The 57,671-nt window shown below is 42.9% G+C and carries 55 protein-coding genes and 2 pseudogenes (2 of these 57 cut by a window edge); 40 read left to right on the forward strand and 17 right to left on the reverse strand.

Translation table 11 applies throughout. The annotated features are described in order from the left end of the window. Nucleotides 1-685, forward strand: the 3' portion of a protein-coding gene (locus tag WA407_RS08775; RefSeq protein ID WP_235309757.1) for a Gfo/Idh/MocA family protein. It extends 341 nt beyond the left edge of the window; only the last 685 of its 1,026 coding nucleotides appear in the window; its start codon lies off the left edge, out of view; the stop codon is at nucleotides 683-685. A 183-nt stretch (nucleotides 686-868) separates the two neighbouring features. Here the strand turns inward: WA407_RS08775 and WA407_RS08780 are convergent, their stop codons facing one another. Next, nucleotides 869-1,786 carry an AraC family transcriptional regulator gene (locus WA407_RS08780; protein ID WP_336077149.1) on the reverse strand — a complete coding sequence of 306 codons (918 nt, stop codon included), beginning with the start codon at nucleotides 1,784-1,786 and terminating at the stop codon, nucleotides 869-871. 330 nt (nucleotides 1,787-2,116) lie between these two features. Here WA407_RS08780 and WA407_RS08785 point away from each other — a divergent pair. Beyond that, nucleotides 2,117-2,305, forward strand: a pseudogene (locus WA407_RS08785) (aldo/keto reductase); the annotation flags it as partial. 25 nt (nucleotides 2,306-2,330) lie between these two features. Here WA407_RS08785 and WA407_RS08790 read toward each other — a convergent pair. Continuing rightward, the gene (locus tag WA407_RS08790) at nucleotides 2,331-4,565 is read right to left on the reverse strand and encodes an alpha-galactosidase (protein ID WP_336077150.1); all 2,235 of its coding nucleotides are present in this window, start codon (nucleotides 4,563-4,565) and stop codon (nucleotides 2,331-2,333) included. Between the two features lie 243 nt (nucleotides 4,566-4,808). Here WA407_RS08790 and WA407_RS08795 point away from each other — a divergent pair, with 243 nt between their 5' ends. From WA407_RS08795 to WA407_RS08845, 11 genes are all read left to right on the forward strand, one after another. After that, nucleotides 4,809-5,648: an AraC family transcriptional regulator gene (locus WA407_RS08795; protein WP_235309761.1), complete on the forward strand. Its 840-nt coding sequence runs from the start codon at nucleotides 4,809-4,811 to the stop codon at nucleotides 5,646-5,648. A gap of 138 nt (nucleotides 5,649-5,786) precedes the next feature. Continuing rightward, the gene (locus WA407_RS08800) at nucleotides 5,787-6,644 is read left to right on the forward strand and encodes a GRP family sugar transporter (RefSeq protein WP_254328558.1); all 858 of its coding nucleotides are present in this window, start codon (nucleotides 5,787-5,789) and stop codon (nucleotides 6,642-6,644) included. 118 nt (nucleotides 6,645-6,762) lie between these two features. Next, entirely contained in the window at nucleotides 6,763-7,818 is a 1,056-nt protein-coding gene (locus WA407_RS08805) for a LacI family DNA-binding transcriptional regulator (protein ID WP_336077151.1), read from the forward strand. 52 nt (nucleotides 7,819-7,870) lie between these two features. Beyond that, nucleotides 7,871-9,043 (forward strand): Gfo/Idh/MocA family protein, encoded by a 1,173-nt coding sequence (locus WA407_RS08810; protein ID WP_254349578.1) that lies wholly within the window; start codon nucleotides 7,871-7,873, stop codon nucleotides 9,041-9,043. 36 nt (nucleotides 9,044-9,079) lie between these two features. Beyond that, entirely contained in the window at nucleotides 9,080-9,808 is a 729-nt protein-coding gene (locus WA407_RS08815) for a ThuA domain-containing protein (protein ID WP_336077216.1), read from the forward strand. 206 nt (nucleotides 9,809-10,014) lie between these two features. Next, on the forward strand, nucleotides 10,015-11,121 hold the full coding sequence (locus WA407_RS08820) for a Gfo/Idh/MocA family protein (RefSeq protein WP_336077152.1): 1,107 nt from the start codon (nucleotides 10,015-10,017) through the stop codon (nucleotides 11,119-11,121). Nucleotides 11,122-11,420: 299 nt separating this feature from the next. Next, nucleotides 11,421-12,458: an aldo/keto reductase gene (locus tag WA407_RS08825; RefSeq protein ID WP_336077153.1), complete on the forward strand. Its 1,038-nt coding sequence runs from the start codon at nucleotides 11,421-11,423 to the stop codon at nucleotides 12,456-12,458. A gap of 101 nt (nucleotides 12,459-12,559) precedes the next feature. Further along, complete coding sequence (locus tag WA407_RS08830; RefSeq protein WP_165176836.1) at nucleotides 12,560-13,132, forward strand: TetR/AcrR family transcriptional regulator; 573 nt, start codon at nucleotides 12,560-12,562, stop codon at nucleotides 13,130-13,132. 308 nt (nucleotides 13,133-13,440) lie between these two features. Continuing rightward, complete coding sequence (locus WA407_RS08835) at nucleotides 13,441-14,193, forward strand: SDR family NAD(P)-dependent oxidoreductase (RefSeq protein ID WP_336077154.1); 753 nt, start codon at nucleotides 13,441-13,443, stop codon at nucleotides 14,191-14,193. A 187-nt stretch (nucleotides 14,194-14,380) separates the two neighbouring features. Further along, entirely contained in the window at nucleotides 14,381-14,578 is a 198-nt protein-coding gene (locus WA407_RS08840) for a hypothetical protein (protein ID WP_336077155.1), read from the forward strand. A gap of 179 nt (nucleotides 14,579-14,757) precedes the next feature. After that, nucleotides 14,758-15,756 (forward strand): NADP-dependent oxidoreductase, encoded by a 999-nt coding sequence (locus WA407_RS08845; RefSeq protein WP_336077156.1) that lies wholly within the window; start codon nucleotides 14,758-14,760, stop codon nucleotides 15,754-15,756. Between the two features lie 193 nt (nucleotides 15,757-15,949). Here WA407_RS08845 and WA407_RS08850 read toward each other — a convergent pair. Together WA407_RS08850 and uxuA are read right to left on the reverse strand one after the other, a co-directional pair. Then, nucleotides 15,950-17,556, reverse strand: a pseudogene (locus WA407_RS08850) (mannitol dehydrogenase family protein). Further along, nucleotides 17,557-18,633 carry a mannonate dehydratase gene (uxuA, locus tag WA407_RS08855; RefSeq protein WP_235309770.1) on the reverse strand — a complete coding sequence of 359 codons (1,077 nt, stop codon included), beginning with the start codon at nucleotides 18,631-18,633 and terminating at the stop codon, nucleotides 17,557-17,559. It lies immediately after the preceding pseudogene. 162 nt (nucleotides 18,634-18,795) lie between these two features. On the opposite strand from uxuA, the gene WA407_RS08860 reads away from it, so the two are divergent. From WA407_RS08860 to ppsA, 3 genes are all read left to right on the forward strand, one after another. Then, nucleotides 18,796-19,449 (forward strand): GntR family transcriptional regulator, encoded by a 654-nt coding sequence (locus WA407_RS08860; RefSeq protein ID WP_165176826.1) that lies wholly within the window; start codon nucleotides 18,796-18,798, stop codon nucleotides 19,447-19,449. 610 nt (nucleotides 19,450-20,059) lie between these two features. Then, nucleotides 20,060-20,431 (forward strand): hypothetical protein, encoded by a 372-nt coding sequence (locus WA407_RS08865; protein ID WP_235309771.1) that lies wholly within the window; start codon nucleotides 20,060-20,062, stop codon nucleotides 20,429-20,431. A 465-nt stretch (nucleotides 20,432-20,896) separates the two neighbouring features. Continuing rightward, nucleotides 20,897-23,509: a phosphoenolpyruvate synthase gene (ppsA, locus tag WA407_RS08870; RefSeq protein WP_336077157.1), complete on the forward strand. Its 2,613-nt coding sequence runs from the start codon at nucleotides 20,897-20,899 to the stop codon at nucleotides 23,507-23,509. A 320-nt stretch (nucleotides 23,510-23,829) separates the two neighbouring features. Here ppsA and WA407_RS08875 read toward each other — a convergent pair whose 3' ends face one another. Beyond that, nucleotides 23,830-25,995, reverse strand: a complete 2,166-nt coding sequence (locus WA407_RS08875) for an amidase (protein WP_336077158.1) — start codon at nucleotides 25,993-25,995, stop codon at nucleotides 23,830-23,832. Nucleotides 25,996-26,287: 292 nt separating this feature from the next. Between WA407_RS08875 and WA407_RS08880 the strand changes: the two genes are divergently transcribed. Both WA407_RS08880 and WA407_RS08885 read left to right on the forward strand, forming a co-directional pair. Beyond that, nucleotides 26,288-26,425: a hypothetical protein gene (locus WA407_RS08880; RefSeq protein ID WP_155765218.1), complete on the forward strand. Its 138-nt coding sequence runs from the start codon at nucleotides 26,288-26,290 to the stop codon at nucleotides 26,423-26,425. 62 nt (nucleotides 26,426-26,487) lie between these two features. Then, nucleotides 26,488-26,802, forward strand: coding sequence for a monooxygenase family protein (locus WA407_RS08885; RefSeq protein WP_336077217.1), 315 nt, complete (start codon nucleotides 26,488-26,490; stop codon nucleotides 26,800-26,802). 247 nt (nucleotides 26,803-27,049) lie between these two features. On the opposite strand, the gene WA407_RS08890 is transcribed toward WA407_RS08885, so the two are convergent. The 3 genes from WA407_RS08890 to WA407_RS08900 all read right to left on the reverse strand — a co-directional run bounded on the left by WA407_RS08890 (nucleotide 27,050) and on the right by WA407_RS08900 (nucleotide 28,498). Continuing rightward, complete coding sequence (locus WA407_RS08890) at nucleotides 27,050-27,220, reverse strand: hypothetical protein (protein ID WP_196765419.1); 171 nt, start codon at nucleotides 27,218-27,220, stop codon at nucleotides 27,050-27,052. Between the two features lie 99 nt (nucleotides 27,221-27,319). Continuing rightward, nucleotides 27,320-28,318, reverse strand: coding sequence for a methyltransferase domain-containing protein (locus tag WA407_RS08895; protein ID WP_336077159.1), 999 nt, complete (start codon nucleotides 28,316-28,318; stop codon nucleotides 27,320-27,322). A gap of 42 nt (nucleotides 28,319-28,360) precedes the next feature. Beyond that, nucleotides 28,361-28,498 (reverse strand): hypothetical protein, encoded by a 138-nt coding sequence (locus WA407_RS08900; protein ID WP_336077160.1) that lies wholly within the window; start codon nucleotides 28,496-28,498, stop codon nucleotides 28,361-28,363. Between the two features lie 309 nt (nucleotides 28,499-28,807). On the opposite strand from WA407_RS08900, the gene WA407_RS08905 reads away from it, so the two are divergent. The 9 genes from WA407_RS08905 to WA407_RS08945 all read left to right on the forward strand — a co-directional run bounded on the left by WA407_RS08905 (nucleotide 28,808) and on the right by WA407_RS08945 (nucleotide 34,915). Beyond that, nucleotides 28,808-28,975, forward strand: a complete 168-nt coding sequence (locus WA407_RS08905; RefSeq protein WP_238807816.1) for a hypothetical protein — start codon at nucleotides 28,808-28,810, stop codon at nucleotides 28,973-28,975. A gap of 10 nt (nucleotides 28,976-28,985) precedes the next feature. After that, nucleotides 28,986-29,450, forward strand: coding sequence for an IS110 family transposase (locus WA407_RS08910; protein WP_165176814.1), 465 nt, complete (start codon nucleotides 28,986-28,988; stop codon nucleotides 29,448-29,450). A 135-nt stretch (nucleotides 29,451-29,585) separates the two neighbouring features. Beyond that, nucleotides 29,586-29,969, forward strand: a complete 384-nt coding sequence (locus WA407_RS08915) for a hypothetical protein (RefSeq protein WP_336077161.1) — start codon at nucleotides 29,586-29,588, stop codon at nucleotides 29,967-29,969. Nucleotides 29,970-30,132: 163 nt separating this feature from the next. Next, nucleotides 30,133-30,315, forward strand: a complete 183-nt coding sequence (locus tag WA407_RS08920) for a hypothetical protein (RefSeq protein ID WP_336077162.1) — start codon at nucleotides 30,133-30,135, stop codon at nucleotides 30,313-30,315. Nucleotides 30,316-30,365: 50 nt separating this feature from the next. After that, nucleotides 30,366-31,007, forward strand: a complete 642-nt coding sequence (locus WA407_RS08925; protein WP_336077218.1) for an IS3 family transposase — start codon at nucleotides 30,366-30,368, stop codon at nucleotides 31,005-31,007. A gap of 952 nt (nucleotides 31,008-31,959) precedes the next feature. Then, a complete protein-coding gene (locus WA407_RS08930) occupies nucleotides 31,960-33,084 on the forward strand; it encodes a glycoside hydrolase family 32 protein (protein WP_336077219.1) in 1,125 nt (374 codons plus the stop codon). Continuing rightward, the gene (locus WA407_RS08935; protein ID WP_336077163.1) at nucleotides 33,036-33,380 is read left to right on the forward strand and encodes a GH32 C-terminal domain-containing protein; all 345 of its coding nucleotides are present in this window, start codon (nucleotides 33,036-33,038) and stop codon (nucleotides 33,378-33,380) included. The genes WA407_RS08930 and WA407_RS08935 overlap by 49 nt, the downstream gene beginning before the upstream one ends. A 222-nt stretch (nucleotides 33,381-33,602) precedes the next feature. Continuing rightward, nucleotides 33,603-34,646 carry a hypothetical protein gene (locus tag WA407_RS08940; RefSeq protein WP_336077164.1) on the forward strand — a complete coding sequence of 348 codons (1,044 nt, stop codon included), beginning with the start codon at nucleotides 33,603-33,605 and terminating at the stop codon, nucleotides 34,644-34,646. 2 nt (nucleotides 34,647-34,648) lie between these two features. After that, the gene (locus WA407_RS08945) at nucleotides 34,649-34,915 is read left to right on the forward strand and encodes an acyl carrier protein (RefSeq protein WP_238807812.1); all 267 of its coding nucleotides are present in this window, start codon (nucleotides 34,649-34,651) and stop codon (nucleotides 34,913-34,915) included. On the opposite strand, the gene WA407_RS08950 is transcribed toward WA407_RS08945, so the two are convergent. Continuing rightward, entirely contained in the window at nucleotides 34,890-35,735 is an 846-nt protein-coding gene (locus WA407_RS08950) for a PIG-L deacetylase family protein (RefSeq protein ID WP_235309782.1), read from the reverse strand. The genes WA407_RS08945 and WA407_RS08950 overlap by 26 nt on opposite strands. A 113-nt stretch (nucleotides 35,736-35,848) precedes the next feature. Here WA407_RS08950 and WA407_RS08955 point away from each other — a divergent pair, with 113 nt between their 5' ends. The 10 genes from WA407_RS08955 to WA407_RS09000 are packed head-to-tail and all read left to right on the forward strand — an operon-like array spanning nucleotide 35,849 to nucleotide 44,839. Further along, nucleotides 35,849-36,097 carry an acyl carrier protein gene (locus tag WA407_RS08955; protein WP_061828348.1) on the forward strand — a complete coding sequence of 83 codons (249 nt, stop codon included), beginning with the start codon at nucleotides 35,849-35,851 and terminating at the stop codon, nucleotides 36,095-36,097. A 1-nt stretch (nucleotide 36,098) separates the two neighbouring features. After that, nucleotides 36,099-37,415 carry a hypothetical protein gene (locus WA407_RS08960; RefSeq protein ID WP_336077165.1) on the forward strand — a complete coding sequence of 439 codons (1,317 nt, stop codon included), beginning with the start codon at nucleotides 36,099-36,101 and terminating at the stop codon, nucleotides 37,413-37,415. Further along, entirely contained in the window at nucleotides 37,408-38,517 is a 1,110-nt protein-coding gene (locus tag WA407_RS08965) for a hypothetical protein (protein ID WP_336077166.1), read from the forward strand. Before WA407_RS08960 ends, WA407_RS08965 begins: the two co-directional genes overlap by 8 nt. Next, nucleotides 38,489-39,658: a radical SAM protein gene (locus WA407_RS08970; protein ID WP_235309785.1), complete on the forward strand. Its 1,170-nt coding sequence runs from the start codon at nucleotides 38,489-38,491 to the stop codon at nucleotides 39,656-39,658. The genes WA407_RS08965 and WA407_RS08970 overlap by 29 nt, the downstream gene beginning before the upstream one ends. A 50-nt stretch (nucleotides 39,659-39,708) precedes the next feature. Next, nucleotides 39,709-40,698, forward strand: a complete 990-nt coding sequence (locus WA407_RS08975; RefSeq protein ID WP_235309786.1) for an ABC transporter ATP-binding protein — start codon at nucleotides 39,709-39,711, stop codon at nucleotides 40,696-40,698. Next, a complete protein-coding gene (locus WA407_RS08980; RefSeq protein ID WP_165176800.1) occupies nucleotides 40,695-41,504 on the forward strand; it encodes an ABC transporter permease in 810 nt (269 codons plus the stop codon). The genes WA407_RS08975 and WA407_RS08980 overlap by 4 nt, the downstream gene beginning before the upstream one ends. A 3-nt stretch (nucleotides 41,505-41,507) precedes the next feature. Then, nucleotides 41,508-42,320 (forward strand): ABC transporter permease, encoded by an 813-nt coding sequence (locus WA407_RS08985; RefSeq protein WP_235309787.1) that lies wholly within the window; start codon nucleotides 41,508-41,510, stop codon nucleotides 42,318-42,320. Nucleotides 42,321-42,355: 35 nt separating this feature from the next. Beyond that, nucleotides 42,356-43,306, forward strand: coding sequence for a methyltransferase domain-containing protein (locus tag WA407_RS08990; protein ID WP_336077167.1), 951 nt, complete (start codon nucleotides 42,356-42,358; stop codon nucleotides 43,304-43,306). 7 nt (nucleotides 43,307-43,313) lie between these two features. Beyond that, nucleotides 43,314-44,270, forward strand: a complete 957-nt coding sequence (locus tag WA407_RS08995; protein WP_336077168.1) for a 3-oxoacyl-[acyl-carrier-protein] synthase III C-terminal domain-containing protein — start codon at nucleotides 43,314-43,316, stop codon at nucleotides 44,268-44,270. Continuing rightward, nucleotides 44,222-44,839, forward strand: coding sequence for a hypothetical protein (locus tag WA407_RS09000; RefSeq protein ID WP_235309790.1), 618 nt, complete (start codon nucleotides 44,222-44,224; stop codon nucleotides 44,837-44,839). Before WA407_RS08995 ends, WA407_RS09000 begins: the two co-directional genes overlap by 49 nt. A 989-nt stretch (nucleotides 44,840-45,828) precedes the next feature. On the opposite strand, the gene WA407_RS09005 is transcribed toward WA407_RS09000, so the two are convergent. The 4 genes from WA407_RS09005 to WA407_RS09020 are packed head-to-tail and all read right to left on the reverse strand — an operon-like array spanning nucleotide 45,829 to nucleotide 50,918. Next, nucleotides 45,829-47,304, reverse strand: a complete 1,476-nt coding sequence (locus WA407_RS09005) for a TniQ family protein (RefSeq protein ID WP_336077169.1) — start codon at nucleotides 47,302-47,304, stop codon at nucleotides 45,829-45,831. Next, nucleotides 47,305-48,279 (reverse strand): ATP-binding protein, encoded by a 975-nt coding sequence (locus WA407_RS09010; protein ID WP_336077170.1) that lies wholly within the window; start codon nucleotides 48,277-48,279, stop codon nucleotides 47,305-47,307. 16 nt (nucleotides 48,280-48,295) lie between these two features. Then, nucleotides 48,296-50,272, reverse strand: coding sequence for a hypothetical protein (locus tag WA407_RS09015; protein ID WP_336077171.1), 1,977 nt, complete (start codon nucleotides 50,270-50,272; stop codon nucleotides 48,296-48,298). Further along, the gene (locus tag WA407_RS09020; protein WP_336077172.1) at nucleotides 50,250-50,918 is read right to left on the reverse strand and encodes a TnsA endonuclease N-terminal domain-containing protein; all 669 of its coding nucleotides are present in this window, start codon (nucleotides 50,916-50,918) and stop codon (nucleotides 50,250-50,252) included. Before WA407_RS09020 ends, WA407_RS09015 begins: the two co-directional genes overlap by 23 nt. 750 nt (nucleotides 50,919-51,668) lie before the next feature. Between WA407_RS09020 and WA407_RS09025 the strand changes: the two genes are divergently transcribed. Continuing rightward, nucleotides 51,669-51,920, forward strand: a complete 252-nt coding sequence (locus tag WA407_RS09025; RefSeq protein WP_044645785.1) for a helix-turn-helix transcriptional regulator — start codon at nucleotides 51,669-51,671, stop codon at nucleotides 51,918-51,920. Between the two features lie 10 nt (nucleotides 51,921-51,930). On the opposite strand, the gene WA407_RS09030 is transcribed toward WA407_RS09025, so the two are convergent. Further along, a complete protein-coding gene (locus WA407_RS09030) occupies nucleotides 51,931-52,257 on the reverse strand; it encodes a hypothetical protein (protein ID WP_044645786.1) in 327 nt (108 codons plus the stop codon). A 150-nt stretch (nucleotides 52,258-52,407) separates the two neighbouring features. Here WA407_RS09030 and WA407_RS09035 point away from each other — a divergent pair, with 150 nt between their 5' ends. Together WA407_RS09035 and ku are read left to right on the forward strand one after the other, a co-directional pair. Further along, the gene (locus WA407_RS09035) at nucleotides 52,408-52,734 is read left to right on the forward strand and encodes a helix-turn-helix domain-containing protein (protein ID WP_235322430.1); all 327 of its coding nucleotides are present in this window, start codon (nucleotides 52,408-52,410) and stop codon (nucleotides 52,732-52,734) included. Nucleotides 52,735-52,818: 84 nt separating this feature from the next. Further along, complete coding sequence (gene ku, locus WA407_RS09040) at nucleotides 52,819-53,643, forward strand: non-homologous end joining protein Ku (protein ID WP_044645787.1); 825 nt, start codon at nucleotides 52,819-52,821, stop codon at nucleotides 53,641-53,643. A 737-nt stretch (nucleotides 53,644-54,380) separates the two neighbouring features. On the opposite strand, the gene WA407_RS09045 is transcribed toward ku, so the two are convergent. The 3 genes from WA407_RS09045 to WA407_RS09055 all read right to left on the reverse strand — a co-directional run. Beyond that, nucleotides 54,381-54,728: an iron chelate uptake ABC transporter family permease subunit gene (locus tag WA407_RS09045; protein WP_336077173.1), complete on the reverse strand. Its 348-nt coding sequence runs from the start codon at nucleotides 54,726-54,728 to the stop codon at nucleotides 54,381-54,383. Between the two features lie 804 nt (nucleotides 54,729-55,532). Next, nucleotides 55,533-56,873: a hypothetical protein gene (locus WA407_RS09050; protein ID WP_336077174.1), complete on the reverse strand. Its 1,341-nt coding sequence runs from the start codon at nucleotides 56,871-56,873 to the stop codon at nucleotides 55,533-55,535. 701 nt (nucleotides 56,874-57,574) lie between these two features. After that, nucleotides 57,575-57,671 carry the 3' portion of a hypothetical protein gene (locus WA407_RS09055; RefSeq protein WP_336077220.1) on the reverse strand. 92 nt of this gene lie beyond the right edge of the window, so 97 of the gene's 189 nt are visible here — the last part of the coding sequence; its start codon lies off the right edge, out of view; its stop codon occupies nucleotides 57,575-57,577.

A 57,671-nucleotide genomic window follows, 5' to 3' on the forward strand; every position in this document is an offset into this window, starting at 1 on the left:
AAAACTGATATTGGTGGAAGCCATAACAAATCAATATTTGAAAAATTATTTGTCCATGAAGGAGTATCTATCTAAACTTGGTGAGATCAAAATCGTTGAATGCAACTATTCTCAATACTCATCTCGGTATGAAGCATTCAAAGCAGGAATAATCCAGCCTGCGTTTAATCCAGAAATGTCTGGTGGAGCCTTGATGGATATTAATTTATATAATATTCATTTTGTTGTTGGATTCTTCGGGAGCCCTAAGAAAGTGGAGTATTGGGCGAACATGGAGCGTGGAATTGATACTTCAGGTATGCTGCTGCTTGATTACGGTGATTTCAAGTGTGTCTGCATCGGTTCAAAAGATAGTACGGCCCCCAATGCCGTGAACATTCAAGGCAATAAGGGCTATATACACATGGCAAGTTCAGCTAATATATGCGACTGCTTTGATTACACTGCGAATAAGGAAATGCCAATTCGGGTGGATCTAAAAGATCATTCGCATCGAATGTATGACGAATTCGTTGAATTTGACCGTATCATCCGAGAAAACGATTTGGAAAAAGTTTCGGATATGCTTGAACATAGTGAAAAGGTCATGAAGGTCATCGAGGAGGCCAAGCAGTCCGCCAATCTTATATTTGGCCCTGATCCACTTTCACTGTGTTCAACCCCTAAATTTCTAAATGATAATTGAATGTTTTAACTTATATGTCTATTAATGAAGAAATCAAGCGTATTTATCAATGGCAAGCATTCTGTATCAGCCATCTCTGCCAAGGAGGAGCTGGCACACTCGCTGCGAAATTAAACGAAGCATACCGAAAAAAGGACAGCCCAAGGCCGTCCTTTTTTCTTCTTCACCGATCGGTCCAGATACTCAGCCATTCATGACCTGATCGTATTTTTCTTTCAATCGCTTAATGTCCGCTCTTGGAGGAGCCCCAAACATTCGGGAGTATTCGCGGCTGAATTGGGAGGAACTCTCGTATCCGACCCTGAAAGCGACGTCTGCGGCGTCCGCCGATTCAGCTAATAAGAGACGGCGGGCTTCCTGGAGTCTCAGCTGTTTTTGGAACTGAATTGGACTCATGGCGGTTACCTCTTTAAAATGCCGATGGAACGAAGAAACACTCATGCTGGCGGTGTCTGCAAGATCTTCGATCCGAAAAGACTGGTCCCAATTCCGAACGATATAGTCAATAGCTTCTCGGATTCGATAGGTGCTGCTTCCTTCGACTGCAATCTGAGCCAATTCGACTCCATAAGGTCCCTGCAACAGCCTATATAAAATCTCCTTCGTGTAAAGAGGAGCGAGAAACGGAATTTCTCCCGGGGTGTCCAGCAGGCGGGCAAGCCTAAGAACAGCATCCTGAATGGACGATTCCATCCGGCCGACGAATAGGGCACGTTTGGCGTTTTCTTTTAGTGTTACCTGGATTTTAGAATCGTTCAGTACCTCGAGAATCTGGTTCTGGGTAAATTCGAGCTTAAGACTCAGGTAGGGTGATTCTGGAGAAGCTTTTATGATTTGACCGATCACCGGCAGATTCATAGAAGCGATCAGATAATCAGAAGGTCCGTATTCAAAATTCTCTTGTGCCAGTAAAATTTCTTTCAAACCTTGAACAACAAAACAAAATGAAGGCTTGTAAACCCGGTAAACGGGTTCGGTTTTGCTGGAACGCTGATAGAAAAATAGGGAAGGGATCGCTGTTTCCCCCGTGCTATTCTGAAACGAGTGACGCTCGATCAATCTGGTGAGCTCCTTTTGTTGTTCAAGCATGTCCTCCGACATTCAAATCCTCCTTACTGGTTTGTCTGGCTCCATTATAAGACTTATCTAGTTGTAACAAAAGTGGTGGTGATAGGATTAGGCAAACAATTAAGACAATTGAGATACCGCTTCGCTTCCTCTGTTCGTCATAATAAAACTACAATCCTAGAATCAAGCAAGGGGGAGGAGATGAATTATTTGAATCGTTGGTTTAGGAACTTATTGGTTCAAAGGCTTATCACATTAATAGAGTTTGAAGAGCATGAATGTTTTAAACAAATGTATAATAGCTCTCTTGATAGGATTGTAAGCCAATTAACTAAATAAAAATAATGAACATTTATCATTCATTTAGCCCAGAAGCCGTGGATCGTTCCAATCCCGGGCACACGGAAATTAAGCCGTCTGGAAGAAAATCTAGGCGCAGTAGACATTGAACTCACATCCGAAGATGTGCGCAATATTAACAGCGCAGCCTCGCAGATCACTTTAATGGGCGCCAGATATACGGAGGAACTGGAGAAAAGAACGGGTCTTTGATCTAATTCTTCAAGTCATAATCCAATCATGAGGAAATCTCTTTTGTTAAAGTAAATAATTGAGATGAGAAATCATATTTCTCCGCAATATTAAAATCCTGTCCCGCCTTATGAGACGGGGTGAGTATAAGTCCAATGTTCATTAACTCGCTGCCGGTAAAACGTTGGCCCAGCTCTTCCACAAAATATACTGCCATTTCGTCCAGCCCCACTAGCTTTAGTCGTAAATAAGCTTGATTCGGACGCGAGAGCACCTGGTACCAACCGACGAGAGCATGCTCACATTCTGCATCAATGACCATCCAGGCAGTCTCATTTTTTTCAAAGGGACTTAGCAGACGGTAAAAGGTTCCCTGTGTAATTAATCCTCGGTGACGTTTATACACTTGTATTTGTTTTTTAATTACATTGCACTCTTCTTCGGACAAAGCCAATGGGTCAAGTTCATAACCGAATATACCAAAGTAGGCGACATTGGATCTGGTTTGCAGCGGTGTGGTTCTGCCTACCTGGTGGTTCGGGATGGTTGACACATGAGCACCCATGCTGCTAAGTGGATAGGCCATGGAAGTGCCATACTGAATCTTCAGACGTTCTATAGCCTCACTATCGTCGCTTGTCCATGTTTGCGGAGCATAATAAAGCATCCCTGGATCAAACCGTCCCCCACCGGAAGCACAGGACTCAAACAAAATCTCAGGGTGTTCGGTAATCAGCTTCTCATATAAAGCATATACACCCAAGACATAGCGGTGAAAAAATTCGCCCTGTCTTTCCTTGCCCAGAGATAACGAATAGGCTTCTGAAATACAGCGATTCATATCCCATTTTACGTATTCGATCCGAGCAGAAGAGAGCACGTCATCCATTAACTTAAACAGGTAATCTACAACAGGCGGTTGGGAATAATCAAGAACATATTGATGGCGTCCATGCTTGCGTTGACGGCCGGGTGTTCCCACAACCCAGTCTGGATGCTCCCTCATAATATGAGAGTCGGAGTTAACCATTTCCGGCTCGAACCAAAGACCGAATTTCATCCCGAGCGCATTGATCTTCTCTGCCAAATTCGAGATCCCGTTCGGTAGCTTTTCAGGATTTTCAAACCAGTCGCCGAGGGAAGAGGTATCATTGTTTCTTCGACCGAACCATCCGTCATCCAAGACAAAGAGTTCAATTCCCAGTTCACCTGCTTTTTTTGCCATATCAACTATTTTCTGCTCAGTAAAATCAAAATAGGTCCCCTCCCAGTTATTGATCAATACAGGTCGTTCCCGCTCGGTCCAACTGCTGCGAATTAAGTGTTTATTGTACAGGCTATGGTATGCTTGGCTCATGCCATTTAAACCGCTCTCAGAATAGACCAGAACTGCTTCAGGCGAATAAAAACATTCTCCTGGCTTCAGGGTCCAGCAGAATTTGTCAGGATGAATGCCGATCATCAATCGGGTAGTTGAATAGCTGTCCACTTCCGCCTGGGCAAGAAAGTTCCCGCTGTAAACGAGATTAACCGCATATACTTCTCCTTGGTGTTCCTGTGATCCGGGTTTGGCAAGCGCCAGAAATGGGTTGTGAACATGACTACTAATTCCTCGTGTGCTCCCAATCGACTGTAGCCCAGGTCTCAATGGTGTACGCTCCACATGACGTTCCCTACCCCAAGCCCCTGATAAATGAATAATTTCATAATCGGAGTCAGGGAGATCAAGACTCAGGCTCATTAGACGGTTGACTCTCAGGGGATTATTCCCGGAATTCGTTATGGATACGGATCTCGTGATCACGGGCAGTTCGCTGAAGATGGTGTAAGCAAGCACGGCCACCGCTCCTGTAAGAGAATCGGTCAGCGTGATGAGGAGTGTCTCTGCTTCATGTGCTTCCTTACAAAACGTAGCTGGAAGATGGGGGATTTTAGGCTTCTCAGCGATTACCTCGTAACGATCATAAGTGAACTCCATTATATGAGATCCGTCCTCCTGTATGATCTCAATTGCCGGCTCTCGAAAGTCTCCACTTCCCGCAGAAGGAAATTCCTGCTTAATACTTTCCAACGATGTCACCAAGTCACTATCAAACTCACCGACAGACACAGGACGGTAGCTTCGCTCGATAAAACGGTCATATTGACCCAGGTACTCTATTTTTTTGCCGTAATATAAATGCTCCAATTGCCCGTTCTCCATGACACGGAAAAGATAACTGCAGTATTTGTTCGTTAAGTGAAATGTCCGTTCCTTTTGGTTAACTTGTAGACTAGCCATGCACATAGCCCCTTTCAAAATATGTCAAACCACTTGAAAGCGTTATTATTGAATCAGCATAACAAAGGTAGTGATAGAAAATACATGACTTTTTTTAAGTCGAATATAGGAAAAACAAAGAACCTTACAAAAAATTATAGTTTAGAGCTAAACCTTTTCTCGATATTTGTCATCCTTAACTTATGCTATACTGATAAATTAACAAGCATAGGTTCTTTATTTGGAAAAGTGGGGAGGATGCCAATGGGCGAGAATATGATTCAATATGTTGATACGTATACCAGTTCAGAGCATAAAAATATATCAGATTTGATTTTATATAACTGTGGCACAGAGCTCTGCTTATCCAATCAGGATTTTGGACCCATCGCCCGCGATTTTAATCTGGTTCATTTTGTGCTAAAAGGACGAGGTAGGTTGGTGATTGACAACAAAAATTACGATATAGGAGAAGGACAGGCTTTTTTAATTCCGGCCAATAGGGTAGCTTATTACCAGGCGGATGAAGCCGAGCCTTGGGAGTACTGTTGGGTCGGCTTTATGGGCATTAAATCCGACATCTACCTGCAGAACATATCACTTCCAAGCCAGAACCCTTATGTAATCGATATTGAAGATATTACGTTCTTTCATTCCACGATTCTTGAGATGTTGCGGATCGGAGATAACACACTTTCTTCATCGTTGGCTATACAGGGGTATTTATTCCATATTCTCGCCAAACTTGTGCACGACTTGGGAGAAACGATGTCGGTAAAGGAGCAGCTTCCTTACTCGGTTCAAGCGATAAACTTTATTGAGAAAAACTACATCAGCGGCATCCAGATTAGTGAAGTAGCGGAGTACCTCGGTCTACATCAGAATTATCTAACCTCCGTTTTCAAACTTGAGACTGGTGAAACGCCTAAACAATATCTGATAGACCTCAGGATTAAAAAAGCGTGCGAACTGCTGCAACATACGGACTATTCGATTCAGGTCATATCAAATTCGGTCGGCTATACCGATCAATTGACCTTTTCGCGAGCTTTTAGAAATGTAATGAGTACATCTCCCAGTGCGTATAGAAAACAGTTTCTTTGATTTTGCTATATTAATCTATAAAAATATTTGTATTTAGAAGCGGTTTTTTTTGCTATCGTAAAACTGTAGATTCTTTCCTGCATGGCATATTTAACAATTGTTAGGAAGAGTACTTTTTACGGGAGGAGAATTCCGCACGTGGATTTCATTATTGCTTTTATTCCAGCCGTTGGCTGGGGGGTTATGCCGATATTGGCACATATAACAAAAGCCAGTCCCCGAGAACAGCTGACAGGTACCGTGATTGGTGCTGTGCTGTTTGCCCTGTGCTTGTATATCATTCACCCTACCTCATTAGCACCGATTCATTTTGTGGTAAGTTTTATATCTGGTATTTTCTGGGCTGCTGGACAATTGCTTCAGTTTCAAGCTTTTCAAAAAGTAAGCGTATCGATCGCCATTCCTGTGATTTGTGGTCTGCAGTTAATAGGTACGACGCTATTTGCCGCACTTATTTTGGGTGAATGGATAACAGGGTACCAATATGGGATAGGCGTTGGTTCTCTTCTGTGTATATTGGCAGGGGTTCTGTTAACCAGCTATCAGGGCAAGTCTGCAGGGTTGTCCAAGCCTTTGCCGGTACCCATTATCATAATGTTGGTTTGCTCGGGGTTAGCGTTAAGTAGTTATGTCGTTATTAATCAGTTCTTTCATATATCGGGACTATCCGTCATTCTGCCGCAATCGCTCGGTATGCTATGCTCAGCCATGGTCATGAACCTGAAGGGCAAAAAGCGGCTACGCTTCTCTCTGGTGGTTCACAATTTACCTACAGGATTGGTTTGGAGCATCGCGAATCTAGCATTATTTATTTCCAACGGGCTGATCGGCATGGCGGCTAGTTTTCCGATCTCTCAGGCGAGCATTGCCATTGCTTGTGTTGGCAGCATTTTAATATTTAAGGAAAAGAAGAGTCCAAAGGAATGGATAGGCATACTTGCGGGAATTACAGTACTTATGATTGGAGTAGGGATGATTAGCTTGCTCAAGCCTTAAGGAATCGAGACCCTTTCCTTTGAGTAACGAAAAGAGCTTATCCATCCATGGATACGCTTTTTGGGGATTGACAGAGGTATGGCTGCATGAGAAAATGTACGCGCGTACATAAAATGATTTGGAGGTGGGTAATATCGTTTCACGCAAGGAAGTAGCAGAACTTTCCGGCGTGTCTGAAGCGACGGTATCTCGGGTCTTGAATGCAGTAGGTCCTATCAAAGAGGATACGCGGAGAAGGGTTCTGGACGCAGCTAATCAGCTTGGATATGTACCCAGTGCGCTGGCTCGTAACTTTGCCCGAAGTAAGAGTGGCCATCTTGGTGTAGTTATGCCTTATGTCCCGAAGGCGCACCTGTTCTCAGCCTATTTTTTCTCTGAGATGCTGAGCGGTATCGGAAACAAGGCCAGAGACAGCGGGCTCGATCTGCTTCTATTGTTCCGAAAGCCAGGGGAACGGATTGATTACAGTAGTCTTTTCCGCCAGCAAAGAATCGATACCTGTATCATCCTAGGAGCCAGGGATGACCACGATGAGGAGGAAGCTCTAAAGAGACTTCAGGAAGAAGGACGTCCGTTCTGCGTCATGAATCACCATTTTGAAGGGCAATCGTTCTGTGAAGTGGATGCAGACCATGTAGAAGGCAGCCGGGCGGCTGTAAGTCACCTCATCGAGCAGGGATACAAGCGGATTGCCTTTCTCAACGGCCCGGACATCTATTCCAACAGTACTGAGCGATTGAAGGGTTACCGTACCGCGCTTCAGGAGGCCGGTATTGAATATGACCACGATCTACTTCTGGAAGGTAATTACAGCCGTCGAAGCGGGCTCGAAGCCTCAGCTACAATCGCAGACAAATTGAATGATATTGATGCTGTATTTGCGGCGAACGACCGGATGGCCCTCGGGGTAATGCAGGGTCTCCGTGAGCGCGGACTGGCAGCTGACCAGTTTCCGGCGTTTGTAGGCTATGACGATTCGGATGCGGCTGAGATGGCTGTTCCGCCGCTAAGCAGTGTCCGCGTACCTTTTTATGAGATGGGGGAGCTTGCAGCCTCGAAGCTTATACCCGATTCTCTGAATCTTATTCCAGCCCTGGAACTAACCGGGCGCGACTCGATAAGAGAACTCCTGTCCACAGAGCTGATTATCAGGGCGTCATCCATTCGTCCATAACACCATTCGTCAAAAATTCGTTGAAACTCAGACCCATAAGGAGGATCACGACATGTCTAATCGTCTTCGTATCGGAATGGTTGGCTACAAATTTATGGGCAAGGCTCACAGCAACGCTTACCGTAGTCTACCTATGTTCTTCCCAGATGCCCCGCTGCAGCCAGAGATGTCCGTTATATGTGGACGCAATGAGCAGGGGGTTCAGGCAGCTGCCCGCCAGTACGGCTGGACCGAAAGTGTTACGGATTGGCGTGATCTAGTGAAACGTAACGATATTGACCTCATTGACATTAACGCCCCGAGTAATGCCCATAAGGAAATTGTCGTTGAGGCAGCCCTCCATGGCAAGCATCTATTCTGTGAGAAGCCACTTGCGCTCTCGCTGGCGGATTCACGTGACATGCTGCAGGTAGCAGAGGAAGCAGGGATCAGACATATGGTAGGCTTCAACTACCGTTTTTCTCCGGCTGTCCAGCTGGCTAAGCAGCTAGTCGAGAGCGGACGCCTAGGCAAAATTTATCATTTCCGTGCCTTCTTCCTTCAAGACTGGATCATGGACCCGTCCTTCCCCCTGGTATGGCGGCTGCAAAAAGAAGTGGCCGGTTCTGGCTCTCATGGTGATCTTGGCGCCCATCTGATTGATCTCGCTCGCTTCTTGGTCGGCGAGTTCCATGAAGTGATCGGCATGAGCGAGACATTCATCAAACAGCGCCCGTTGGCTTTGGAGATGAGCGGGTTGAGCTCCAAAAGGAGCGCTGAAGCAAATGCTCCGATGGGAGAAGTGACAGTCGATGATGCCACGTTGTTCCTGGCACGCTTCGCCGGAGGTGCGTTGGGCAGCTTCGAAGCCACACGTTTTGCTGCCGGACATCGGAGCACAAATTCATTCGAGATCAACGGTAGCCTAGGCAGTGTGCGGTTTGACTTTGAACGAATGAACGAACTGGAAGTGTATTTCACGCAGGATGAGGAGGACGTTCAGGGCTTTCGTCGCGTACTCGCCACCGATCCGGCACACAAGTACTCCGAAGCCTGGTGGCCTGCAGGACATACGATTGGATTCGAACATACCTTCACCCATGAGATGCTTGAGATGTTGAGTGCCATCTCTGAAGGACGGCAACCGTCGCCGAATTTCCACGACGGTGTTGCTTGTCAGGCTGTGCTTGAAGCGGTAGAACGATCCATAGAGGAACGCCGCTGGGTATCCATTGAAGAAATGTAGTATAACAATACATTCCGAAAGGTGAGTGGATTACAGATGCGCAAGGCACTAATTGTAAGGGGTGGATGGAACGGACATGAGCCGGAGCAGGTGGCGGCCATTTTTGAACGCATTTTGAAGGAAGAGCAGTTCGAGGTGGAAGTGTCTAATACCCTGGAAGCCTACCAGGATGCTGAGAAACTGCTTGACTTGGACCTGATCGTTCCAATGTGGACCATGGGACAGATTGAGCAGGAACTGGTCAATAATGTTTCAGCTGCGGTTCAAAGCGGCGTAGGTCTCACAGGCTGCCATGGCGGCATGTGTGATGCCTTCCGGAACAACGTGGACTGGCAGTTTATGACAGGCGGGCAATGGGTTGCGCATCCCGGCAATGACGGCGTAGAGTACATGGTGAACATGAAGCGCGGCTCCAGCCCACTTCTAGACCATATTGAGGATTTTCAGGTCAAAAGCGAGCAGTATTACCTCCACGTAGACCCGGCAGTTGAAGTGCTGGCAACCACACGCTTTCCGATCGTACCAGGCCCCCATTCAGCCAATGGGCCAGTGGATATGCCCGTTGTATGGACGAAGCGCTGGGGGAACGGCCGCGTCTTCTACAATTCGCTGGGCCATCACGCAGATATCATAGATATGCCTCAAGTGACCGAGATGATGCGCAGCGGGTTTCTGTGGGCAGCAGCAGGCAAACAGGCGGTGGCCCCCCGGGGCAACTCTCTGGCAGAGGCTTATACAGGCATGACAGACAACCAACAGCGTTAGCGTGTATTCTTATGCAATGATGTCCCGATTGAATTCGTATTTCCAGTCTCCATTTGATTGATACATTGATGATTTGTAATTTTACAAATATTTAACAATCAGAACAAATGGGATTGTTTATAAGCCCCGTTCAGCGACAGGATGGTATCCGATGCAACAAAAGAATGCCATTATCCATTTTTTCTGAAGAAGAAGGGAGTCTAGGCATGAACAAAATGAAAGTAGGCATTATCGGGTGTGGTAAAATTAGCGGAATTTACATGGAAAATTGCCATCGTTTCGACATTCTGGAGCTGTACGCAGTAGCGGATCTGGACCAAGGTCGGGCAGAGGAGCAGGCGGTAGCGTTCAACGTTCCGCATGTATATTCGGTAGATGAGATTTTGGCTGATCCGGAGATCGAACTCATCATTAATTTGACCATTCCGGGCGTTCACGCCGACATATGTCTCAGAGCTCTTGAGGCAGGCAAACATGTCTATGTGGAGAAGCCACTTGCCGTCACCCGTGAGCAGGGGCAGGCTGTCTTGGATCTTGCTCATCAAAAGGGACTGCTTGTCGGCTGCGCACCAGAGACCTTCTTCGGTTCCGGTATACAGACATCATTGAAGCTGATTGAAGACGGAGTCATTGGGAGTCCGGTAGCCGCTACGGCTTTCATGATGAGCCGTGGACATGAACATTGGCATCCTGATCCTGAATTTTATTATGCAGTCGGCGGCGGTCCAATGTTTGATATGGGCCCTTATTATTTGACGGCTCTGGTGCAATTGCTGGGTCCGATTGCTGCCATTTCGGGCATGACAAGCAAGGCGATGGATCGGCGAACAATTACGAGCGAGAAAAAGAGAGGCCAGACCATCCCGGTCGATATACCGACCCATGTGGCCGGATTGCTGCGCTTCAAGCAGGGGGCTGTCGGCACGCTAATTACCAGCTTTGACATCTTTGGTGGAAGCACTCTGCCACCGATCGAGGTATACGGCACTCAGGGCACGCTACAAGTGCCTGACCCGAACACGTTCGGAGGGCCAGTTCGCTATAGGCTGCTGGGCGAGCAAGAATGGACAGAGGTACCACTGCTGCCGGGCTACCAGGAGAATACACGGGGCATCGGTGTTGCCGATATGGCCTACGCTATCCGCAGCGGACGGCCTCACCGCGCCAGTGGTGAATTGGCTTATCATGTGCTGGAGGCGATGTGGGCGTTCCACGATTCCTCCGATCAGCAAACCTTCTATCCAATGCAGAGCACATGTCTGCGCCCGGCGGCTTTACCGGAAAACCTGCCCTTGTATACGTTAGATGCGTAAACTAATGTAAATTTTACATCCCGCTTTGAATGTTCATTTCTATTGAAAAGAAGACTTCAGCTCCGTTTTGACCGCGGCTTTGGAGTCTTCTTCGTTCATTTTCAGGAAGGATCTTAATTTCAGGCATAAAATCATTCTTTACCGATCGTTCTAAATATGTTATATTGTTTGCGTAGGAGGAATACACGGATAAGAAGCCAAGAGTTATGAGGAGTGGTGTGAGATCTTGCCGTGAACTCTTCTACGAATATTAGAACGATCATTCTAATTATAGCAGATGGAGAAGGGATGGATTGAACATGGAATATCGTGTATTAGGAAATACAGGCCTTAAAATAAGCAGTTTTGTATTAGGTACAGGTACTTTTGGTTTTTGGGGCAACAATACGGAGAAAGAAGCTGCAGTCATGTTAGATGAGGCTTTGGCTGGAGGCATTAATCTGATCGATACAGCGGATGTCTATTCAAGTGGTCAATCCGAAGAAATTCTGGGTCACATCCTAAAAGGACGCAGACAGGATGTTATTCTGGCCACGAAAGGCGGAATGCCCATGGGCAGTGGGCTTAATCAATCCGGTAACTCAAAATATTGGATTAAGCGTGCAGTAGAGGGAAGCTTGAGAAGGTTGCAAACGGACTATATCGATTTGTATCAACTACATCAGCCAGATCTCCATACTGACATTGAAGAGAGTCTTGACGCACTTACGGACCTGGTTCGTGAAGGGAAGATTCGATATATTGGTACATCCAATTTTCAGGCATGGCAAGTGACCGAAGCACAATGGACTAGCGAACGCAAAAATACCGCACGCTTTGTATCCGAGCAAGCCCCGTATTCCATATTGAATCGAAGCATCGAATTCGATTTGCTTGCTGCAACCGCTAAATACGGAATGGGCGTAATGGTTTGGAGCCCACTTTCGGGTGGTCTACTAACGGGAAAATACCGCTCGGGAGAAGCTGTTGCCCCAGATTCAAGAGCAGCAAGTTCTCTAGGGAAACTTTCAACTGTTGTAGATCCGAATCGAGAAGAAAATCGCATCAAGTTCGAAGCCGTTGCTAAGCTCCAAACCCTTGCAAATGAAGCAGGATTAACTTTGCCACATCTTGCCATGGCATTTACACAAGCTCATTCGTCAGTTACTTCTGCTATAGTGGGGGCAAGAACAATTGAGCAACTTCGTGAAACGTTAAAAGGCAGCGACATCCGATTAAGCACTGATATCCTGGATGCGATAGATGCTATCGTTCCACCAGGAGTAACCCTGGATGCCCTGGAAAAAGGATGGACGCCTGATTGGTTACAAGCAAGCAAACGAAGAATCCTGGGTTAAATATATAAGACAGATCTCATAGCTGTAATGTATTCACATATTTTAAATCTAGTTTGCCGATCCTTCACTACATTGTATAATGATTATTCGAGGTGATGACGATGGCAAGATCAAAAGAATTTGAAGTCAATGAAGTATTAGATAAAGCAATACACCTGTTTTGGGCACAAGGATATGAGAAAACTTCAATGCAAGATTTGGTTGAGTTTATGGGCATTCACCGAAGAAGTATCTATGATACCTTTGGGGATAAGCATGCCTTATTTATGAAAGCTCTCGAACGATATGAAACGAAACAGACCAGCAAAATGAGGTTTCTGATTGAAAAACAAAAACCGATCAAAGAATTAATTCGGGAGTTGTTTGAGGCGACAGTAAGAAATGAAGGAGAACCTCTAGGGTGTTTTCTCGTGAATTCAGGCGTGGAACTCGGCGTGTTGGATCCTGAAGTTGCATCCTTAGTTGATGAGAGTTATTCGCGAACTGAGGAACTCTTGACTAACCTTGTTCTGAAGGGTCAACAATCGGGTGAGTTCAAGGCTGACTTGGATCCTGTAGTTATTTCTCATTATTTAATGAATGCGTGGTTAGGGCTACGTACGTTGGTTAAGACAACAACGGATCAGCAAAAATTAAAGAATATTATTGATATGACACTGACCGCTTTAGATTAAAAGTGGAATTACAACATGACAGGCAAAAGGAGTCACCTAAATGGAGGACTGCTTGTTTCCGTGATACAAGTTTTTTCTTGTCCCTCTAACGAAAGAAAGAACTTGTATCTTATGCCTCATACAAGTCAAGGAATACCGCTCCAAAATTAAAATTTTACTCATAAAAAAATTCTTTACTGTTCGTTCTAAAATTGATATGCTAATAGCAAGTTAAATCTAACTTTTTTCACCCTAATAAGAATGATCGTTCTAAAATTATCTTTAAAACTCATTTACACTAATCTGCATGTTATGAAGGAGAGAATATTATGAAGTATACAGTTATTACAGGAGCAAGTTCAGGGATTGGATATGAAACGGCATTGGCGTTTGCTGCACGTGGCAAAAACTTAATCTTGGTAGCTAGAAGATTGGATAAATTAGAAGAACTCAAATCAGCAATTCTGGATATGGATCCTACTATAAATGTTATTGTTCGTACAAGTGACCTATCTGTTACAGACCAGGCCTACACACTATATAACAATTTAAAGGAATACCAAATTGAGACCTGGATTAACAATGCGGGGCTCGGTGAAGCTTCTTTTGTAGCAGAACAGAATTTAGATAAAGTTGAAACTATGCTACGTGTTAACATTGAAACCTTGACGATCCTTTCTACACTATATGTACGAGATTATGCTGATGTAGAAGGAACTCAGTTAATTAACGTCTCATCCGCACTCGGATATGCCATTGCTGTTGGGAGTGTTGCTTATTCTGCATCTAAATATTACGTTAGTGCCTTCACAGAAGGCCTTGCAAAAGAACTAGAAATGAAAGGTGCAAAACTAAAAGCAAAGGTTTTAGCACCATCTATAACGGAAACGGAATTCGTGAAGAAATCATTAGATACTGAAGAATTTGATTACAAAGCAAACATGCCTAAGTACCACACTGCCAAACAAATGGCGGGCTTCATGGTGGATCTTTATGATAACAACGAAGTGGTAGGTATCGTAGACCAGAACTATGATTTCAACCTGAGAGGCCAAATCTATCCAATCATTTCAGGGTTTTAAATTTAATTCATATATCCGTGGAGATCCTGAACTTTATCGCTACCTTGTAACGGAATTAGCTCAATTGGATTTAGCTTACCTTCATGTTATGCATCTTGGAAATGAAAAGCTGCTCCAAGACATTCGCTCAATCTGGACAAATCCATTGTTAGTCAATCGTGCTGGATGAGCTCTGGAAGATCTTAGCTTGGATATAGAAAGTGGCCTTGCTGATTTGGTGCCTGTTGGTGTATGGTCATTAGCCAATCCAGATTTAGTGGAACGACTTCAAAAAGGTGCGCAACTAAATGAAGCAGATCCGTCAACATTCTTTGGTTTGGGAAGTAAAGGTTACACGGATTATCCTACGATGGAAGAATTAGAATCGCAAGAGGGTCTACAATAACATAAAGGCTGAAACATGGCGTACAACTGAAAATTGTGCGCCACGTTTTTAGCCTAAAATGTTCGATGTTTTCAAAAAAACGCATTTAGTAAAAAATGGTATGGCGAGCGGGTCAACCTAAAAACTCGATTGCGTTCATGGTCATGCTATCTCCAAATTAGCAAAGGAAGAGGATGAATATGAGAGCAGCACAAGTACAGAAATATTCAAAAATAATCCATGTGGAATTAAATGATGTAAACATACCACAGATCAATAGCCGTGAGGTACTTGTCAAAGTAAAAGCTGCAGGTGTAAATCCACTGGACATTCTTAATCTGAATGGCAGTGTTCGGATGATTGCCGACTATAAGTTGCCATTAACTTTAGGGAATGAACTATCTGGGGTTATTGAAGCTGTTGGTGATGATGTTTTGAATTTTAAGGTTGGTGACCCTGTTTATACGAGGTTGCCGCTTAATAAAATCGGTGCTTTTGCTGAGTATGCGGCCGTAAATGAAGATGCTTTATCCATCATGCCTGAAAATCTATCTTTTATTGAAGCTGCTGCTGTACCCCTTACTGCCTTGACTGCTTATCAAGCATTGCACGATGTACTCCATGTCCAGCCGAATAAAAAGCTATTCATTCCTGGAGGAACCGGAGGATTTGGCGCTATGGCAATCCCCATTGCCAAATCACTGGGATTATTTGTTATTACAAGTGGAAGTGAAAGAGGCAGATCACGTATACTGTCGATCGGGGCTGATCAATTCATAAATTATAAGGCAGAGAATTATGCTAACATACTGTCCGATATCGATTATGTGATCGACACCTTGGGTACCAAAGAGATCAAAGCTGAACTGGGTATTTTAAAACCACAAGGGAAATTGGTATCATTGAAAGCCGGACCTAATTATCGCTTTGCGGTTGACAATCATTTTCCAATGTGGAAAAAAGCATTGTTTGGTCTAGTGGGTGCTCGCTTAGATTCTTTAGCACGTAAGAATCAAAATGAATATCGCTTTTTATTTGTGCAAGCCAATGGAAGTCAATTACAAGAAATCACTAAACTTGTTGAAAAAGAAAATATCAAGCCCTCTATAGATTCAACTTATACGTTTGATGACATTAACAAAGCGTTGATTAAAGTGTCAACGGGCCACTCCCAAGGCAAAGTGATTGTGACCTTCTAAGTAATATTACATTTTTTCATGATAGTAGAATGTTCATTCTACTATTTGTTTATAAAACGTGCATTCTAGCGAGTTAAAAAACGGTATTCGCGGGTGAAGCAACCCGGGATTTGATTATTTAGAGAATTGGTTCTCATTAATGCAATCCCCCTGACTAAAGTTTCTGGCAGGGGGGATTGCATTAATGTAAGTTCTAGTTCACATACTTCTCTATCGTGCTTCGGACTGCTCCGGGACCTGCCAGCATTTCATGAAACATGGCTTCAATCTTGTCGCCCAGACCAATTTCATATAATCGGACACCGAACAGTTTGTCATCCTCGAGGAGGCAGCGAACCTCGGAGGTCTGATCGCCCAGCTTCGTATTCTGCAAATATCCCTGCAACGTATCCAGTAACGGGTCCGGACTGAGTGTGAAGGGTTCTCCTTGATCATCCACTCCCAGCAAATAGCGACACCAGATCGCAATGGTCAAGGGGATAGCAGTCAAGTTCGTAGGATCAAGCCCTGTTGTGCTAGCATAAGACTTTATGGTTTCCCCAAAACGGATGCTCATCTTTTGAGACGTATCTGTTGCAATCCGCTGTGGCGTATCCGGAATATAGGGATTGGCGAAGCGTTCCTGCAATACCTCGTCAATAAATGGTTTCGGTTCGATAATTCCGGGATCAATTACAACAGGTAAGCCTTCCTTGTAGCCGATGGTTTCCACCAGACGACGTAATGTCTGATCCTTCATTTCATCTGCGATGAGCTCGTACCCAAGCAGACACCCAGTGAGGGCCAGCGCTGTATGCAGTGGATTGAGACAGGTAGTGACTTTCATCTTCTCCACTTTGTCCACCGTATCCCGATTCGTGAAGATGATGCCAGCTTCCTCCAGTGCAGGTCTCCCGTTCGTAAACTTGTCTTCAATGACCAAATACTCGCTAACCTCAGCATTGACAAAGGGAGCCGTATACGTATGCCTGGAGGTAACGATCATCTCCATGTCAGCTAACCCCAGCTTCCGAAGAGCAGACTGTACTTGCAAGGAAGGGCGGGGGGTGATTTTGTCAATCATGGTCAAGGGGAAGGTTATTTTCTCCTCATTCTGCAGATAGTCTGCAAATCCTTCCTCTACCAGGCCTCTGCGAGCCCACTCCTTGGCGATGGCAATCATACTATCCTTTAACAGATCGCCGTTATGGGAGCAATTATCCATGCTCACAAAGGTCATTGGATGCCGCCCCCTCAGATAACGCCGATAGGCAAGCGAAGTAGCCATGCTCATCACATGCATCGGCTGTTCAGGACCATTCGTCAAATCCCTCTGCACAACAGCCAGATACTTGCCGTCGGGCCCGGTCAGGGCGTATCTTTTTTCCGTGACAGTAAAGCTGGCCATCTGCAGGGACGGATTCTCAAATATTTCAATCAGACGGAGGTAGTCGTCTGGACGATTTTGCTCTGCTGCGAGTCCCTCAACAATGCTTGCGACCACGCTCTTGTGAAATCTTCCGTCTGCACTCATCAACACCAGTAAGGTTAGATTGTCGTAAGGCTTATAAGCTTTGTCGATCATTTAAAATCAAAGGCTTCGGCCGCAATAATACCTGTATCCGCTTTCAAGTTATTCAGCAGTTGTTGCTGCGCATTGGCTATCAACCCACGAAAAATATTGCCTGCGCCGAAATGCACCCATTGCGGTCTAACTCGGGTGTTATTGGCTACAAGCTCCAGATCATATTTCGGCAGTTCAATGCCTGCTGCTCGCCAGGCTGCTTTGTCTGAAAGGCCTTTCCGGTCAAGTTGGAGCATTTATTTCACTCCTTTGCCTTGAGAGAGACTATCCCAGACACCAAGTAAGTACATAACCCCCAGTGCACGGTCATACAAACCGTAGCCAGGTCGACAATTCTTTTCTTCCCCCCATAGATGTCTGCCGTGATCCGGGCGTACATATCCCTGATAGCCGTTCTCGTGATAAGCTCTAACTACTTCCGGTACATCGACGCTTCCGTCCTTCCCGCGGTGTGACACTTCAATAAAGTCGCCATTCTCAAACACCTTGACATTACGAATATGCGCAAAATGAATACGCTCATGAAACTCTCGAATCATGGTTGGCAAATCATTCTCAGGATTGCTCCCCAGTGACCCGGTGCAGAAGGTCAGACCATTATATGGGCTGTTCACTGCATCTAGGATGCGCTGGATGGTCTCACGACTACGGACAATTCTCGGCAATCCGAAGATGGGCCATGCCGGATCATCAGGATGAATGGCCATCTTGATGTCAACCTCTTCGCAGACCGGGATGATGCGCTCAAGAAAATACTTCAGGTTGTCAAACAACTTGTCTTCTGTGACATCCGCATAAGCAGCAAAAAGTTCATCCAGTCTCGCCAACCGTTCCGGTTCCCAGCCAGGCATGGTGAACTTCCCAGCTCCCTTGAGAATCCGATCCACCATTTGGCGGGGATCATCGGTAATGGCAGCCTTTTCATAAAAGAGGGCGTTGGACCCGTCAGGCAGTTCCTTGTACAGCTCTGTTCTGGTCCAGTCAAAGACAGGCATAAAGTTATAGCAAATCACCTTAACTCCCACTTTGGCTAATTTTCGAATGGTGTCGATATAAATGTCAATATATTGATCGCGGGATGGTAGGCCGATTTTGATATCATCGTGGACATTTACACTTTCTACGACCGCCGTACTAAAGCCCTTGCTCGTAATCTGATCAGCTACCTCCTGAATTCGCTCCATTTCCCATACTTCACCGGCTACCTTATCATGTAAAGACCAGACAATGCCCATAACTCCCGGAATTTGCCGGATATGATCCAGTGTAATATTGTCGTTGCCTTCCCCATACCATCTCCAGGTCATATTCATAACGATACCTCCCTGATTATATTCCATCTGTCTTGTATACAAGATTGAGTTGATCATAAATTATAGGGTTTGTTCTTGTCAATGATAATCTCAGAGGAGTCCGTCACCTCAAAATGCTTTATAATAAGTCTACTAGATTTATAAAGTGAAGGTAGGAATGATATGTTTACAAAAGAAGAAATCATGCAACTGTTGAAAAAAGATATTTTGTCACTGACCTTAAAGCCGGGTACTCTTCTCAGCGAGACGACTTTGTCAGAACGCTTTCAGCTGTCCAGAACTCCGCTACGCGATGTATTGAAGTGGCTTGCGCTTGAGTCCTACATTGATATTTATCCCAAGAAGGGGAACATTGTGTCCTATATTGATCTGGAGTCCGTTGAACAAATTATTTACTTAAGAAGCGCATTGGAAAAGGAGATTATGAAGGAGCTTTCTTCGCAAATTGCATTAAGCGATGTACAGAAGCTGAGCGATATTCTGGACAGACAGAGAGCTGTGATTGAAGAAGATCATGCTACGGATCAATTTCTCAGTTTGGATGATCAGTTCCACCAAACCATGTTCCAATTGGTGGGGCGGGGATTTCTTTGGCAGCTCATTCAGCAGTCGAATGTTCACTATATCAGATATCGCAAGCTGCATATGCTGGAAACAGGGAAGCTGATAGGCATCTGGCATGAGCACCAAGCTATGCTTGAATACATGCTGAATAAGGAAACAACTAAAATGGATGATCTGGTTCATCATCATCTCAGAGAGGATATCCATTCGCTCGATTTTCTTCGGAAGTTCGCTGATTATATCAAGAAATAAGGCAGCTAGCTCAAATTAACATCTATGAATATTAAAGAAGTGAGGAATTCATGGGGCTGTTCCACAAATTGGATATGTCGGTGAAAGAGCGGGTAAGAAATGCGAGACTGCAGCAAAATTTATGGGCGGAAACGTGCTGGCTGTATCATTCCGTTTTTGCTCGTGAATATTGTTATATACCCTCAGGCGGGGTCAAACTGGAGGAATCATCATAGGAGTTTTCGTCCTTGTATACATGATAGGTGAAATCCTCCTTGAATACACTCTATGTATCATGAGCTATCCCGATCTTTTGACAGACTCGCAATTTAAATTCATAAAAAATCAATTGTACATGGAGATGTATAATGTTCCGGCTGTTTACCCAGATTCAATTTAATTTATTTGAGCGAGGGAGCATTATAAATAGTTTGGGGAGTAAAAGTTCTTAAGGCTTGATTCGTACAGAATGAAAGAGTAGTCGGGTATATTGTTTTACGCAACCGCTCACCGGGGAACTTCCTAAACTGCTGCATCAAAAGAAAAATTATTACAATTTAAAAAATACTGAAATATTTCCATGATGTAAGTGAAAAATGCCGACCAATTCTAGATTATAAGGGGGAACGATATGTGCAGATATGCAATGTACGGCCCATATAAAGATATATTTGCATGCTTTACCTGCAGGAAGGTATATAAGCAGACATCAAGGTTTGAAATGCCGAAGGATGAATATGAACGGATTGTCCATGTCTGTCCGCAATGCCAGGCATCCATGCATGACATGGGTCATGATTTTCAGGCCCCCAAGCAAACGGATATCAAGCAGTGGAAAAAGGTAGAGCTACTATATCAACAAGGATACGCTTACCACTCCTGCGGCTGCGGCGGCCCCGGGTACAGACCCTCTCGGCTGTCGAAGGTACCTGAATTTCTGGAGAACCAGCGAACGTTCGAGAATAAGGGGGAGGCGCTGCTGTGCCGGCTTTTGCAAAGCTAGTTGACTCGGGCTAATTATTAACATGTGAGATGAAGTGTATTATAGAAACTTACATGTTTTCCCATTTTCCAAGTGCAAAGAAGAGCAGCCCGGAAAAAATATAAGAGGTTCACTATACGTGCTTCGTTCGCTGAACTAACGGGTAGGTTAGCTCAATAAGAACCTGACGCCACTTCAGGATTTCTTTAGGCTGCATAGAACCGATATGGAACTATGCAGTAACTGAGTTCAGCTCGAGCCACGGTTTTTGGATTTGACTAATGATAGTGGAAAATCAAAAAAGAACCTGGATAGTTTTATCAGGTTCTTTTATATTGCATATAAAACAGACACGATGATATAATTAGATTGTGATTTATTAATTTAAGTGGTCATAAATATCACATCTTACACTTTAACTTTACCATGCCGCTAAACTCTTGTCAAATGTTTTTTTCTCAATTTAATAGTTAGGAGAGATATTGAATGAGTTCTTTGGTTCTCGGTTTTCAGGAAATGGAAAAAACGCAGTTTTTGCTCGTTGGCGGAAAAGGATTGAATTTAGGGGAATTATCAAAAATTGAAGGAATACATGTACCAGAAGGATTTTGTGTTACAACAGTGGGGTATCAAAAAGCCATCGAACAAAAAGAAACGTATTATGCATTGTTGGATCGACTAACAAGGCTAAAAGCAGAAGATCGTGCTCAAATTGGTGAAATCAGCAGGCAGATTCGACAAATCATTATGGAAGTAGAAGTTCCTGCCGATGTTGTGGAAGCAGTTACTCACTATCTCTCCCGGTTTGGAGAAGAACATGCTTACGCAGTGCGTTCGAGTGCGACTGCTGAAGATTTGCCACATGCCTCTTTTGCTGGTCAACAAGATACCTATTTAAATATCATCGGCAAAGAAGCAATCTTGCAGCATATCAGCAAATGTTGGGCTTCCCTATTTACGGATCGCGCGGTTATCTATCGTATGCAAAATGGATTTGACCACAGTCAAGTTTATTTATCCGTTATCGTTCAAAGGATGGTTTTCCCGCAGGCTTCAGGAATTTTATTTACCGCTGATCCGATTACCTCCAACCGGAAGCTGCTATCAATCGATGCTAGTTTTGGACTTGGAGAAGCATTGGTCTCTGGCTTGGTCTCTGCCGATTGTTATAGAGTACAGGAAGAGGCAATCGTCGATAAGATGATAGGAAGCAAAAAATTGGCTATCTATGGACGAAAAGAAGGCGGAACAGAGACAAAGCAGATCGAGCCTGATCAGCAAAAGACTCAAACCCTTACTGAACAACAAATTTTGCAACTGGCGCGTATCGGAAGACATATCGAGGCTCATTTTGGTTGCCCACAAGATATCGAATGGTGTTTGGCCAATGATACTTTTTATATTGTCCAGAGTCGTCCAATCACGACTTTATACCCGATCCCTGAAGCAAATGATCAGGAAAATCACGTTTATGTATCTGTCGGTCATCAACAAATGATGACTGACCCGATAAAACCATTGGGATTGTCTTTTTACCTGTTAATAACTCCTGCACCCATGCGTATAGCCGGTGGAAGGCTGTTTGTTGATGTTACACAAATGCTGGCTTCACCTGTCAGCAGAGAAACTTTCTTAAATACCCTGGGACAATCTGATCCGCTCATAAAAGACGCATTTATGACCCTAATAGAGCGAGATTTTATAAAATCGTTACCAGATGATAGAACAGAACGGAGTCCCGGTAATAGCAGTAAAGGTAGGTCGTCTGCAGGTTTTCAAGCACAAATCGAAAACGATCCGGCAATCGTTTCTGATTTGATTAAGAACAGTCAAACATCGATAGAAAAATTAAAACAAAACATCCAAACGAAATCAGGAGCAGATTTATTTGATTTTATTCTGGAAGATCTCCAAGAATTAAAGAAGATCTTATTTGACCCACAAAGTTCAAAGGTTTTTATGACTGCTATGAATGCTTCGTCATGGATCAATGAAAAAATGTACGAGTGGTTAGGTGAAAAAAATGCAGCAGATACGCTTTCTCAATCTGTACCAAACAACATTACTTCGGAAATGGGTCTGGCGCTATTGGATGTCGCAGATGCGATTCGTCCTTATCCGGAGGTAATTGATTATTTACAACATGTAAAAGATGATAATTTTTTGGATGAACTGGTTAAGTTGGATGGTGGACAGGAAACTCAAGACGCTATCTATGCTTATCTCAACAAATACGGAATGCGATGTGCCGGTGAAATCGATATTTCGAGAACTCGTTGGAGTGAAAAACCAATTATACTTGTCCCCATGATTCTCAGTAATATCAAAAACTTTGAGCCTAATGCTGGCAATTGGAAATTTGAGCAAGGGCGACAGGAGGCTTTGAAAAAAGAACAAGAGTTATTAGATCGATTGAAGCAATTACCGGATGGTGAACAAAAAGCCAAAGAAACAAAACGAATGATCGACCTGATCAGGAATTTCATCGGTTATCGTGAATATCCCAAATACGGCATGGTTAATCGCTACTTCGTTTATAAGCAGGCTTTACTAAAAGAAGCCGAACAACTCGTACAAGCTGGTGTTATTCACGAGAAAGAGGATATATACGATCTCACTTTTGAAGAACTTCACGAAGTCGTACGCACAAATAAACTGGATTATCAGATCATCCGTAAACGAAAAGACGATTATAAATTATATGAAAAACTAACTCCCCCGCGTGTAATCACGTCTGATGGTGAAATCATTGCGGGTGAGTACAATCGAGAAAATCTCCCAGCCGAAGCGATTGTAGGTCTGCCTGTTTCTACCGGAGTTATAGAGGGACGAGCACGTGTCATCTTAAACATGGAAGATGCTGATCTGGAAGATGGAGATATATTAGTCACCGCCTTTACTGACCCCAGCTGGACACCATTGTTTGTATCTATAAAAGGCCTAGTCACCGAAGTTGGTGGACTGATGACTCATGGAGCCGTTATCGCACGTGAATATGGCTTACCCGCAGTTGTCGGAGTGGAGAATGCTACCAAACTGATAAAAGATGGACAACGAATTCGTGTGCATGGAACAGAAGGGTATATCGAAATATTGTAATGGCTGAATACGCTAAGTAATAGCCTCTGTCATAATGGACAGTATTATATTCTCTTCTGAAACAAGCCTCTTTCAACTAACAAATCCGTCAATAGCCCCAGCCTCAAACCGCTCAATAATATCGTTCAATACGTCAAGTTATTTGGTGATAGCTGGGCTACAGTCCGCTCCCTTCAAATAAATGGAAGCGGGATTGCAACAGCGATAGGAATAGGATATTACACTCTATCCTGTCGCTCAGGCCAGCTGTAGCGATAGCTTTTCTAATCATAACCTTACGGTCAGGGAACCCACAATTATAGTCAGTACTATGATGTCCTTTATCGTTGGGGTAAAGTGACAGACTTGACTTGAGCAGAGGTATTTCCGTAAATATCCTTGGCCAGCACGAGAATATGCAGCGTATCAGCTTGGGAGGCACCATCCTGTTTGTATTTAGTAGTTGGAAGCGTTGCTGACCAATTGGCTTTATCTTCTGTAATAACGACACGAATGCCATTGACATAAACTTTAAGCTGCGCGATATCACTTTGATCTGTGACTGAACCTTCCAAAGCGAGAACATCATCCGTGATCGAAGCATTCAACTTAAGTACAGGGGTTCCTGTTTCCTTGCGTTTAAAGGGTGGGAGAGTGGTTTGCGGGTTATAGGAAAAGGTTTCATCCTCAAGCGCTGGCGTACGTGCTGCAATAGGACGGTTTTTGGTCGCCTGCTCATAGGAATAAGCGTAACGAAGCAGGTCATTATCGCTGTATGCGGCACCTGCCATCGTCAGATTAACGGGCATACCGGTATCCTTCATAGCGCCCATACTCACAGACACACTTGGGATCCCGTACTCGCGTAGAATGAAATTCGTATTAGAGAAATAGTTGCCATTCTCCCAAGCCTCCTCGTAGGACGTTTCATTCACATCGGAGTCAGCTTTGCCGATATTCGAATTTGCCGGGAATGCAATAAAATCAAGGTTGTTTTGCTTCATCCAATCTTCAAAATCAATCTTTCGTACATTTTCAAGCCCCCTCAGACCTTCCTGAAACTGAGGAATTTGTTCGTAAGGGGTGACGCCTTTCTTTATGGTTTCAATGAATACGTCATAGTGGCCAAGGTCTCTGCCACGTTTGGCATCTACCGAACCGGGCGGATTCGGGAAGACGGTTGCAGGGTCGATATTTGCCCATGACGGGAAATTTGGATCGCCCACACTTTTAAGGAATTCCTCAGCTGCATAAGGATTAAGCAACCCGAATTCCTTTTCAGCCCACTTTGCCGGCATCAAACCACGCTCTTCAGGTGTTTTCGCTGTTGGCCGGTCCTTCTCGCTATTCGCCTGCAAGGGGAAGTCAACTTCCACAACCTCAGCTCCAAGAGCAGTTAAATCCTTTACAGCTTTTTCCCATAATGCCTGTATCGAAGGTCTGAATTTGATCGGAGTTGTGGTTTCATGGTCCTTACCGATATAAATTTTCGGAACGCCAATGCGTTTGCCTTTCAAAGCTTGAATGTCTCGCAGCTCTAAATAGGATTTGGGGCGGACACTGTTGACAGAAGGGAGCCGAACGGCTTTCTGCTCTCGCCAGAAATCGCCCTTGGTGATCTTATCTTCTACAACGATCACGTCAAGCAAGCGGAGCATGTCCTCGACAGTCCTCGTATGTGGGACAACGACATCACGTATAGGGAAGAGCGGCCAATTCCCCCGAATGGAGATTAGGCCCCGCGATGGGGTGTAGGCAATTAAACCATTGTTAGATGCTGGTGATCTTCCAGAGGATACCGTTTCTTCCCCCATACCGAAGGCAGCGAGGTTGGCGGCTGTTGATACGCCAGATCCGTGAGAGGAGCCAGAGTACCAGGCTGCAGCCAAATAATCTGGGTTGTACGGACTTTCAGCGCGGCCATAAACGCCTCTTTGCATTCCCCCTGCCGCCATTGGCGGCATATTGGTTTTACCAATGAGCACCCCACCGGATTTTCGTATCTTTTCTACTGTAAAGGCATCGTCCTTTGCCATCAGGTTTTTGAAAGCCGGAGATCCAGAAGCGACAGTGAGTCCCTTAACCTTGTAGCTGTCTTTAACCGTGTAGGGGATGCCTTGCAGAGGACCAGTCTTAATACCTTGTGCCCTTAGTTGATCAGCTTGAGCAGCTTCTTTTAGTACGTCGGGGTTCAGAATAGGGATGGAATTCAGTCGAATGCCACTAGAATCATAGGCATATACCCGGTTAAGGTACAGAGCAGTGAGCTCGACACTTGACAGTGCCCCTGACTTCATCGCTTCCTGCATTTGAGCAATCGTAGCTTCTTGCAATTGAAATGTAACTAGGGAAGAGGCGGGTTCACTAGTTTTACTAGAGGATGAGGGTGAAGGAGCGGCGGATGCAAGCGGGCATCCCGTGAAAGTTAAAATCATACCAACTGTGATCCATTTGCAATAGTTACCGATTACATTCCTTGTATTCGCTTTTAGCGTTCGTGCGCACATAGCATTTCACTCCTTAAATTAGGTAGGATCAGGAATTTAAAAAGAGGGGGATGAGAAAGGCCCTATTACTGTATAAATGTTTCTAATTATATTACTTATTTTCATATGAAATGTCAATTTTTGTAATGAAAAACACAAGGAAATTCGCTACTTTTAATGTGAAATCTAGTAATCCATGATTCAGATTGTTGCATCTTCGCTGAAGACAAAAATCAATCTCCTCCGAAAAAGAATTTTATATTTCGTTTAATCCCAGAGGAAGAGATGTTGAAAATTACAGACATTGGATTTCATGTGGACCAACGTACAGGCTTTCGATCCTGCGGGTCACCTCAACAAAGAAGGCCTGACGAAGAACGAAGTCTATCACATTGCCAGCAACATCAAGTTTATTGAACAGAGAACCATGTTGGGTGAAAAGGAGAAGTGAAGTGAGGAATTCAGAAGGGAAGATATAAGGCCGAGATCGATGGGGAGTCTATCGTATTTATTATTGGCATGCGAGTAAATCGTCTGTGGGCGATAAATAAGTGGTTACCTGTTTCCAAAGCAATGGGGCCGATTAGAGAACTATACATGAACAAAGATCTGGGGTTTCTCGGGATTGGCTGGCGAGGTGAACCAGTACAACAGCTGCACGTTGATGTCCGCCCACCATCATCTGAAGTAGGAGCAGTTCATGCATATGTTATCAAGGACAAAAAGGAAGTCTATCAAGCGCTGAAGAGGTTTTGGCCAAAAGCACACCGTGCAATAAAAGACATGCGCCCTATCTACGGAGAAGTAAGCCCCGTAAATATTGTCTAGACAAAACAGCGGTTCTCCGATATTGGAGAACCGCTGTTTAAAAATTGTAGCCGGCTGCGGATCGACCGTCGGATTATACAAAAATGAGGGCTATGATATTAATACAATGCTAAGTATCAACATAAATAAAGGAATTCCACTGTCGGATAACGCTACCGAATTTGCCATGTCAGCTGCCGTTGGGATTAGCGACAATTGTAATTTCATTTTGCAAGTTAGCTCTTCTTAAGGCAGTTTCTTATCCGGTCTATAAATAAAACAGGGCGAACGAGTCTGGAACTGTAATCTTGAAAATAAATCGAGTCTTCCTTGTGTTGTCGCTTGCCAGCTCTTTAACCGCCTCCTTCTGCACCTTATGCTCCATCGTTTCTAACGCGTCACTTTCCACAAGCAGACATGGAATCGAGCCAGCGGTCATGAGGTAGCTTTCGCCGCATGACGTACAGTCGAATGAGAACTCCCTCTTCACAAGCGTTTGCTTGCACTGCGGACACGCCCAGTTAACGTCTGTTAATGGTCAAGCATTACTCACCGCTGCTCCTCCTTCAACCATGGCTAGGCTCTCCTTCGGTGCCGGAGGCATCTTCACCAAATGGACAATTTTGAATACTCTTCTACCTGCGACCATATCGGTATGATTTTGCGTGCCGGGTGCCTCCAGCCATTCCCATACTCGATCTTCCCCTTCTAAGGAGCCTTCAAGCGCATGCAGGCGGGTATCCAGAGCATCGTCTCCCGATTGTAATACATTGCCTGTAATATCCCGGATCAACGAGGTGTGAAAGCCTAGTCTTTGCCACTGCTCTTCATAGCGCGGCACGTCGGAAGCGCTCATAATATCCGCATACAAAAATGTCCCACCTGGCTTTAATACACGGTAGGTCTCCGTAAAGAACAGCTCAATATGAGGGTACAAATGCGAGGACTCGATGTTCAGCACAATGTCGCAGCTTTCCGTTTTAACAGGCAGCTGCTCCGCGTCGCCAATACAATAGTAAGCCTGCTCATATCGGTTATTCCTTTGGCAAAATTGAATATTGGACGGTGTCAGATCAATGCCGACCACGCTGCCGGTTCCATAGTTTTTGCATAGCTCGCTCACGTTGCCTCCCCGTCCACAACCGATTTCCAGGATATCCTTGCCTGAAACATCCAGGCCGCCAATAATTTCGCGAAGCAGCTGGATACTGCTGTGGTTAATACCTTGAGGGCCGCCCGGTAGTTCGTTATCGGATGCATAACCCCAGTTAATAAAGGTGGAAAATCTGGACAGTCTTTTCTCCTCAAGCGACCGGTTAATAGAGTCAAACATGCCGATGATCGCTTTCTTTTGCGCCGCGCCTTCGGCAAGCTTCTCCGCTACAGGACGGTCAATTAACATACTTGCGAGGCCCTCTTCCCAGGCGTATTCGAGGCCGCAGGTCTCGCAGATCAAACAGTTGTCCGCCTCATAAAGATCACTCTTGCATTCAGTGCATACCAGGGTAATACCAGACAAAGGCCAAGTCGTTTTCATATCTACATCTCCTCATCGTTTTAGCCGCTTGCGCTGCTATAATTATTTATCGCCTTTCTCCAAATCAAACGGACATTTATCAGAAGAAGGATCGGGACGAGCACCGTCCCATAGCATAAGCCCTTCATCCAGCCTATTCATAAAGAAAAGTGGACCAAAATTCGTAATAATTTTCTGCATTCATAATCTTTACTCCCCATTTGTTGCTTTTTCTGATGCGCGATATTTTATCCTTACTTACCTGGCGCTAGGATGAACACTTTACCACGATCAATCCCCCCCTTTAAAATTTAGAATTAATTTCAAAAATATGAATTAAATATACAACTTTTATGCATATGTTTCCAGTTATTTTACAATAGTGATGAATAATCTCTGCCAACGTGTCGAGGGACAAGAACATTGCACCGTTTAAAGTCACTATTATATCGGCTTTTCGTATTATTAGGACAGCCAGAAAGAAATTTTCTGGTTTGCCTATTTTAATGGGTGTTTTACAATGGTGGTAGCCCGGAGAACGAGGGCGGCTTAGGGACAAAGAACCTGTACAAAATCCATCCAACGACCATGTTTGAGCTGGTTGAGGGCTATGACCTCGTATCACAAGCTAAGCTGCGGGTTTGGAAACCAGGTGGGAATGCCGGTAAATCGAATTAGGGAGGTTTTTATGCAACCCGTTGTTGGAATTGATGTGGCGAAAGGATGTAGTGTTATTCAGGCCTTCAAAAAGCGTAACGAACCATATGGAAGGATGGAGACCCTCCAGCATGGTGAAGAAGGTTTCGAGCGGCTAGGGGAAGTGCCTAGCAAACTGAAAGAGGCAAGTGGTGTGGAGCCTGTCGTTGTCTTCGAGGCAACCGAACATTACCATCGAGGTTTGGCAGGATATCTGAAACGTAGCGGATGGATTCACTACATCATCAATCCTTTGCAAGCGAAACGATCCAAAGGCACACAACTTCGAAAAGTGAAAACCGATGCAGCAGATGCTTGGCATATTGCCGAGATGTATTACCGTGGGGATGTTAAAGCGCATCGCGAGTGGGAAGAGTCCTACAGTGAGCTTCAGCACTTGACCAGGCAGCATGAGTTTTTGACCGCTATGTACGTGCAGGCGAAGCTAAACAGCTAGAATTATTGAAAAATAAAAAAAGTCCACTCCTAAGTCATGAACTGTGACCCGTAAGATGGACACTTTGAAAAAAGTACCCTCTTACGGGTCTTTTGCGTTTTAATCAGATTATAAAAGTTTGTGGGGATGTAGATTATGAAGAAAATCGGACGGGTTTTTACGGAGAAAGAGATCAAGGTACTGGAGTCGAATCCATCCGTTCTTCGCGTATCAGAGAATATCACGTATTCCCCTGCCTTTAAGATTGCGGCTGTACGGGCCAATCAAGCGGGGCATACACCCATGGAAATCTTCGTACAGACAGGATTTTACTTGGAACTGATCGGACAGGAGACGCCAAAAAGATGTCTGGAGCGTTGGCGGAAAACATATGCTTCTTCAGGTGAAGCTGGGCTGCTGGAAGAGCGTAGGGGAAGGGAAGCTCAGAAAGACCGGTTAGTCGTGAGCTATCGGCTGAGGAAAAGCTCCGTCTTGCCGAGGCTCGTATCAAGCTTTTGGAAGCCGAGAATGAACTCTTAAAAAAAGCTAGAAGCGCTCGAAAGGCACAAAGACACAATGAATTACTAGCGTCTTCCGAGCGCTTTCAGCTCATCAATCAGGTTGTTCGTAAACATGGACTGAAACGCGTGATTTGCTATCTTTGTAAGTTTGCTGAGGTAAGTACAAGCGGGTATTATCGCTGGTGTGCGGCGGAAGAACACCGCCAGCTTCCAATCAGGTTGTTCGTAAACATGGACTGAAACGCGTGATTTGCTATCTTTGTAAGTTTGCTGAGGTAAGTACAAGCGGGTATTATCGCTGGTGTGCGGCGGAAGAACACCGCCAGCTTCGAGAGGCTGCCGATGAACGAGACTTTTTACTCTGAAGGCGCACTTTGATGCACTTAGAGGGATGGCTGGCGCGCTCGTCATCAAAATGAGGTTAGAACGGCTTCATGGAATCGTTATGAATCATAAGAAAATTCGCCGTTTGATGCGGAAATTCAGACTCGTTGCTGTGATTCGTCAAGCGAATCCCTACCGTAAAATGGCTAAAGCGACGCAAGAGCACCGCACCTGCCCAAACCTCCTGAAGCGTCGGTTTGACCAGGGAGAGCCTGAAATGGTATTGCTCACCGACATTACTTATATGCATTATGGAAATGGCCAACGGGCTTATTTGTCCTGTGTAAAGGATGGTGCAACAAAAGAAATTTTAGCTCACTACCTGTCCTCTTCATTTGAATTGTCTCTTGTTCAACGAACACTGAAGCGGCTGTTTAATCGTTTGGAAGTACATCCGAAGGCTATCTTTCACTCTGATCAGGGATTCCATTACACACATCCTGAAGTTCGTTCCATTATCGCTAAAGCTGGGTTTAAACAATCGATGTCACGAAAAGGAAACTGTTGGAATAATGCTTCGATGGAGACGTTCTTCGGGCATATGAAGGATGAATTAGAGTTCAAGGATTGCTTATCCCTACAAGAGCTGCGAGTTCGTGTCAACGAATACATCACCTATTACAATACCGAACGGTTCCAATGGACATTAAAAAAGATGACTCCTGATGATTGATGAATAGGGACCCTTTTCAAAAGGATCCACAAATGGGGTCACAGTTCATCACCAATAAAGATATGTTAATTCTATATATAGTAAATGTAACTTGACTAAATACATATGGATGGATTTGATAGATAAAAAAATCATGAGTTTTAACAATGAAAAAAATGACCTCTAAATCATTGCGGAGGGTTGGGACTGGCTATAAAAGCATTACAAAGCACAAACGCATAAAGCCAAAAGGCACTTGAAACCGTAATTTGGTTTTTGGTGCCTTTTGTATTAAGACTGTAGTGAGCCACCTCTTCGACGATATCACCTTACCGTAGACGCGATGAACTCCAAAATCAGCGAAGTGTCCACCATGATGGATCATATTGTTTAGTAGACCTCGCACGTGGTGGTAAGCGATCTAGAGATACAACCTGTGTTCTCCAGGAGAATGTCAAAGAGATAATAAAGCTTTAGAAAGCTAAAAGGAACTGCTTTTCCTATTTATTCATTTCAAAAACGAAAAATTATTCAGAGAATTAGTCAAGAAATCCAAATGTCTAAATTTTATTTGATAAATTGGATAGTTTATTGAAAATCATAACATCATTTGGGTATTCAATGGTTTACATTTTATTTACTGAATAATTAAATGCGATAAGGAGAACTCAAATAAAAACGACCGTTTTCAGATGAAACACTATCAAAATGTGCATATGTAAACTAAAAAGTTTACTTTAATTTAAAAAATAATGAGAATGTAAAAAAAAGTTTGACATTTGTACACATGTGGTTTATTTTGTTAAATATGGGCATGTTGTTTTGAGTGCTCTTGTAGTTTTTCTTGGTTGCTTCTATAGAAAGGTGGACGTAATATGTCCCGAACGAGTTGAATCAATTCTAATATGGATCTTATTTAAACCCAAAGGAGCGTGAGCAACATTAACAAAATGCACTTAAAGGTGAGTACCATCTGTTCTACCAACATACCCCACATGATACACAGCCTGACTTCGGCAGCATGCATTGGGGGCATGCAGTAAGTGAGGATTTGGTGCATTGGGAGGAACTTCCACCAGCCATCCCGCCGGGGGAAGACGGAGCGATCTTTTCGGGAAGTGCAATGGTTGATAAGAACAACACAAGCGGTTTCTTCAGCGAAGAAGGATCAGGATTAGTTGCAATTTATACGAATGAGGGCAACGTGGCTCAGCCCGGCAAACCACAGGTGCAGAGCATCGCTTACAGCAGGGATAAAGGTCGAACTTGGATAAAATATGAAGGTAACCCTGTTTTGTTCCCAACGAAAACGCTAGACTTTCGTGATCCGAAGGTGTTTTGGTATGAAGAATCGTCAATGTGGGTTATGGTTCTTGCCGTAAGAGACCGCGTCGACTTTTACACGTCTTCGAATCTGAAGGAATGGTCTTTTGCAAGCGATTTCGGTTCCGATATTCCGGGTATCCATCGAGAGATATTTGAATGTCCTGAGGTATTTAAAATCCAAGTGGATGAGGATCCCAATATCACTAAGTGGGTTCTGTTGCTAAGTGTCGGGGATAGAAATGGTGTGAATCCAAACGATTCAGAACCACCAGCAGGCGGTTCTGGCATGATGTATTTTATAGGCAACTTTGACGGTAAGGTATTTACAAGGGATGAAACGTTGGAATCATTCGATACGATCAAATGGATAGATTACGGGTCTGACTTTTACGCGGCCGTGACATGGGATGGTATTCCGAAAGAAGACGGACGAAAGATCTGGGTCGGCTGGATGAACAACTGGCGTTATGCCTCTACCCTTCCTTCAAAGGAATGGCGTGGCCACATGTCAATCCCCCGAGAGATTCAGCTTAAGACATATCCGGAAGGAATTCGCTTAATCCAAGTACCTATAAGAGAGTTAAGTCAACTCAGAAGACCGATTATGTCTCTGCAAGACTTAACGATTAAGCCAGGTAGCAACGTCTTATCTGATATTTCTACTGCAAAGGCCGAATTATTGCGAAATTTGAAATCGGTACTGCCGTGGAATTCGGGTTCAAGGTGCGTTCCTCTTCTACTCAGGAGACAACCATCGGATATGATGTCTTGAATGAGGAGCTGTTTGTCGATGGGACGAAGTCAAACGCAATTGATTTCCATTCTGATTTTGCTGCAAAGCACCAAGCCCCCATGAAGCCAGAGCATGAACGGATAACCTTGAGCATTTACGTTGATTGGTCTAGTGTCGAGGTCTTCGGCAATAAAGGAAAAACAATCGTTTCAGACATGATTTTCCCGGACTTGGAAAGTAGAGGACTAGAACTCTATACCCTTGGCGGAGAACTAAAGGTCGTGTCGCTTCAAATCAATGATCTGGTAAGCATCTGGGAAAATGAGACGGTTTAGACTTTAGCAATGGCTTGATTCGACGAAATGGTTACAGTCCGGTTTTGGGCACCCGGATCTGAACTTGGTGCCCCAAACTAATTAACGAAGCAATCACTCCTGAAAACGAATAAGGACTACAGCGTTGCGGTGGTCCAGGAAGTTTGACTCTATCTGTACTGTCAGTCTGTAGTTCTTAGCTAATTGACACTAAATCAAATTCTCTCCCAAGGGGGTGTCTAATTGCGATCCAAGATATTACCGATGCAGTATCCGGCAATCACCTCGTGGCAGTGGCAGGCAAATACGTTTGCCGTCCTAGCCAATTACCCGCAAGCAAAGCCGTGGATAATGACACATTTCATTCCTCTCCAGCTCACCTTAAATGAGGGAAGTTCCTATGTGGACTTCTACCGTACTCCTACCTTTGAATTTTGTCCTTGGCTGCTTCGCCAACATTTAAGTCGTCAGTTGGTTCGAAATTTCAACAAGGATATATGTACTTTTCTGATGGATTGTATAGACATGAATAATTATATTTATTTGCTTCTTGATCAAGCGCAGTTTTTGGATATTGAATCTTTCTTCTCACATGACTCATTTATTTTTGGTTATGACGAGGAGAGGGATATATTTCATATCGCCGATTTTACATTCATGGGGGGGAAATACTCATTTAACGAAATCACATTTGAGCAAATGAGACATGCCTACGAGGGAATCGATGATGATGGAGATTGGTTGTATGCGGGGAAGGGTGGTCTCTCTCTGTTACAATTCAACGAGCGAGCAGCTTATGACTTTAATCTAAACTATGTTATTGAGCACCTTAAGGACTATTTAAATGGAGAAAATCCCGCCGACAAATACAGAGAGTTGGGTTATATAACAAATCCATGTGTATGGGGAATTCGTGTTTATGACGAGCTGATTTTGGATATAACCCGCATACGCAGTGGACAAATTGAGGAAGATAATCGCCCGTTTCAAATGATCTATGATCACAAGATCTTGATGTTGGAACGAATTGACTTCATGAATCAAACTGGTGTTCTAGGGGAAAGTAATCAGCTCAAGGTTCGCTATCAGACGATTGCCGACGATGCTCTATTAGCGCGAAATTTGATTATCAAATATTCACTGACGAAAAACGAAGATAACCTCAAAAAAGTGGAAGTGTTAATTAGGCGTATTCAAGCCTGTGAGCGCGAGGCTATCGAACTTATGATCTACAACTTGAGCCTTGTGTCAAACATAACTCCAATGGGCGTAGAGGAGGAGGTCTAACGTTGAGAAAACAACCCTGTTTGGAACGCATCCAAAACCTTATTCATCAAAAGATTCCGGACTACGATAAACAACGTATAAACGCTAATGCGTTACTTGAAGAGATATGGATCCAAATGAATTCTATGCAGATGATTACATTCGTCGTGGAGCTCGAAACCGAATTCGGTCTAGAGCTCCCGGACGAACTGGTAGGTAACATGGCAGGCAGTCATCTAACCCTTGGCGACTTGGCTGATCTTATTAAAAGTTACCAGGAACGCTTATAGCAAGCGGTACTTGATCATGCACACTCACAACATGCAGTCTGAAGCAATATGAGTTTGGATCAGGCTGATGCTCTGGCGGACGGCACGAATGCGCATGTTGAATCACTTGTCTAAGCATCTCCCATCGGGAGTGCCATAATAGACGGATCTGGGAGCGGTATTCCAGGATGGCCGCAGTCTTCTGTTTCAAACTGCACTTGGGAAGTGAAATGTAGACTGGATGTAGATTCCGAGCTAGGTCAATTTCCCATTTTATATCTTGACCATAGTTTAAATACGGTAGATCTTCGTAGTAAATCAAACGGGCAGAGACTTCCAGATCACTAATACTTCGTACAGCCTGTTCGGCCGCAACCCGCACGATACCGTGATCCACATGTCTTCCGATTGCAAGCGGAATATAAATATGATCGTAGTCTGTAAGACAGAGTCGTGTCAAAAGCACTTTTGTTGCCTCAGAAATCACGTCCAGCTCGGTCTCGTAGTCACTACGGAACAGATCGTCCAGCTTTTCATATGAGGGGGCACCGCTGCGATCTTTACGATAGATACATTCCTGCATGTTCAGATGAATCGTGTCCACATCGAGAAGATCACATGCACTAATGTCCTCTTCTCGGCGTACCTTCATCACGTCGGAGCTTAGTCCGAACTTTTTGTGCAGGATGCGAGCAAGTAGGGATAGATCTGTGCCAGTACCAGTGAAAACAGTTGCTATGGTCACATGATAGCCAGCACGAACAAGCAAATCGATATAATCGCCGCAAGAAATAATAGCATCGTCCAGATGGGCGGAGACAAACAGACAGTGGTGATTCAAGGCTTCAAACCCTCCCTTTAACAGTGATAAGTAATATATTGCTATTATACCTTTTATTTATTTTTTTAGAATTAAATAAAAAATCGAAACTACAAGTTGAAAGGATGACGTTTATGTTTGAAACATTAAAAAATATCATTGCAACTGTGCTTGAGGATGACTCGCTTCGTGAAACTCTCACAATGGAGAGCGACCTGATTAACGACGTCGAGTTAGATTCCCTACAGATGATAACGTTTATTCTCGGAGTTGAAGATGCTTTTGGGGTGGAGATCGTTTACGAGGACCTGGACTTGGCTTGTCTGCGCTCAATCGGTGCCTTCATGGCATTCCTAAAAGGCATGAATCAAGAGGTCGGGTAGTATGTTGGTTGCCAGCACCTTTGATTCGGAAACCTATTGGCGTGAAGAAGGGAGTAGCAGGTTGCCTTTTATTCCTGATCCTTCACGGTCGCGGGTGGTAATGGCTATGGATGAATTGCTGGCTTCCTTATGCGGCCCGGAGGACACACTGTTGACCCGCTTTGAGATGGATGAGGCGCACATGGATTATTTGGCGCACATCGGCTTACATTTTAAACAGCTTAGTGCGAATGTCCCAAGCCATGAACCAAATCTATTTCGCGCTCTGTACGAAGTTCCAGAGACCGACGAGCGGCTGAAGCAGTTTAGTGAAATGACTCCTTTTTCAGTCGTACCTTACGTTCACGAGCTTCTCGACAGGTACAACTATTCGAACAAGCTGCCCACCCTTCAAGACGTTAAACGAGTAAATTCTAAGTTGTATTCCGCCGATCTTGCTAAGAGACTTCTGGGCAGCTCCTATAGCCAGCCAGTGTTCAGCGCGGATGAATTGGCTGCAGTAGGGCGAGAGCTTATGGGGTTGTCGAAAGGGGTCCTGTTAAAAGACCCCTTTGGCGTAGCTGGAAAAGGCAATATGCTGTTTAAAAACCTATCATCTTTGGAACGTGTAGTAAGCTATTTGCGCAAACAAGAGCAAGCCGGTTCCTCAACGGCGTTTCTTGTCGAGCCGTTCCTTGACGTGGAATATGATTTTTCCTGCCAATTTTCAATTGATGAGAGCGGGTCGTACCAGATCGTCGGCTTGCAGCAAATCATCAATCGACAGTTTGCTTATGTGGGGTCACAAGCGATGCAGGAGGAGAACAGTCATTCGCTAATACGGAACGGTTATTTCGATGTCATTGAGAAGCTTGCTTCCTCACTATACAAGGACAGGTACTTCGGCCATGTTTGTGTTGACTCCATGATACTAAAGGACGGCACAATCGTGCCGATTGTAGAAATCAACGCCCGTCAATCGATGGGACTGGTCAGTCATCGACTGGGCGAACGGCTGGAAAATGGGAAGCACGGGACATTTACGTTCCGAACGGTAGGCAGTCGCCATCGGTTTGATTACGGGCAGTGGCTGCGACAGCTGGATGATGACGGCGTTTTATACCCTAATCATACCGGCGAGGGCATCATTCCGCTTTCCCCGGCGTGCATGTTTGCTGGCTATGGGGAATCAGATTACCCACAGACATTAAGCGAAGGCAGTTTCATCAAGGGTAGGCTTTATCTGTTTGTAATCGCGCGAGATGTGCAGGAGCAGAAAAGTTTAATCGACAAGCTAAAGGAACGTTTTGAAGTCCAGGGAGGCAAGTGGTATGGATAGTCATTTGAAGCCTTGTGTCACTATACTTGGATCCGGTAACTCACTAGGTGTGTACATGCCCGCCGTACAGCTAGGCATTTACCTGGAGCGTTCCGGCATTTCAAACGAAGTCTGTGTGCTCGAAAATGTGTATGTCGACGGCTTAAAGAACAAAGTGCCGGCTTATCGTAAAGCCTTTCATGATAATTTCGCTATCGCTCGGAAGAGTGTGGAGTTGGCTCGCGATATTTCAGATTGCCTGGATCCCACCAAGGTACAGCTGCTGCTGGAAGATTGGTCCCGTGAGCGCCGGACGTCGTTCATTGCGTTGACTGGGTTCTGGATCCCGATTTTGGAACAATATGAACGGTTTGTTGGAACTCGGCTCGAGGTCGACATGCTTCATCTCGATGCTACGCTTTCGCCATCTTATTTGGTCTATGGATCTCGAAGCGAGCGGTACAACCACATTTGGTTTTACGAACCGACCAAGAAGCGTTTTGAATTACAACTTCCGATGACGGACGAAGCACCGATCCCGTTTCGCCAGCGAGAAGAGAGAATGGTGGTCCATGGTGGCGGCTGGGGGATTGGGACCTACCCGCAGGCTGTTAGAGACCTGCTTGAAGGCGGTATGGAGCTGGATGTTCTGGCTTATTTTGACGAGGATATCCAGCCTGATCCACGCATTTGCTATTATCGGAACGACCCATCGTGGAGTCCGTGGCTGAGGAATAGACGGGGGGAATTCGGTTTTCCTCCATTTGCTCAGATACAACATGGAGAGACTCCCATTTACTTAGACAGCGGAACTACTCCCCTGTTATTTGAACGAATTCGCCGTTGCACAGCCATTGTCAGTAAGCCGGGGGGCTATTCCTTGATGGAATCGTTCGCCGCTGCGACGCCTATGGTTTTTCTTGATCCCTTTGGAAGACACGAAACCGCCAATGCTGAATATTGGATTAAGCAAGGGTTTGGCGTGTCCTTTACGGATTGGAAGATGCAGGGGTTCAACATCGAGATATTGGAACGTGCTCATTGTAACCTACTACATGCCCACGAGTATTGCAAAACTTATGGAGGTGTAAATTATGCAACCCAAAACGAGTCGGAAGTTTGATGAGCGTGTGTTTAACGATCTGAAGCGTACAATTATGAATATGTCCCGGGTCAGTCGGCTTCGAGCGACCGATAGTCGCTATGCGATGGAGATCCCGGAAGATATCGGGATCAAGCTGAACAACGGGTGCAACTTGCGTTGCAAGCATTGCTACGAGTGGAACTCGGACGGCTTTCACTGGGACATGTCCAAGGAGGAGCAAGGTAAAGAAATCGATGTCGCGTTGGTCGATAAGCTCCTTGCCTTTACCCATGAGAAGAAGTCGAAAGTCTATCTTTGGGGCGGAGAACCGCTGTACCATAGCAAGTTCGATCAGATTGCGAATCTGCTGGAACGCGATCAGCGGACGACGACGATTTGTACAAACGCGATTCTTCTGGAGGAAAAGTTAGATTCACTGCTTAAGATCGGTGAGGGACTTGTTGTACTAGCCAGTCTGGAGGGATTCGAGGCTGAGAACGACGCGATTAGGGGCAGAGGGACCTACAAAAAGGTGGTTAGTGCCATAGAGCGTCTGCTGGAGTTGCAACGGCAGGGCATTTTCAGGGGCAGAGTATCCGTCAGCTTGACGATGAATGATCTCATGATTCCCAAAATGTTTGATTTTATGAAGTTTTTCGAGGAGATGGGCGTGGATTCGGTCTACTTTGTATATCCGTGGTATATCGCACCTGAGTCTGCTCAGGAGATGGACAATTTCTTCATTAAAGAGTTTGACTGGTTGGATCCAATCCGTCAGGGTAACTGCAGTTGGAATTCATTCACTTATCATATCTCCGGCGAGAAGGTGGGGGCACTCAAGGAGGAGGTTCTCCGCATCTCCGAGCAAACATGGGGAAGCCGGGTTCGATTTATGCCCGCATTGGAGCAAGACGAGATAGAGGATTTTGTCACTGGTGTGCAGAGAACCGGGATGAAGCGGAAGGAATGCTTGGCGATCTCCACCCGAATGGACGTATTGCCGAGCGGAAACGTCACTCCGTGCAAGTTCTTTCCTGAGATGGCGGTCGGCAACATTAGTGATGTGGATGTGAAGGAGGTTTGGAAGGGGGAAAATTTTTCCAAACACCGAGAGGTATTAGCTTGCGGACTGATGCCGGTCTGTTCCCGATGCGGGTTACTTTATCATTATGGCCGGTAAACGTTATCGTCCACCTTCTAGTTCGATTTAATTGTTAAGGAGGAGCGCAATTGACAGCGATCCATGTGGTGCAGTTAGCTAAAAACTTCACCTATTACACCAAAGAGGTCGGAATGCTTCATTCCATTAAAAACCTCTTTTATCGGAAAAGTTTGACGAAGAAAGCGGTGAAAAATATCTCCTTTTCGATCGAAGAGGGGGAAATGGTTGCTTTCCTTGGGCCTAATGGGGCAGGCAAAACGACGACGCTAAAGATGCTCTCTGGCATCTTACATCCAACTAGCGGCGAACTTACTGTACTGGGCTTCAAGCCTTATGAGCGAAATAAGGAATTCAAGAAGCAGTTCGCTATTGTAATGGGGCAGAAGAGCCAACTATGGGTTGACTTGCCTGCGGCGGAATCCATTTTGCTAAACAAATATATCTATCAGGTTGACGATCGGCATTACAAACAAACACTGAACGAACTCATCGAACTGTTGGACGTCAAGCACATTATGAATGTTCAGGTAAGGCGTTTATCGCTAGGTGAGCGTATGAAGATGGAGCTCCTTGCGGCGCTTATTCATAAACCGAAACTGCTTTTCCTGGATGAGCCGACGATCGGGCTCGATATTGTTACACAGAAAAAGGTGCGGGAGTTTTTGAAGTATTACAATGAACAGCATAGGACAACAATTATTTTGACAAGTCATTACATGAAGGACATCGAGGATCTGTGCAAGCGGACGATCATTATTAATGATGGCAGGCTCGTCTTCGACGGGGATCTGAAGCGAATCGACGATGTTTTGAACGACACGAAAATCATACAGTTAAAATTTAAGCAACACGTAGCGACTGGACAGCTGCAGTTGTACGGGAAGGTGCGTCAATCGGACGGATTTCATGCCACGCTGGAGATAAGTAAGGAGCGCATTAGCATGGCTTCCAGGGATTTGCTTGAACACTACCCGATTGAAGATATTACGATCGAAGATATTCCTATCGAGGAAGTCGTTGTATCCTTGTATCAGCGGGATGATCGGGTATCCGGATGAGTGCCTTTCCCAAATACGGACGCGTGTTCCAGTTAGGCGTTCAGTCTTCACTCGAATATCGATTTGACTTTCTCTTTTCCTTGATCAGTGCATTCTTTCCGATTCTGATCCAATATTATATTTGGTCAGCGGTCTATGGAAGATCGGAATCGTCGGAATTTTTCGGATATACCTATGGCCAAATGATTTTATACACGATAACGGCAGCCATCGTGACGAAAATTGTGACAACGGATATAGGTCAAAACGTGGCCACCGAGATCAAGGATGGTGGGTTGAATAAATATTTGGTTCAACCGGTCAGTTTTTTCGCTCTGAAGCTATTTACTATGCTGGGGCAAAAGATTTTCTTTTTTTCAGCCATGCTATGTATCTTGCTGTTTACACTCGTTTACTTGACCGGAACTTATGGTATACGGATTCCCTTGGCACATATTCTACTCTTTATGGTGTCAATGGTCATGTCTTTGTTGTTAAACTTTCTTATCTCTTATACGCTCGCGGCTGTTGCATTTATATTGTCTGAAATCTCCTATTTTTTTGAAATGACCGGCTTATTTGTCATCATTTTAAGTGGTGGTGTTTTTCCGATTGAGGTGTTTGGTAAGACCATAAATAAGATTTTAGACTACTTGCCATTCAAGTATACGATCCATTTTCCTGCGAATGTTATTAATGGCAGATTGTCAATGGACGAGGCAGTACAAGGAATCGGGATGCAGTTCTTCTGGATGATCGCGCTGCTTGCCTTTTCACGGATCGTATGGCGCGCCGGAATGAAGAAGTATCTCGGATTGGGGGGCTGACTGGTGAGAGGATGGCTGGGAACGCTTCGCAACTACCTAATGATTTACTTTTTGTTCATTAAGAACTGTTTTATTGCTCAAATGGAATACAGGACGAACTTCATACTCGGGATTGCTGTGGAAATCGCATACTTGTTTGCCAAGCTGCTTTACGTCGTAGTAGTCTATGAGACGGACTTGCATATCGGATCGATCACGCCTGATGGTATCTTGATGTTTGTCGGCACATACACGATTATGACCGGTCTTTATTCCGGGCTCTTTTTCCCTAATTTCGTCAGGGTATCCGAGTATATACGCAGCGGGACGTTGGATCTACTCATGGTTAAGCCAATTTCACTACAGTTTTTGGTTTCGCTTCGATACATCGATCTTGGGATGCCAATTCCGAATTTCATCGCGGGTGGAACGATGGTTGTGATCAGTTGGAATGCATTAAATATCCCGGTAACGGCATGGAGTTTATTCTCATTTTTGTTTTACTTGGGGACAGCGTTGATCATTACTTACTGTCTCATGTTCATCCCAGCCTTGTTATCCTTCTGGCTTGTTAATACGGGAGGGCTGGCGGGAATTTTCTATTCCATTTGGGACGCCAATAATATGCCAATGCCGATCTATTCACGTTTCATCCAACGAATCGGCGTGTATTTATTGCCTTTTCTCGTCATTACGAATTTTGCGCCTATGATGGTGATGAATCAGCTGACACCTGCTTTGGTGGTATGGGGCGCTATCGTACCAATTGTGCTCCTTGTAATCGTTCGCTTCGTTTGGAGTCGGGCAATACGTAATTATAACAGTGCAAGCGGCTAAAGGCTGACAACTTAATTGAGGGAGGGAGGAATGACATGCATATGCTTCGTTGGCCGGCAACCGGCATTGCCTTAGTATGTCCTATTTGCAAGTCAAAGCTAAACACATCCGATCAGATGTTGGTGTGCGGGGAGTGCGCGGTCAGTTACTTCTTCGGTGATGGTGGTGTTCCGTTTATGCTGGCTGATCTGCAAGGGCAGGAAAGCGGGGAAACTGCAGTCCTCAAAAAGGATATCATGAAGATGTTCACTAACTATAATCGGTCCTTGGACGAGAGTGGCTTTTCCCGTTTCTCGACATTTATCAATTGGGGGTTCGCCTCCGAGTTCAATCAGGCCCCAGCAAGTGTCAATCAAAACTCCATCCGGCTTCTGCAGGAGTGCTTGGATGGTTTATATCTCGAGGATAAGAACATTTTGGAGGTAGCCTGTGGCAGGGGGGGAGGCGTGCGAGAGCTCTGTCGAAGTTACGGTGTGAGAAGCGTTGTTGGCTTAGATCTGACCGAAGCCAATATTGCATTTTGCCAATTGACCAACCGTTTCCCAAATGCCTATTTTTGTGTTGGGGATGCCGAGAGGCTTCCTATCGGTTCGTCATGCTGTGATTTTGTCCTCAACATGGAAGCGTCTGATCTATATCCATCGATTAAGTCTTTTTATGACGAGGTCTTCCGGGTGCTGAAACCGGGCGGGACTTTCGTTTATGCGGACGATTTGCCAACCTGGAAGTTTGACGATGGTGAACGATATTTGCTTGAACTGGGCTTCGAGCTGCTTATATCACGCGATATCACGGGGGAAGTTTTGCTTTCAAGTGATCAAGTTCTAAAGAATCGCATAGCCGCTTTTGGTACTGAAGATCAGATGGATACTGCGATTTGGAAAACAATGGGTGTGCCAGGCACTTCCTTGTACGATGAAATGAAAAGCGGGGAACGCCAGTACAAGATCATGCATTTCCGAAAGCGGGCTCATCACAATGTATGAGAACCACGTGACGATCGTCGATTATTCCGTCTATCTCCCGAAGTCCCGTATCCATGTCACGAAAGCGATTCAGCAGGTGAAGGCCGACGGCGTAGAATTTCGAATGAGCGATTCGGAATACTTGAACAAAGGCTTTGAGCTGGTGCCCATAGAAGAGGAACTTGAATTGGAACAGATGATTGCTACCGTGTGTAGGCCAATTCTGCGCCGGGCTCTGCAGATGAATGTACAGATCGCGGCGGTCATGTTTGCTAGTGTAACGAATAATGAAAACGGTGAACGGAATCTTTTTGATCGCCTAGCAGATGAATTCGCCCTTGAGGCAGTCTCATTTATCCCTTTGGAGGAATATTCTTGTTCCACGATGCACTTATCCTTGTGCCTGGCGTCGAACTACTTCATGGCCCCGCGTCAGCAAGGTGAAGGAATCTTGTTCATCACTGCCGACAGAGCCATGAATTCTTATGAACGGAGCGATCCGTTCATGGTGTTCGGTGACGGCGCGAGTGCTGCTTTATATATGAAGGGGCAGCGTCAAGGACAGCAGACACTTGCTTCGGTTATGAGAGTCGACGGCCTCGTATATGATCTGGCTCCAGATCGTATTCAATTATATTACTCAACGTTTTATTTAGGGGTCAGACAGGCAGTAAGAGCAGCATTAAGCGAGTCCGGTATTCACATTGCTCAGATCGCCGTGATCTTTTGCACCAATTTGGGGCTACACGTATGGAGTATGCTGGCTCAAGTGCTGAGGGTGTCCCTGGAACGCTTCTACAATCTAACCCTCTCCAAGGACGGACATATTCATAACACCGATATCCTAAATAATATCGATCACGCTATCCGTTCAGGTTTCTTGAAAGAAGGGGACTTGTATATGACGATTTCCGTTGGCTTTGGAGGCTATTACGGTTGTGCGATTCATCGGTATTCCAAGAAGGTGAACGAGCTATGTATTTGACATTTCATCATGCTGAGGCCGCTGTGGGATTAGAAATGCCATGGGGACGGATAACCGATCTAATTGAAAAGAATAGGAATTGGACCGAAGGAATTGACTTGCTCTGTTACTGTCATCAGACGGACTTTGAAGCTGGTGTTAATGGCTGTGCTAAACTGAGACAAGAATTAGGGCTAAATGAGGTTATGCCCATTTCCGTCGGGCAGTCTGGTAGCCTTTCTCTATCTAATGCATTAACAATATTAGACTGGATGTTCAATAGCGGTACAAAAAATCATGCTCTTTGCGTCATTGCCGACTCATTCATTCCAGATCATATCGACAAACAAGGGAGTTGCTTGAGTATGACCGCACTGATCGGTGTGTCGACTATGGCCGGTGATTATCGAGTTGAAAGCTGCCGTAAGCTTCCAGGCACCAACGTTAAAGCAGGAGCAAAAAGCGCAGTTGAACCGATCCTAAAGCTTGGACTGCACCAATCAGAGTTTACAAGCGATCTGGAGATGGAAGTCGTCACGTTCGATGCTGGAGTCTTCGGTGCAAGCCAACTGAAGTTACGACGAACATAATTTCCTCGTACCCACCATCTTACCAAGGCCATTTAGGAGAAGGATTGGTTTTTTCCATGCGCTCCATCGTGACCTCGGGATATTGCTTCTTGTCGAGGGACAAGAACATTGTGTCATTGAAGTCGCTATTTTAGCGGCTTTTTTATTTTATCGGTAAAAGTTCGTGTCCCGATCCAAGGACAAGAACTTTTACCGATTGCCGATTAGATGTGTATCGCTATTTTAGGAGGATAGGACGACTTTTATTGTGGGATGAAGTTACAGGGAGTTGAAAGTGCTTTTCACCGATCAAGGGGTTCGGTGAATTTTAAAGTCAGATTTTGAATATTGAGAGTTTGTAAAAAAGGACCTCAGAAACTGAAAAATTTCGAGGTCCTTTACTGCGGATTTGGATTGAAAACGACGTTGACGGCAAGCATCATCTAAGAGGACTCCCAGCGGGTGACCTTTTTTTTGTAAAACCTTTACAAAAATGCGTAACAGGCAGGAAGCCCTTGATTGGGAGAAAGCGAATGCTATGAGTCTATGGAAAAAAGGCAATTCAATGAGTAGACATCAACAACCACGTCCATGGGAAGAATAGAGGGAGATGAGCGTATTGTATCTAAAAGCATTTGATCTAGATTTACCTTATATAATTAATGATGAAAATGTTGAATCAATGAAGTGGGGCTTTTATAAAGTTTTATTTATCATGAAATAAATTAGAGATGTATAATTTATCAAATAATCTTGAAAATCGCAATGCTCGTTATGAGTGAATGCGCCGCTAGACATTTAGTCAAAATACGGATTTTGTGAAGATGTCCAAGAGGAACCGCGTAGCGACACGGTTTCATCGGTCCATTGTCGGATGACAAGAACTTTATCTCATAAATGACAAGAATCTTATCTCATTTCCCATGCTACACTTAATTATATCTCAAGATTATTATTACAGCAAAAATAAAAAATCGCCTAATAAAGGCGAATTAAATCTGTTTGTTTTTTTATATTCTTAACTTCATTACATATTGCTTAACGTAAGATTCAATTCTTTTATTTTCATCACTTGGATTCTCGTAAATTCTCATGGCTACACTTAATGGTTTAAAAGAATTCATCTTGAATAACAATTTCTTCATAGTTTTAGTACTTAGCGGGCATTTAAATTCATTTAAATTAATCCTTCTATCTACATTTGGAAGTATGATTTCAATCTTTTGTTTCTGCCTCACATCTGAGTTGTGTTTAAGAATTGCTCTCGGAATACTATTCTGTAACATAATATCTAATTTATCTTGATTCGGAACACTAATTTGTTCGGCTCCTTCCACCGCTATTTTAAGCCATTCGTAAAAATAATTAAGACATAGCTCAGATGTCACACGATTTATTACCCAGTGAAACATTTCTCTGTTATCATATTTAGACAGATTGGTATGGGCAAAGAGCCTATTTTTGTAGTCATCTATGATGTGCTCTATAAGTTCAGTTGCAACAGTTATACCGGGTCTTCTTCTAGAAATAACTAGATTATTGTAAAAATGCTCTCTCCCTAATAAAGTTTGCTTCCAAAATACATATGCATAAGCATATGGACAAATGGGAGGAAACTCTTCATTTTCATTTTTTCTAAGTTCTTGAAGCATAAGTATACATTTTAGATGTTTTTTGATGAATTTCTTTCTAACATAATGATCTATATTTCTGAAACATCTACAATTTTGCTTATATAAATCATTTTTAAATTCATCTCTATATGAGTAATCTTGAGTTGAGGCAACTTTCACATTAAAAAACTTAGATTGAATTTTAGATTCCAGTGTAAAATGTTGGATTGAACTAACTAGCGGTGAAAAAAGCAACCGATTAGAATCATCTCTCTTCCCTTGTGCTATCCATTTAGAAACTGGAACATCCGCTATCTCGACCTTCATTTTCCATTGTGACCAAGGAGTGCTACCGATATCGGCTAGCTTAAATCCACACATACAGGTAAATGGCTCGCTTAGTGCTAAATCGCTAACTAGGAAAGGAATCGGATTTAAGCACTTTGGACACAAACTTAATAGTTTAATTTGATGAATCGGGCAACTATGAAACAACGAGAATTGATGTAACCAACTATGATATCCTCCTTTAATACATTCTGGACACCAATTTAGTAATTGAGGAAACCAAGTAGAAATAGGTTCTTGATAATACTCTACTGGCTTTAGAAGAGTTGATATTACAGATTTGTTGAGAACGGATAAATCCACTCCCAAATATTGTTTCAATATGTTTAAATCAAATCCACTTAATTTAATTAGTTCTCTTCTAGAATCAGTCAAAAGAATTTTTTTAATCTTTTTTACTTCAGCATTACCCAGCGTTTTTAGAATTTCAGTGCGGCTTATATGATTGGCTAAACTTACTTTTTCAAATATTGACCAAGGTGACTCGTATTCATTCATCCATTCTTTTCTCCATACAATAAACATTTAATTAGCCTTCTTTCTGGCTAAGGCCATATAAATTTCAGATTCGATATAGCCAGATCTGTTAATTGCTTCTCGCCACTGATGCATTGAGAGCCATTCGGTCCCTTTACCGTTAGAGCCATTAATTTTCAAAGCATTTTCGACGGTAAATGCTATATACTCCATGGGGATTTCAAACTTACCTGAGAGGCCAAACTCTTGCCGTATTTCTAAAAAGAGATTGAACAAACTAGTCGAAAACTCAGACAGTCTTCTCCCTGAATCAAAAGCCTGGGGAAAGTAATATCTAGTGTAGAACCAGCCACTGTCTTCTGGAAACTCGGATTCATCATAGCTTTGTAATACAAACTCCATCTCGGTTGGAGCCTGAACTCCCTTAAAACGATACTCCGATGCCATAAAACGGCCTACAATATGCGCTTTTTCATTAGCCAGAAAAAAAGATCTTCGATTAACCAGTTGTTCTTGTCCAATTGATATAGTAGTCATTCTAATATTCCTACGTACTAGTTGATTAGAGATATCAATTAAGCAATCATATTGCCATTCGGTCATTTTTTGAGCTTCATCCATAATCAAAACAATTCTGCGAAGGTTTGAATGTTCAGCTTTTTCATGCATCAAATTTACAATTTGGTTGCGTAGTACAATTTCATCTTTTTTACTATTAAAGCCAAAGGAGAAGTCTGACAACATGTCTCTAAAAAATTTTTCTGGACTCGGTACTCTATAGCTTTTGCAGTCTGCAACAAGTACAGGAATCGGGGTTTCCAATTCTGATGGTAAATAGTTAACAGCGAACATTGTTGCTCTAGTCTTCCCTAAACGGGGGCGCCCATAAACAATCATTCCCGGCCCACCATCTTTAATAATCTGAATAATTTTATCCATCAACCTGGTTATCTCAATGGTAGGAAGAACATATTGCCCCTGCTCAATTGGATGTGTTCCAGGTATAATATTTGGCCTTTTCATTGGTAACTACTCCTTTCTAATAAGTAATGGTTTTGTACCTTTTTGTAGAGGTTGATGTTTTTTGGGCCTGAATCTTTTCTTGTAATTCTCTTGCTTTATCTAGTTCTGCTAAATTTTTATGTTCTTGAGCTAATAACTTATTTTGATTTGGGGAATTACTTTCTTCTTCTGCTTGTCGAATAACTTGCTGGACTTTCGCTATTCGATTTCCTGAGCCTTTCTTCTTTTCCGTTTCTTTTGCGATTAAATATTCATGGTAAACAAAAATCGGGTCGTCCCACTGTGTAAAATGAATGAGTTTATTCTTTTTTAGCAGATTAATGGCTTTTCGTATCTGTAAAGTATGCGGTGTTAATGACCATTTACCAGCCGCAACGAGCTCTCCAAACTCACTACCATCGGGGAGAAACACTCTGATCGTACGAAGATCATCTACATTTATGTGTACATTAACCTTTGTACCAATTAAATGAGCAGATTTTACTAGTAATTCATTACGGTATTCAACTCCCATATATTCGATGTAAGGACGCTTTCCCGAGGAAATACTACCTCGAATAGTTCTAGGTTGTTCGACTTGTGTAAACAAAAATTCTGTACGCTTTGATTCATTTAACAATCTGGGTTTCATTCCTTTCTTGAGTCTTTGCTCCAGTGCTTCAAGTGGTGAATTATAAAACAATGCCCCGTGTGGAGTGCCATTATAATTTGAAATAACAACATCGACGATTTCCTCTAAATGTTCAAATGTTATTTCATAACGGATTGCCATTTTTTCAGGATCTTTTCTACGGGGATCTTTTGGATGACTTCCGGTGGTATTTGCCATCCGTTGAATACTACTGGAAGTAAAGGTATTATGAAATCTTTCAATGAAAGAACGTCTCATTGGCCTATCAACTGCACCAATACAAGTTGTACATCCTATTAAATTGCTTAAGCGTTCCCTAACCATTTGAGCAAGATGAGATTTGGCATTGTCAAAATAAATGACATCCCATACCGCCCATTCAATCTCAGGAAATTGTTCAGATGGGTATCCCCCTGTTGGCTGATATGACAGACCGTCTATTGTTAAATTCTTTTTCTTAAATGGAATAATCGCTTTTTTGGCAGCAATCATTACATCACTTGCGTTATACTCCTTGTTAAGACAAATGTGAGGTCTTCCAATAACGTTTCGAGTTGCGCGGTCTGTAAAACTCAATAGCCAAAGTCTGTCTAAAGTTAAAACTGCGTCATCTCCTTCCAATGTTTTCACCTTTATGACAAAAATACCGTCAATTCTATGGCCATCAAACTCAACCTTTTGATAAGGGGTGATATTTTGAGGATAATTCTGTTGGCCTATCCCCGAATTTTTAGCTTTTTGTTCAGCATCATGTCCGAATCGCGAAGCAGCCTTGCCAAAGTGAATATCCCTAAGGTTCTCTAAATATCTACAAAGCGCTCTATACCCCAAAGTATCAGTGTTAAATGGATAAGAACTTCTAGAAATACCCGCTTCTTTGCATCTATCCACAAATTTTTTATGTATGTATTTAGGTTTCATAACCGGTTCAGTTAACTTTTTTTTTCGACCAAAAAACAGATCATCTATTTCATCTCTAATTTGTGGATATTTATCAAGTAATAAATTGAATTCCCCTGTTTTTCTTGATTCATTACTTTTTTTAGATAGTGGGTCTAATTCATATTTTTTTATATTTTTGCCCGGTATCAGGGCTCTATACCCCCATGGAAGACCATTTTCATCGAAAGAAATACAACGATTATATAAACGTATTAGATTTCTACGATCGATACCCGTGCATGAAAAGATTTCCTTCAGACTCTTCTCATTGTTTACATAAAGATCGATTGCTTCTTTTCGCTTTAGAAATAATATTCTTTTCTCTTCGTTAAGCAACGTCTCATCTACTTTAAACCAAAGGTCACGATCCCTTTGAGTTTGTGACAAGCCGTCTCTATCAAAAACTTTCACTCGACTCATTCAACCGCACCTCCGTTTGCATGGAAATAATACATTCATCAATATTTACATCAATAACTCCTCTGTAAAAAAGCCATATACATGCATCGTGAATATCTTTAAAGGGAATATTGGACTGCTCAGTCAATGTTTTTAAGCTTAGTCGCTCAGAAGTTAAAATTTTCATGATCTCCTCGGTACATTTAGGTTGGGCGTTATTTTTCACGACGGAAATAATCTTTAATCTATTTTCCAACTCTAAGTGGTTCTTTCTTAGATCTTTGTCTGTAACAATTTCATGCAAAATTCCATTATTATTGCACCAAATTTTCTGTGCCTCTATTTGTTTCAATGTTCGAGAGTTACGTGGATTTTCGGCATTTAACTCGGATTCATATTTAACCTCACAACATTTTACAGTTCCATTTTTCATCTGAACCCACATATCAAAAATACTTGTATGTAGCTCACCATTAAAAACATAGCTGATTTTAGGATATTGTTCACAATAAGTTTCCACACCAGGCGTAGTTTCAACTCGTATCCAATGGTCAAATTCCAGATCACTATAAAGTGTAACCTCCCTCATACCCACTTTAGGTCCGAGTGAACTCCAATAATTATTACCGTATTTAGAACTCCGGGGTACGATATTTGGTGTGTGCATCATTATCATCACCTTTCAAGACTTTTATTTCCTAATTCCTGAATAATAAACATTTTAAACGAACTATTTTTAAATATAGGATATATTCTTCATTCTATTCTTCTAAATGGTTTGAATAGTATTTATGAGAACACCATCGAATTTGTGTATGTCTCGATTTTTCATATATTTTTATTAATTGATTCAATACAAAAATCCTCTGCATCGTATTCTCACAAAAGAAATTGAGTTGCCGATAATAATAGTTAATTTCTTTGCGATACGGATTAGGTAAGATTTGATTTTTTTCATAAATCTCTAGCAGCTGCAAGTGGAATTTGTATACATTCTTTATACTCATTCATGCAACCTCCTAACAATTTATCATGAATATTTATTTGCATTCATAAATTTAGAATCTTGCGTTTTCTAAAAGTTGAAATTTTATCTAGTTTATTTGTACTTTATATTTGTTAAACGAATCATGAAGCTCATCTTGGCAGGCAGTATTATATGCATCGTTCAACATGTTACAGACTTTTTCAGTCATGTTTATATCAGATACTTATACTTCCTCTACTCCATCTGAGAAATAAATAGACCTAACACAAAATATGGCGAATACTATCTTCTCATTAGATCTCATACTTATTTTTTAATACCAACTTCATTATTATCTTTTTGTACAGTATATAATTTCGATAAATTAGATAGACTAATAAAGTAGATTCATAGAGAAAAGTGTTAGAAAAATGAGGGGAGACGATCGCAATGGATTTGTACAGAATCATAGGTTTTAACATTAGATGTAAAAGAAAACTTTTGAGGATGACTCAAACACAATTAGGGTTAGCTGTTGACCTATCTCGAACGGCGGTTAGCAATATAGAAAGTGGCAAACACCATGTTCAGATTCATACCCTATTTAAAATTGCACAAGTACTTGATACGTCGATACAAGCGCTGCTAAATATTACTTTGCATGATTTACCGCCTGTTAAATTAGCCAACAAAACCAATTAATATTTAGGTATTACCTAAGCATTTGCTTAGCCAATTTTAACTGGGCTCTTAGATTTCTAATTGCTTCATAATAAGCATCAAGTACTTGCTCGTTTACTGAAATTCTTTTATCAATAACATATGCTAAGTCAACAAAATCAAAATTAACTATGATTAAAACTTCAAGATTTTTCTCAAGAAATAGAACGGGGATCTTCCACTCTCCGTTTTTTTGTGCATCCTCAAAATGCTGATATTTCATTAGTATTTTGCTACTGTAACACAAGTCTGCAAATTTTAATCCTTGTCCAGTAACGGCGGCCATTCCAATTCCTAATTCCTTCTTTTTATGACTCATTTCATCACCTCAATTCGAGTATGGACAATTTTTTTGCAATTGATACGTAAACATATCATTTAGTCGATTTGACTCATATACACTAATGTATTCACCTTCACAGTTTGTATACACTGAGTCTGAGGTGTAGCAATGAAGGAACCGATATTGGTGGCAGTTGGCAAACGGGTACGTGAACTTAGGACAAAAAAAGGATTCTCACAAGAGGAACTTGGTGAGAAGGCAGGGTTTCATTTTTCTTACATTGGTGGTCTTGAGCGCGCAGAAAAAAATATTACATTACTAAACCTGCAAAAGATTGCAGACGCGCTTGATGTTCAAGTTTTAGACCTGTTTTTATATACCAAGTACATAAAGAATGAAAAGAATAAGAAAGATCAATTGTTAAATCAATTGCATACAAAATTATTCGATATGAATAGCTCTGAATTAATTAAAATTCAATTACTGGTTTCTCAGATTTTCGATAATAAATAAACCGCTTAACCAACTAGGTTAAGCGGTTTATTTATTATCGAAAAGGGAATAATCTCCATTAAGAATATTGGGAGGTTATTACTAATGCATACCATTTGGAAAGGTGTAATCGGGTTTGGTTTGGTACATATCCCTGTCAAGTTATATGCAGCAACTGAGGAGAAAGAAATTTCACTTCAATTACTACATAAAGGGTGCCATGGTACAATTAAGACTCAACGTTATTGTTCAAGTTGTGAAAAAAAGCTGAGTTCAGAAGATGTAATCAAGGGATACAAATTAGATAATAACCAGTTTTTGATTTTTGAAAAAGAGGAATTGGAGCAATTACATGACGATTCAAAAAAAATAAATATTATTCAATTCATTAAAGAGGCATCAGTTGATTTAATGTTTTCACAAAAGGTTTACTACCTTGGTCCAGAAGCCAACTACACAGACGCATACAGTCTTTTTACTAAGGCATTGGAAGTGACTAAACGTGTAGCAGTTGCTAAAATAACGATAAGATCAAGCACTAAACTTTGTATACTTAAACCGATGAACGGATCATTTATCCAATTGTCTACGATGTACTATCCAAATGAAATACGTCCTTCTGAACGTATACCGAATTTGCCGAGCGAAGCACAAATCGATTCGGATCAATTACAGTTAGCTCAGCAGTTAATAAAGAACCTCTCTTCTTCTAAAACTGTGGAATCCCATTTTACAAATGTTGGACAAGTTCGGATGCAGTCGTTAATCCAATCTAAAATTTCTGGGCAAGAAGTAATTCAAATAGATTCAGAAAAGAATGAGTCTCACCATATTATTGATTTAATGGAGGCTCTTCAAACGAGTATCAATCTTCTCTCAAATCCATCAACTAAGAAAAACAAACAAAAGAAAAAAGAGAGTGCATCATGAAATAAAAAGAACTCATTAACAAAAATGAGTTCTTTTTATTTCATGAATTGTAGGATTGATATTTATTAGTTATATATAGCACATTATAATTAATTTCTTAAAGAATTTTTGCTACGAACAATTGTAAAATTCATTCGTTATTTGTTGGAAGAATTCCTAAGGAATGCCTCCTTTCTATTCACTATTTACATTTCAATATCTAATTTGTACATATTATTCTGACCCTGTACAGAGTAACTGTTCTTCTAGTGTATATTAGCTCCAAAAGTTAGCGGCAACCGTTCACCTTGGCGGATTGCAGACGGACATTTTCCTGTGTTGACAGCTTGACAAAATATTGAACATCACAACTGTTCTCTGGATCTGCATCATAAACATTTTTTTATTTCATTAACTTATTTACTGTGGTAAGAAGTTCATCTACTACGTCATGGTCATCTTCTTCAATCAGTCCCTTTACTCCAATTCCTCGCATTTGTTCTTCTATTCGATTCAAACCTTACTTATACTGTGAGTTTAACTGTATTTGAGTGGTTGTTCTGAATGGACCAGTGTATCAGTGGAGAAACAAGCCTGATCGCTTGTTTCTATTTTTTAAATTCGACGCTCCTAACTCGACTTATTAAAGCTGTTTAAAATATCCCCTCTTTATATACGCCGTAAAATAAATACACTAAAACAACGTTAGACCTATTAACCACTTTCTCAATATCCGTTCTTCCATGCTAAGAGATAATTCATAGTACCGGCACTAACGGCTCCGACAAAAGCTGCTGGAACAAGCCATTCCCGATGTTCGGGATAGACCAGGATGATGCCTGCACCTGATATACCCCAATCACATGTGGATCAGCCATCGGATTACATAGCACGCCCTGAAGAATAGTACCGGATAGAGCCATCCCCATTCCCACGAGCCCAGCGATCAATACTCTGGGCAGACGAATATTCCATATTATCGAATGAGATGGGGCCTGATGGTTTCCTGCCACAATGGAGGTAACCTCGGAAAATCCAACCTTGACGGCGCCAAACATCAGACTGAGCACAATACTAGAGCCTGCAAGAATAAACAGAACTATCAACAGCGTTATACGCCTTGTCTTGGTTCTTGACCACCCCGACTCATGGTTTTGCATGAGCTGTAGAAGGATATACGAGTGTACGCATATACTACAGGGATTCACTAATGTTCAAACCCGGAGTCGTAACGAACATTGAGGGCGGAAGAATATGAAGTTGTCCAGAACTTACAGCTTGTAAGGATTTCCACGCAGGATTACTCTCCAGTTGAGATCGGATCATCCGCTGCCCATCCTCATCTGACCCATGTACAACTATAAATAGAAAGTCTGGATTCATACTCGCCAAGACCAGTATAGGTATACGTTTAAATATAATTTAATCTTTTATTGACGTCAATTTGTATGCTCCCCCATGTTTCTAAATAAGAACCAATCAATATTAAGATGAGTATTAGATTAAAATAATACGTCACAAAATTGGACTCTTTTTGCTTTCGCTTTGGTGTGATAGATGGAATGGTTGATTTCTACGTCTACAAATCGATACAGCTGTGTAGGGCGTTTAGGCGTTTTCGTTGTTTTCTCTCCTTCATCACCGGTTTTGGGTGTGATTAAGAATAGTCTACTGGAAACGCTAGTCCTTTACGGGAAGGAATCAAGTTCTTGTCCTCGGCTAGGGACAAGAACTTGTATCGTTAAAGCATAAAGGCCCCTTTTAGGCGACTTTTAACGCGATCATTTTCTTCTCTTCGTGAAAAAAAATAAGTGTAACAGCAGCATTTCATTCTCCTATGTGTACACAGATTGCCCTGGTTACTGTTCAGAAGGCAGCTTTTTTCCTATTGATAGTCACTACTTGAATAATTAGAATGGCAGTTCCGCATTTTTTTCCGGATTCACAACTATTTCTTCATTTTCTTCAGGAATAGATTCAATAACATTTATTGTTCTTACAATCGTTTGCTTGTATGTTTTAACTTTATCGATAATTCCGACATCACGGTCCTCTTCCTGAGTAAATAGTGCATAGTTAGTATAAGGTCCAGCCTCTCGCACACCAGTATAATTCACTCCGTCATACTCAACCAGACTGCAGCTTGCCCCGATAAAGTTTGGTAATAAATATCGGTGTTTTAACAACCGAGAATCAGCTCGACTATCTTCAAAGAAGCCTTCAAAGCCCTGATCGAAAACCCCAATATCAAAAAGTAGCAGTTCCTTTTTTATTTCAAAGCTTGCTATATCGATTACTTCGTCGTCTGCTGTATGGATCTCATACGGTACAGCCTCTAGGTCATTTGTAAGATATAATACCGGTACACCGATCGCATTGTAGCGTCCATGGTTGGCATTTCCTTCGGGTGGCGACCACATTTTTGACGCTGGGTATTGTTCCGTCGAATCCTCTTTACGACTTCGACCGCGATACAGCAGCATTCCGTTATCCAATGTCGGTTTAAGCCTCATTCCTTGGCCTTCTTGTTTATGGAGCTTAATAGCTTGAAAAAACATATCACCAACAGGATGCTTGGTGCCCATAGTTGGATGTTTAATCAGAAATTTACCGAATTCAGTTAAGTCCTCATGCTTAACGTCAAATCCATAGCTACTTGTGAAACTGCAGTAATGATGTAAGGCGGATTCATCATAGAAATCATCACCCCAAAAAAAGTTCACATCATTCACAGTGAAGATTTCTGAGTCTACATCGAGCCCCTGAGCATTTGGATCATCACGTGGATCAGCATCTCGACCACTCCCGCAACGAGGACAATTAACATAACCCGCAAATAGCGCAATGTAATTGTCTGATACACCCTGATCACTTAAATAACTACTCAGTGATTCTCCGGAGACATCCATTTCCGCTTCATCTGGACCTAAATCTTTATTATAGTTATGGGCCAGATGCCCTCTTTCACTTCCTTCGCAATGTTCACAACCACCAATAAGCTTTGAAATTTCATCGACCACTTTCATCAAATCAGCATCATCAACAGTTACAATATAATAATCTTCGTGACTGTTGATCTTCTGACTGCATACTTCGCATATGTTCGAATCCCCTAGTTCTGCAATCTGCACTTCATACCCAGCATCCTCGACTAAATTGTGTCTGTTTTTATCGAATATTTCGGCCAAATCTCCCCAACAAAAAGAACACATGGTTGTTTCCGTAATACTATTCAGTTGTAATGCTTTCAAATATATCATCCTTTCAACATCAGTTAATCAATTGATGTCCATACAGCGTGATCCTGTCATCCTATGATATATAGATTGATCAATAGCACTTATCTGATTACAGTTTTAAATTTCATAAGGAGGTCCAATGCTAACCATCTACGTTCCCTAGTAGTGCGTTATATGCATCAAGCGTCGGCACTCCAGTTGTCCTGAAACTGAAACTTGCTAGGCACACATCTTCTTTGTAAATACGTAATCAAAGATCTAAACACTGAGGTAATATAAGTGGCTGGTTTGATACCGTTCAACAACAATGATTCTAGCAACCGGTTTAACTTAATCATCGGGCAAAGAAAATATAAATGATCTCATCTCAAAGATAAATTTAATACCATAGCCTCTATTCTCTTTCTACTTTGAATAGATATATCCCTAGCCTGCACACTAAATAGCTCCCTTGCTTTCTGAATAGAGTAAGTTGGTGCTTTCCCCGCTCTGTAAGGGCCTCGCTTTGGAGTAATATTAAAACTCAGATGCAAATCTACGGTGGGAGTTTCGTCGATGACCACAATCCCCTCCTTATGGCTAAACGCATGATCTCCTCCGAATATGGATAATGCGCTGTCTGGAAAGAATTGGATCAGATCCAGTTCATCAGCAGGAAATCCATCACGTTGATGGCTTCATCCCCCCCCCCCCGGCCGTTCATAGGAGTGTCCTCATGTTTGCAAACCCTTTGAAATAAAACGGTTTGTTATTAGGAATTTGCCGTCCCTCACTTCTACCATCCTGATGCCGAATGGCTGCTCATTTATA

The organism is Paenibacillus sp. 203, from assembly GCF_037027525.1.
GTDB classification, from domain to species: Bacteria; Bacillota; Bacilli; order Paenibacillales; family Paenibacillaceae; genus Paenibacillus; species Paenibacillus polymyxa_B.

Bases quoted from the DNA above. Each gene is read 5' to 3' on its own strand.
- WA407_RS08895 (WP_336077159.1), bottom strand. From the start codon at position 28,318: ATGAAAACGACTTGGCCTTTGTCTGGTATTACCCTGGTATGCACTGAA.
- ku (WP_044645787.1), top strand. From the start codon at position 52,819: ATGCATACCATTTGGAAAGGTGTAATCGGGTTTGGTTTGGTACATATC.
- WA407_RS09025 (WP_044645785.1), top strand. From the start codon at position 51,669: ATGGATTTGTACAGAATCATAGGTTTTAACATTAGATGTAAAAGAAAA.
- WA407_RS08890 (WP_196765419.1), bottom strand. From the start codon at position 27,220: ATGACCGCTGGCTCGATTCCATGTCTGCTTGTGGAAAGTGACGCGTTA.
- WA407_RS08955 (WP_061828348.1), top strand. From the start codon at position 35,849: ATGTTTGAAACATTAAAAAATATCATTGCAACTGTGCTTGAGGATGAC.
- WA407_RS08900 (WP_336077160.1), bottom strand. From the start codon at position 28,498: ATGCAGAAAATTATTACGAATTTTGGTCCACTTTTCTTTATGAATAGG.
- WA407_RS08825 (WP_336077153.1), top strand. From the start codon at position 11,421: ATGGAATATCGTGTATTAGGAAATACAGGCCTTAAAATAAGCAGTTTT.
- WA407_RS08790 (WP_336077150.1), bottom strand. From the start codon at position 4,565: ATGGCTAGTCTACAAGTTAACCAAAAGGAACGGACATTTCACTTAACG.
- WA407_RS08835 (WP_336077154.1), top strand. From the start codon at position 13,441: ATGAAGTATACAGTTATTACAGGAGCAAGTTCAGGGATTGGATATGAA.
- WA407_RS08980 (WP_165176800.1), top strand. From the start codon at position 40,695: ATGAGTGCCTTTCCCAAATACGGACGCGTGTTCCAGTTAGGCGTTCAG.
- WA407_RS08970 (WP_235309785.1), top strand. From the start codon at position 38,489: ATGCAACCCAAAACGAGTCGGAAGTTTGATGAGCGTGTGTTTAACGAT.
- WA407_RS08965 (WP_336077166.1), top strand. From the start codon at position 37,408: ATGGATAGTCATTTGAAGCCTTGTGTCACTATACTTGGATCCGGTAAC.
- WA407_RS08880 (WP_155765218.1), top strand. From the start codon at position 26,288: ATGTGGACCAACGTACAGGCTTTCGATCCTGCGGGTCACCTCAACAAA.
- WA407_RS08915 (WP_336077161.1), top strand. From the start codon at position 29,586: ATGAAGAAAATCGGACGGGTTTTTACGGAGAAAGAGATCAAGGTACTG.
- WA407_RS08810 (WP_254349578.1), top strand. From the start codon at position 7,871: ATGTCTAATCGTCTTCGTATCGGAATGGTTGGCTACAAATTTATGGGC.
- WA407_RS08780 (WP_336077149.1), bottom strand. From the start codon at position 1,786: ATGTCGGAGGACATGCTTGAACAACAAAAGGAGCTCACCAGATTGATC.
- WA407_RS08875 (WP_336077158.1), bottom strand. From the start codon at position 25,995: ATGTGCGCACGAACGCTAAAAGCGAATACAAGGAATGTAATCGGTAAC.
- uxuA (WP_235309770.1), bottom strand. From the start codon at position 18,633: ATGAATATGACCTGGAGATGGTATGGGGAAGGCAACGACAATATTACA.
- WA407_RS09030 (WP_044645786.1), bottom strand. From the start codon at position 52,257: ATGAGTCATAAAAAGAAGGAATTAGGAATTGGAATGGCCGCCGTTACT.
- WA407_RS09020 (WP_336077172.1), bottom strand. From the start codon at position 50,918: ATGCACACACCAAATATCGTACCCCGGAGTTCTAAATACGGTAATAAT.
- WA407_RS08960 (WP_336077165.1), top strand. From the start codon at position 36,099: ATGTTGGTTGCCAGCACCTTTGATTCGGAAACCTATTGGCGTGAAGAA.
- WA407_RS08925 (WP_336077218.1), top strand. From the start codon at position 30,366: ATGAGGTTAGAACGGCTTCATGGAATCGTTATGAATCATAAGAAAATT.
- WA407_RS08990 (WP_336077167.1), top strand. From the start codon at position 42,356: ATGCATATGCTTCGTTGGCCGGCAACCGGCATTGCCTTAGTATGTCCT.
- WA407_RS09010 (WP_336077170.1), bottom strand. From the start codon at position 48,279: ATGAAAAGGCCAAATATTATACCTGGAACACATCCAATTGAGCAGGGG.
- WA407_RS08845 (WP_336077156.1), top strand. From the start codon at position 14,758: ATGAGAGCAGCACAAGTACAGAAATATTCAAAAATAATCCATGTGGAA.
- ppsA (WP_336077157.1), top strand. From the start codon at position 20,897: ATGAGTTCTTTGGTTCTCGGTTTTCAGGAAATGGAAAAAACGCAGTTT.
- WA407_RS08860 (WP_165176826.1), top strand. From the start codon at position 18,796: ATGTTTACAAAAGAAGAAATCATGCAACTGTTGAAAAAAGATATTTTG.
- WA407_RS08910 (WP_165176814.1), top strand. From the start codon at position 28,986: ATGCAACCCGTTGTTGGAATTGATGTGGCGAAAGGATGTAGTGTTATT.
- WA407_RS08830 (WP_165176836.1), top strand. From the start codon at position 12,560: ATGGCAAGATCAAAAGAATTTGAAGTCAATGAAGTATTAGATAAAGCA.
- WA407_RS08865 (WP_235309771.1), top strand. From the start codon at position 20,060: ATGTGCAGATATGCAATGTACGGCCCATATAAAGATATATTTGCATGC.
- WA407_RS09005 (WP_336077169.1), bottom strand. From the start codon at position 47,304: ATGTTTATTGTATGGAGAAAAGAATGGATGAATGAATACGAGTCACCT.
- WA407_RS08795 (WP_235309761.1), top strand. From the start codon at position 4,809: ATGGGCGAGAATATGATTCAATATGTTGATACGTATACCAGTTCAGAG.
- WA407_RS09015 (WP_336077171.1), bottom strand. From the start codon at position 50,272: ATGAGTCGAGTGAAAGTTTTTGATAGAGACGGCTTGTCACAAACTCAA.
- WA407_RS08820 (WP_336077152.1), top strand. From the start codon at position 10,015: ATGAACAAAATGAAAGTAGGCATTATCGGGTGTGGTAAAATTAGCGGA.
- WA407_RS08815 (WP_336077216.1), top strand. From the start codon at position 9,080: ATGCGCAAGGCACTAATTGTAAGGGGTGGATGGAACGGACATGAGCCG.